Source organism: Amycolatopsis sp. NPDC039088 (assembly GCF_055598845.1).
On record NZ_JBVKAE010000012.1, the window covers coordinates 111,639 to 164,563 of the forward strand.

Here is a 52,925-nt window from a genome sequence, read left to right on the forward strand (position 1 = left end):
CCGGCGAGCAGCGGCACGAGCGGGTTCTCCCAGTCCTCGTCCCGCACGACCAGCAGCGGCGGCAGCGCGTTGAGCAGCCGCCTGCTGATCTCGCCTTCGAGCGGATAGGTGCCGGTCAGCAGCACGACGGGGCCGTCCGGGTCGCTGCCCCAGGTCCGGACTCCGAGGTCGGACAGCTCGGTGAGGTGCCGTCCGTCCGGGGTCAGGCATTCCTGTCCCGGCAGGATCATCGCCTGCGGCGGGGTGGCCGGGTGGTCCGCGACGAGATACGGGTCGGGGCCGCGGGCGACGGCGATGTCGCCGGTGCCGAGCCGGACGGCGTCCCCGTTGTCGGGCACGACCCAGGACTCGCCGCGCACCTGCGCCATCACCGTCAGCGGCGCCTCGTCCTCGACGCGCAGTGACCATGGCGGGGTCATGACCGACTTCAGCAGGAACGCACCGCGTGCGCGGGGTCCGTCGAGCAGACCGGCGAGGGGATCCATACCCCGAAGTGTAGACGATGAAACATGGAATAGAGCCTTTGAACTATGTCGAGTCTCATTCAGAGCCGCTTGACTAAGTGCATGACAGAGACGAAGAACAACAAGACGGTCCTGGTCCTCGGGGCGACGGGCAAGACCGGACGCCGGGTGGCGCGGCGCCTGACCGACCGGGGAATCCAGGTCCGCGCGGCGTCACGGCCGGGCTTCGACTGGGACGACCGGTCGACCTGGACCGCGGCGGTCACCGGGGTCGACGCGGCCTACGTGACCTACTACCCCGACCTCGCCTTCCCCGGCGCGGCCGAAGCGATCCGCGACTTCTCGAAGCTGGCCGTGGAGCACGGTGTGCGGCGGCTGGTCCTGCTGTCCGGCCGCGGCGAGGAAGAAGCCGTGGTCAGCGAACAGGGCGTGCGGGACTCCGGTGCCGAGTGGACGGTCGTGCGGTCCAGCTGGTTCGCGCAGAACTTCAGCGAGCACTTCCTGCTGGAGCCGGTGCTCGCCGGCGAGATCGTGTTGCCCGCCGGAGAGGTGACCGAGCCGTTCATCGACGTCGAGGACATCGTCGACGTCGTGGTGACGGCGCTGACCGCCGACGGGCACCACGGCCGGGTGTACGAGCTGACCGGACCTCGGTTGCTCAGTTTCACGGACGTGGCGGCGGAAATCGGCGAGGCTGTCGGGCGGGATGTCCGGTACGTTCCGGTCTCCGCGGCCGAGTTCGCGGCGGGCGCGGCCGAGCAGGGCGTGCCGGAGGAGGAGATCGAGGGCCTGACCGACCTGTTCACGCGGATCCTCGACGGCCGGAACGCGTCGCTCACCGGCGACGTCGAGAACGTGTTGGGCAGGCCCGCGAGGGACTTCTCCGAGTACGCCGCGAACGCCGCGGCCACTGGGGTCTGGAATCGATGAAACGAGCGGGAATCGGAAGGGAGGCGACAGGAATGTCGACGCTGAGCGAAATCGTCCTGATCGCGGCCGTCATCGCGGCGGGGTTGATCGCGGGCTTGTTCTACGCCTATACGTGCTCGGTCATGCCGGGGCTGGGGAGGGCCGACGCGCGGACGTATGTGACCGGGATGCGGGAGATCAACATCGCGATCCTCAACGGCTGGTTCGCCTTGAGCTTCGGCGGCGCGCCACTGCTCGCCGCGGTGGCGGCGGCCCTGCACTTCCGGTCCGAGCTGCGGTCCGCGCTGCCGTGGCTCATCGCGGGTTTCGTCCTGCTCCTGGTGATGCTGATCGTGACCATGGCGCTCAACGTGCCGCTGAACAACGCGCTCGAAGCGGGCTTCGACGGCGACAACACCGACTTCGAGGCGTTGCGGGCGAAGTTCGAAGGTGTCTGGGAACGGTGGAACCTGGTCCGGACCCTGGCCGCGATCGGCGGCTTCGGCGCTCTCGTGGGCGGGCTGATCGTGCATGCCCGCGGCTGATCCTTCGCCTGGCTCAAGCGCCGGTCGTCACCGCAGGAGCCCTTCGAGCGCCGGAACGATTTTCTCCGGTGGCGGGTAGGCGGCGAGTTCGTGCCGCAGCCGCCCGGCGGTGTCCCGGTAGGACGGTTCGGTCAGCACCGAGGACACGGCGTCGCGGATGTCCGACGGCGTCAGCTCGATGACGTCGAGCACCACACCGAGGCCGAGTTCGGTGACGCGGTCGCCGTTGTGCGGCTGGTCGGCGCCCATCGGCAGCAGGACCATCGGCAGTCCGGACGCGATCGCGCCGAGCAGGCTGCCCGAGCCTCCGTGAGTGATGGCCGCGTCGCAGTACGGGAGGATCTTGTCCTGCGGCAGGTATTTCGCGAGGTGGATGTGCTCCGGCTGCGGTCCGAACTCGGCGGGGTCGATGAGGTTTCCGACGGTCACCACGCAGGTCGCGTCGACCTCGCGCAGTCCGGCGAGCACCCGGGCGAAGAGGTCACCGGATTCGGTGTTGAAGATCGTGCCGAGGGTGAAGTAGACCGACGGGCGGCCCTCGACGTGCCAGTCCGGCGCCGGGCCGCGATCGGGCACCGGGGTGTGGAAGGACCGGGCGGTCGGCGGCAGCGGGAACCGGGGATCGCGGAAGCTTTCGGGAAACGGGCTGAGCACGAGATGGCGGTGGGCCGACTCCAGATTCCGTTGCGGGGGAAGACCGTAGGCGGCGCGGACCTCGTTGAGCGGCTCGTCGGCCAGATCGGGCCGGATGAGCACACCGGCGGCGATGACCAGGACGGTCGCGTGGGGAAGGCCGAGCTTTTCGGCGGCGATCATCGGACCGTGATCGGCCTCGTCGCACACCAGGAGATCGGGTGCCCAGTCCCGGCACAGTGTCAGGACGTCCTCGGCGCGGCGGGGTGCGGTGCGGCGGATGAAGCCGTCGCGGAGGTCGGCGTCCTCGCGGTCCCTGTCGACGGGGAGCAGCGGGCGGCGTTCGCCCTCGCTGCCGAGGTTCGGGCCCGAGGGGAAGGCGGTGAAACCGGCCGCCTCCACGATCGGGACCATCAGTGGCTCGCCGGTGAAGGCGATCGTGTGGCCCGCGGCGGCGAGCGCGCGGGCGATCGGGACGAGTGGCCGGAAATGGCCGTTGCCGCCGGCGAAGGTGAACAGGACACGCACGCGGTCGACCCTATCGGCGGGACCGACGGTTTTCCCGGCGTTGCCCCGCTTCCGGTGCGGGTGGGCAGCGCTACCCTGCTGCGGTGATCGATACGGACGCCGACGAGGTCCGGCTGTGCGCGCTGGAAGGCTGCGAGAATCCTCTGCCCCCGCCCGCGGTGGACGCCGAGGGGAAACGCAAGGGCGGTCGGCCTTCCGCCTACTGCGGTAAGACGCACGCCGACGCCGCGTCGCGGGCCCGGCGCGCCGCCGCGGTGGCGAGTGTGGCCGATCCACTGCTCGAGGTCCGCCGGATCGCCGACGAGTTCACCCCGGCGGCGGCCTCGCTCGTGGAACTGCTGGACGCGATGCGCGCGCGGTTCGACGACGCCGCCGCGGCGGCACTGGGCCGGGTCACCGAAGCCGAGGCCGAGGCCGCCACGGCGCGGCGCGAGGCCGAGGACGCCCAGCAGGCGGCGGCGAAGGCCGACGCGGCGCGCGCGACAGCGCTGGCGTCCTCCCGCGACGACAAGCTGGCCAAGGCCAAGGCGGAACGTACCGCCGAACAGGCATTGAAAGACGCGGAGGAGACCCGCCAGCGGTCGTGGACCGAGGTCGCGGCGCACGAACGGGCCCGTGGCGCCGCGGAAGCCGCGACCGTCGCCGCGGAACGCGCCCGCGACGCGCTGGTCTCCGATCTCCGGACGCTGCGCGAGGACTTCGCCGCCGTGCGCGCGGACAAGACCCGGCTGACAGCGGAGCTGGGCGAGCGGGACACCGCGTTGGCGCGGGCGGTGGCGGAACTCGAAGCCTTGCTGGACCGGCTCGACGAGGCGAAGGCCAGGGCGACCGTGTCCGAAAAGGACTGTGCCGCGGCTCGGGCGGAATCCGCCGCGCTCCGAGGCGATCTGGACCGCGTCCGCGCCGAGCTCGCGCGAGAGCACACCGCCCGCAGCCTCGCCGAAGCGCGGGCGACGGCGCTGGCCGGAGAACTGGAGCGCGCTCAGGCCCGCGCCGCCGCGGACCAGGCACGCTACGACGACGTCGTGCGGCAGCTGGCCGAACTCGCCCGTCCACCGGTCGTCGAAGTCGAAGAAGCGGCCGTCTCTTCGCCCGAATCGCAGGTGGAGGCTTCCGAGCTCCCGTAGAGTGCCGCTGACCTATCCAGGGTTGGGGGTCAGGGGCTGTGAGCGGGTACGAGGTCGAGATCGGTCAGCTGCGGAACGCGGCCAAGGCGGCGGGATCCGCCGCGGACCAGGCCAGAGCCGTGGAACCGGGCACCGGCCTGGGCGCGATCGCGACGGCGTTGCCGGGTGGCGAGGCCGCGAAGAGCGCGCCCACGCTGGCGTCGACGGTCACTGAGCGCGCGAAGGGGTGGGCCGGCGAGATCGACCGCTGGAGCGAATCGATCACGACGGCCGCGAAGGCCTACTCCGAAAGCGAGAAGTCCGCGGAGGAGGCTTTCGGACGATGACGGTCGGCTACCACGACGTCCGCAAATGGGACGCTGAAGCGCTCGACGCGACGGCCACCGATCTGGGTGGGCGGCGGGACAAACTCCTCGGGCTGCAGGACGAACTCGACGACGCCAGGAAACTGCCCGATTGGCACGGCCCGGCGGGCGAGCGTGCCCGCGATTCGCTGGGCGAGACGCGGAACAACGCCGAGACCCTGATCGCGGAACTCTCCGCTGTGGAGAGCGCCCTGCAGAACGCGTCGGACGACGTGACCGCCCTGAAGACCAGGGTCGCCAACAACGACTCCCTGGCAGGCACCTACCAGTTCCGCATCGCCGCCGACGGCGCGATCGTGGACGACAAGCCCGCCGACCCGCCACCGAAGTCCCGGTTCGAGGCCGAAGAGTACGCAGAGGCCCGGCGGCACCGCGAAACCATCAGGAAGCAGCTGGAACAGGAAACCAAGGCGATCCTCACCACCGCGAACAGCATCGACGCCGCCCTCGCCCGGGTGATGCGGCTCGCGAACGACGGCGAGATCAGCGACCACGGAGCGACCACCCTGGCCGGCGCCAGGAAGGGCGGGGAGATCGACGCCAAGGTGGTCGAGATGGAACAGTCGCTCCGCGACGCGGGTCTGCTGAGCGGGCCACCCGCGTCCGGTCACTACCGGCAGTGGCTCGAGAACGCCGTACGCCGGGGCGTGTCGATCGACATCATCAAGAAGATCGCCGACGAACACGACATCACGCCGGAGGACTTCAAGGTCCTCGACGGCATGGAAGAGATCCGCGAGGACGAGGACGGCGACGGGACCTTCAAGTCGTACTTCCTGATGCCGACCGACATCAGCGGGGACGACGCCGCCAAGGCGGTACGGATGACCTACATCATGAACGCGGGCACCGACTACGGGACCGAAGGCGAGAAGACCGACTTCGCGCCGACCCCGTACGGCTCTGAGGAACTGCGGCGGATCACCGACCGGCAACGGGAGAACTCCTGGAGCTATGACGACGACGTGGGCTTCGTGCACGGCAACGGCGGGCGGCTGGTGACCACCCCGAACGGCATGATGATGGGTCTTGGCGGGAACCTCGTGCAGGACCAGTTCAGCCAACGCGGCGGAACCACCTGGGGCGACACGTTCATGCTGAACATCGACGACCCGAAGGATCCGGCGCAGCAGCTTCGAGAGGTCGCGAAATCGGGCCACGCCTGGTACGAGGGCGACAACGGCGCGTCCCAGGGTTCGCTCGACATGGACCGGCTGCTGCATCACGAGGAGCGCCACTCCCAGCAATGGGGGCGCGAAGGCTATGCCGGCTTCCTCGCCTCCTACGCGTGGGAGCAGGTCACCGGCGGCAACGAAACCGAGGAAGACGCGGGACTCTCCGATGGCGGATATTAAATGGCCACGAGTCGCCTGCGCCGCCTTGCTCGTGGCGGCGGTGACCGGGGCGTGCGACACCAAGGCCCAGTTCGCGCCATCGCTGCCGCCGGAGGCCGGGTTCCGCGTCGACGACGGCGTCCTCAAACTGTGGACGGGCACCCCGTGCGAGGGTGTCACCGGCCTGAGGGTCACGTTCGACTCCGGCACCAAGGAGAGCGCGGAACAGCTGTGGACCGCGCCGCGGCCGGGGGTGCGGGTCGAGCGCCTGGACCTGCTGACAACGGCCGGGGAATCCTCCGCGGACGCCGGTGGCCTCCAGGTCCGGACACCGCTGCCCGCGGATTACGACTGGACCAAGGCAGGCTCGATCACCGTCGCCGTCGACGGCCCGGAAGCCTACGGTGCCAAAGCCGACGTCGCCCAGGTGCTGCGCGAGTCGGTTCAGCACCCGGCCGGGAGCTACCTGTTCGGCCGGAGCGGCTGGCTGGACGCCGCAGCCGTCCAGCGCGAGAACCGGAAGTCGTTCCTGACCGTCTGCACTCCCGACCCGAAGTGACGTTTCACCCTGTGGAGTCGCATATGGACACGCCGGAAAGTACATCGCGGACGGTGTTGCGACGCTTCGTGCTCGGCGCGTTCGCCTGCGTCGCCGCGGTGATCGTGCTGCTCGTCGGCCGCGTGGTGCTCAGCGCGATCGGCTCGTCCTCCGATCCGCACGGCTACGGGATGTTCGCGGGAATCCTGTTCACGGCGGTCCTGACCCCGGTCGCGCTGGCGCTGTGGCTGCTCTACCGCTCACTGCGCCGACGTCGCAGGTGACCTGGCTTCAGGACGGCAGTTCCCGCTCCGACCCGCGTGCGGCGCCGTTCACCAGTTGCTCGACCCCGTCCAGGATCCGCGCCAGCCCGAACCGGAAGGTGTACAGCGGGGCGCTCGCCGCGCCGTGTGCCTCCCCGGCCGCCTGGCCGACCCTGGCCGCCAGCGGGAAGAGACCGGCGTCGGCCTCGGGGATCTCCGCGAGCACCGGCGCGCTGGCCGTCCACCACTCCAGGTCCGTCATCCCGGATCGCCGCACCAGACTCGCCGATTCGACCGAGCCTCGCGCGATGCCCTGGACGTATCCGTTGACCATCGCCACCACGGCGTCCATCTCCAGATCGGTGAGCCCGATCGCGTCGAGGGCGCTCAGTTCGCGTTCGTGCTTGGCGAAGGTGTGCGGGCCGAGGGGGAGACGGCTGGTGGTGAGCTGCAGCATCCACGGATGCCGGTGGTACATCTCCCAGGCGTCCTCGGCAAGGATCGTCATCGTGACCCGCCAGTCGTGGCTCGGCGGCGGATCGGTCAGCTCGCCGTGGACCCGGTCCATCATCAGGTCGAGCAACTCGGCGCGGCTGGGGATGTAGGTGTAGAGGGACATGGGGGAGACGCCGAGCCGTTCCGCGCCCCGCCGGACCGACAGCGCCGCGATCCCCTCGGAGTCGGCGAGTTCGATCGCGGCGGTGACGATCTCCTCGACGGTCAGCTTCGGCTTGGGGCCGCGCCGGGGTTTGTCCCGCACGCCCCAGAGCAGTTCGATGGTCCGCCGTGGATCGCCCGTGCCGGTGTGGTCCGCGTACGTCATCCCTGTTCTCTCTACGGTGTACGGAGTTTGTGTTATTCTGAACTGTACACCGTACAGAGATTGGGGCTGAGTGACGTCTCGCGACGGTTTCGACAGTGTCGTGTTCGAACCGAAAAATCCCCCTCGGACCAGCGGATTCGTCTTCTGGAACGCCGACGGGGACACCCTGGGGCCCGAGGAGGTGACGGTCGCCCTCCCCGAGCTCAAGACGGTGCCTTGCGTACGGCTCCCGATGGCCGAGGCGCTCCCTGTCCTGCTGCGGTCTGGTGGGAGTGACGACGCCTCCGCCCGCTTCTGGAGCACGGCGGCGGTGGCGGCGCTGAAGCTCGCCGAGGCGGGCCGCCTGCTCCCCGGCCTCACCGAGTCCGATGTGGACGCCTGGCGCGCGGGTCCGCTGGAACCCGCCGACGCCGCGTGGTTGCGGACGCTGTCCGAGGCGATGCCGCCGCGGGCACGGGCGATCCCGGAGGAGGGAAACCTGCTTCCGGCACGGTATCCACTGCTGCGCGCGTTCCTGGACGCCGTGGCCGACGCCCTGCCCCGCACTCCTGCGGCCGCGCAGGCGACCGGCGTCAAGGCCTTCGCCGCACCGCCGTCGCACCGTGTCCCGCAGCTGCGGGACTGGGCGGCCGAGGTCGCGGCCGGACTCGATTCCGGAGTCCGGGTCTCGGTGCGGATCGAGGCGCCCGGCGACGACTTCGCGGGCGGCCGCTTCACCGGCGTGGTCCAGGTACACAGCCTCGCCGACCCTGGCGTTCTGACCGACGCCGCCGCTCTGTGGGCCGGAGACGACCGCTTCGGTCCGAGGGCCCGTATCGACGTGATGCTGGCGCTGCGCCGCGCGGCCCAGGTGTGGCCGCCACTGGAACCGCTGCTCAGCGCGGCGGTCCCGGACGAGATCGGGCTCGCCGACGCCGACATCACCGAACTCCTCACCACCGGCGCGCCCCTGCTGGCCACCGCGGGTATCGACGTCCACTGGCCCGCCGGTCTCGCCCGCGACCTGAGCGCGAAGGCCGTCGTCGGCGGCGGTGACGCGCCACCGGACGACCTTCCGTCCTTCTTCGCCGGCGGGAAACTGCTGGAATTCGACTGGCAGCTCGCGCTCGGCGGCGCCCCGCTCACCGCCGCCGAGATGGACGCGCTCGCCGAGGCGCACCGTCCCGTCGTGCGGCTGCGGGACCAGTGGGTGCTCGTGGACCCGGCGCTGGCGGCGAAAGCACGGGATCGCGCGCTCAAACCGCTCACCCCGATCGACGCGCTCGGCGCCGCCTTGAGCGGCACGGCCGAGATCGACGGCGAACGCGTCGACGTCCTCACCGACGGCTGGCTCACCGCCCTGCGGGAACGGCTGCTGGCACCGCCAGAACCGCAGGCACCGCCACGGGGACTGGCTGCCACCCTGCGTGACTACCAGATGCGCGGCCTGCAATGGCTCACCGCCATGACCTCGATCGGGCTCGGTGGCTGCCTCGCCGACGACATGGGCCTCGGCAAGACGATCACCCTGATCTCCCTGCATCTGCACCGCGCACAGGGCCCGACCCTGGTCGTCTGCCCCGCCTCCCTGCTGGGCAACTGGGAACGCGAGATCACCCGGTTCGCCCCCGGCGTGCCGGTCCGGCGGTTCCACGGCGCGGAGCGGTCGCTCGAGGGCCTCGACGACGGCTTCGTGCTCACCACCTACGGGACACTGCGCGTCGACCCGGAACCCTTGGGGAACGTCCACTGGGGACTGCTGGTCGCCGACGAGGCCCAGCACGTGAAGAACCACCGCTCCGGTACGGCGAAGGCGTTGCGGACGCTGACGTCGTCGGCGCGGGTGGCGTTGACGGGCACACCGGTGGAGAACAATCTGTCCGAGCTGTGGGCGATCCTCGACTGGACCACTCCCGGTCTCCTCGGCACCATGGCCGACTTCCGCCGGGTGTGGGCGAAACCGGTCGAGTCCGGAAAGGACCCCGAGGCCGCGGAACGGCTGTCCCGGCTGGTCCGCCCCTTCCTGCTGCGGCGCCGCAAATCCGATCCGGGGATCGCGCCGGAACTGCCCGCCAAGACCGAAACCGACCGGCCGGTGACCCTCACCGCCGAGCAGGCGGCGCTGTACGAGGCGACGGTGCGCGAACTGATGGCCGAGATCTCCGTCAGCGAGGGCATCGCGCGCCGCGGCCGGATCGTCAAGCTGCTCACCGGCCTCAAACAGATCTGCAACCACCCCGCCCAGTACCTCAAGGAACCGGCGGACGCGGTGCTGGACGGCCGGTCCGGCAAACTCGAACTCCTCGACGAACTCCTCGGCACGATCCTCGCCGAGGACGGCGCGGTGCTGGTGTTCACCCAGTACGTCGCGATGGCGCGGCTGCTGGAACGCCATCTCGCGCAGCGGGGGATCGGCACGCAGCTGCTGCACGGCGGCACGCCGGTGCCCAAACGCGAGGACCTCGTACGCCGGTTCCAGGCCGGTGAGGTGCCGGTGTTCCTGTTGTCGCTCAAGGCCGCGGGCACCGGGCTCAACCTGACCCGCGCCGATCACGTCGTGCACTACGACCGCTGGTGGAATCCGGCGGTGGAGGACCAGGCGACCGACCGTGCCTACCGGATCGGGCAGACGCGTCCGGTGCAGGTGCACCGGCTCATCGCCGAAGGCACCGTCGAGGACCGCATCGCGGCGATGTTGCGGGAGAAACGCGCGCTGGCCGACGCGGTGCTCGCCGGCGGCGAGGCCGCACTGACCGAATTGACCGACGCGGAACTGGCCGATCTGGTCGAGCTGAGGAGTCGCCGATGAGTACGCCCGACGATCGTGTCCGCGGGTTCCCCGCCTTCGGGCGGCAGGGTGGCCACGGCCAGTTCGCCCGCTCGTGGTGGGGCCGCGCGTGGATCAGCGCGATGGAGGACACCGCGCTGGACCTGCGGCAGCTCAAACAAGGCCGCAAGTACGCCGCGGCTGGCCGGGTCGGCCCGATCACGGTCAGCCCCGGCCGGATCGCCGCCGTGGTCGACGACCAGGAAGGCCAGTACCGCACCGAGGTCCGTCTCGCGGAACTGACCGATGAGGACTGGGACCGGTTCCTCGACCGGGTCGCCTCCCGGGCCGGGCATCTCGCCGCGCTGCTGGACCGGGACATGCCGCACGATCTCGTCGAGGCCGCCGACGACGCCGGGGTGCACCTGCTGCCCGGGATCGGCGACCTCGACCCGGACTGCGACTGCCCCGGCTGGGAGCTGCCGTGCCGTCACGCCGCGGCGCTGTCGTTCCAGGTCTCGTGGCTGCTCGACGCCGATCCCTTCGTGCTGTTGCTGATGCGCGGCAAGGGAGAGCGGGAACTCCTCGACGAGTTGCAGCGGCGCAACGCACCGCGGTTCGTGCGCACCGGGGACGACGGCACCACACCGGAACGGGCCTACGCCGAGGAACCGGGTCCGTTGCCCGACGTCGCCGAGTTCGCGCCGACACCAGGCCCGACCGTGCCCGGCGCCCCCGGCATCCCGGCGGAGTCCTTCGCCCTGCTGGTCGGCAACGCGGGCCAGGTGGCCAGTGCGCTGCTGACGTCGCAGCCGAAGCTCACCCGCAAGCAGGACGCCGTCCGCCTCGCCGCCGGCCATCCGGAGTCCGCTGAGCGGCTGCGTCCGGCCGGGAGCGGTGAGGACTTCGATCGCGCGGTGCTCGCGTGGCGGCACGGCGGCCGGGCCGGTCTCGAAGTCCTGGAGACCGCGTGGACCCCGCCGTCGCAGGCCATGGGCCGGGCCAGGGCGGCCTTCACCGAGGTGGTGGACGAACCCGGCCAAGGCCTGGACGTCGAGCGCAACCGCTGCGCCGTCCGCGGCACCGGCGTGCAGATCCGGCTGGGCAAGGACGGCCTCTGGTACCCGTACCGGGATCAGTGGCCTGCCGGCGCGCCCGAGGCCGATCCCGGCGTGCTGTTCGCCGCGTTGCTCGGCTGATCCCACTGGCGTCCTCGCCGCAGCTCGTGCAGGTGCGGCGAGGACAGGTGGAGGACCTGGTACCGGACCTCGTCCGATTCCGGCGCTTGATCACGCCACAGGCTGTAGCGCACCACCTGCCAGGTGTGGGGATCGACGGCCAGTGCCCCCGAGTGCGCGCCGTCCTGCCGCAGGTGCTCGCGAAGCCCGTCGAGAGCCTCGCCCAGGAACGCCACCGGGTCGGTCTCGGCCGGGATCCGCGTGACGTGCTTTCCCGCCGCTGCCGGAGGAGTGCCGAACGCGGGTCCCTCCTCGAAGCCGAGCACGGTCCAGTGCTGGACCGGCGGACGCCCGAACGATTCGACGATGCCGCTGAACGGGCCGCCGAACAGGAACGCGTTCATCCCGGCCTCGTCGTGCCAGAGATAGAAGGGGGAGTACTGGTTCAGCGTCGATCCGTCGATGCCGCGCTCGCGGATCCCGTACACCTTCAGCCCCAGTCCGGCGAAGTCGTCGAGCAGATGGCCGCGCGTGGCGACGCGTTCGCGGATGACGCCCATGTCGTAGTCGGCGGGCAGGGTGATCTCGTACTGCATCGCATGCATGCCGTACATACTAGTAGGTACAGAACGCGGACAGGGAACTCCGCTTCCATCCCGCCGGTGGAAACTTCACCGCCCCCGGTGAAGGACGTTATTTCTTGCTGAGCCGCACGATTCCTTCACCGTCGCGGACCGCGACCACCACGATCACCTGCCGGTTGATCTGGTGGACCATCCCCGCCGGACCGGACACCGCCGCACCCATCCCGCCGGACGCGGGGGCGAGCCCCACCTTCCCCGCCTGGACCGAGACCGAAAGCGGCCCCGCGCCGCCGTCGTTGGGTACCTGGTCGCCGGTCTTGACGAGGACCTCGCACGTCCCGTCGGCGCAGGCTCTCAGATCCCGCCCGTCCACGGCGACGAACGGCGCACCGGAGGGGGCCGCGGCCTCCATCATCGGCACGTTCTCCGCGGAAGGTCCCGAACTCGTCGCGGCGAAGATCGGCGTCGGCTCGGCCGTCGCGCAACCGGAGGCGAGCAGCACCGCGGGGATCAGGAACAGGCATCTTCGGCGATCGACCATGACCGACGAACGTAGCCGACGCACGAGCGTCTGGATGCACCCGAATTCCGCAATCCCGCGGCTGTTCGCAGTGCTCGGCGGCGGTCCGACCGGGGGAACCGACCGGACCGGCGCACCACGTGGTCATACGGGCACCGAGCGTTCCGAACACGTGGCAGGGACAAGGAACTCGGCGAGTAGTGAAGGCCCCGTATTCGGTGGCCTGCTGTTGGGGTTCTCGCGCCGAGCGGGTGACGTGTCCACGGTCAACGTCCGAGCCGGGCGATTCCCTTTGTGTCTGTGAAGGAATGGGACGTTGAGTCTCCCAATTCCTCCACAGACACGCTCGATGATCCGCCAGCGGGCCATTACGAGCCTCAGTAGCACCACTGATCACAGCGGCGGTTCCTGAGGCTCTCCAACTGTCCATAAAGGATTCATCGAGAGCCGATTCGTCCGATTGATCACCCTTTGCCCGTGTTATCAAGTCCGTGAAGGCCTCCTTGAGGGACTCTGAGTCCCTCAAGGAGGCCTTCACGGACCATCGACACCATCGACCTTCGTGGGCGAACAGTCGCTGCCCGAACGGACGGTACGTACTGGAGCCGGGCTACCCGACCTGGGCGAACATGTCCGACACGCGACCGCCCCGCCGGCCTTAAGCTCCTGGCATTGACCCTGAGAGTAGGGAAGGAGGCCTTCACGGACCTCCAAGCTCGTGTTCCCGGCCGCTCACACCTCGGCACGGGCGACGATCGCCCGGGTGTCCACACCGGAGGGAAGGGTCCCGAACGCGACACCCCAGTCGCCGCCCAGCCGTGACGCGCAGAACGCGTCGGCCACCGCCGGCGCACCGTGGCGGACCAGCAACGAGCCCTGCAACACCAGCGCCATCGACTCGACCAGCCGCCGTGCCCGGTACTCGATGTCCGACAGATCCGACAGTTCTTTGCGCAGCCTGCCCGTCGCGTCGTCCAGCCGCGAGTCGGCACCGGCGGCCTGCTCGACCTCCGTGAAGTACGCCGCCACCGACTCCGGCTGCTTGGCCATCGCCCGCAACGCGTCCAGCGCCGCGACGTTGCCCGAACCCTCCCAGATCGACATCAGCGGAGCCTCACGGTAGAGCCGCGGCATCCCCGACTCCTCGACGTACCCGTTCCCGCCAAGGCATTCCAGCGCCTCCACCGCGTGCGACGGACCGCGTTTGCACACCCAGTACTTCGTCACCGCGAGCCCCAGCCGCCGGAACGCCTGCTCCTGCTCGTCATCCGGCCGGTCGGTGGCCGCCGCCAGCCGCATCCCGACCGTCGTCGCCGCCTCGGACTCCACGACGAGATCCGCCAGCACGTTGCCCATCAGCGGCTGATCCACCAGGTTCGCCCCGAAAGCCCGGCGATGCCGAGCGTGGTGGACGGCCCGCACCGCGCCGTACCGCATCCCTGAAGCGCTCCCGACCGCGCAGTCCAGCCGGGTGTTGTTCACCATCTCGATGATGGTGCGCACCCCGCGGCCCTCCTCGCCGATCAGCCAGCCGATCGCGTCGTCGTACTCGATCTCCGACGACGCGTTGGACCGGTTGCCCAGCTTGTCCTTCAGCCGCTGCAACCGGATGCCGTTGCGCGAGCCGTCGGGCAGGACACGGGGGAGGAGGAAACATGACAGCCCACCCGGCGCCTGAGCCAGCGTCAGGAACATGTCCGACATCGGCGCCGAGGTGAACCACTTGTGCCCGACGATCACGTAGCTGCCGTCACCGACCGGTCGCGCCGTGGTCGTGTTCGCCCGGACATCCGAACCGCCCTGCTTCTCCGTCATCGACATCCCGGCGATCAGCCCGCGCTTCGTGCTCGGCTCACGCAGCCCGAAGTCGTACTCCGTCGAGGCCAGCAACGGCTCGTACCGCTCGGCCAGCTCCGGATTGAACCGCAGCGCCGGAACCGCCGCGTACGTCATCGAAATCGGGCACGTGTGCCCGGCGTCGACCTGGCCCCAGACGTACATCTTCGCCGCCCGCGCCGCGTGCGCGCCCGGCCGGGAATCCCGCCACGGCGCCGCGTGCAGCCCATGGGACACCGCGACGTCCATCAGCTCATGCCAGTACGGATGGAACTCGACCTCGTCGATCCGGTTCCCGACCCGGTCGTGCGTCCGCAGCACCGGCTCGTTCTCGTTGACCAGCCTGCCCCACTCCTGCGCCTGCTCGCTCCCGGCCAGCCTGCCGAGAGCGTGCACCTCCGCGGCCGCCCAGCCCGCGTCCGCCCGCTCCAACCCCTCCAGCAACGCCGGATCCGCGGCGACGTCGTACTCCGCCAGCGGCGGGACCTGGTTGGTGACCTCATGAGTGGCCGGCATCGGAACCTCCCAAAGAACGCAGGACGAAAGTGCGCAGCCCGGACACGTCGTCCGCACCGCCGGTGGTCAACGGGCCGATCAGCACCTCGGCCGCCGCCCCGACGAGCGCCGCCGCGGTGACCTCGGCGTCCTGGGCAGGCAGCACCCCGGAACGGACGCCGTCGGACACGTGCTGGGCCACCACATCGCGGAACGCGCGCCGGAACACCAGCCGCTCGGCCTCGATCGGCGCGTCGACAGGCTCGGCCAGCAGCGCGTAGGCCATCCGCGGCGTCTTCAGCGCGCGGCTCGCGAAGGTGTCGAAGACCGCCACGACCCGCTCCTGCGGCGTACCGGGTCCCTCCGACACCGCCCGCACCGCCTCGACCTCACGCGTCACGACCTTGCGGAACAGCTCCACCACCAGCGCGGCCTTGGTGGGGAAGTGGCGGTACACGCTCCCGACCGCCACCCCCGCCCGCTCCGCGACCGCCGACACCGAACATCCCGCGTACCCGCGCTCGGCCAGCTGCTCCATGGCGGCGGCGAGGAGGGCGGCGCGCTGGGCGTCCAGACGCTCCTGGACCTTCGGTGTACGGCGATACGGCACTCAAGAAGTGAAGCACTGATTCACATCTTCAGTCAAGGGACCCTGGCCAGCTCCCCGACCGCCTTGGCGATGCCCTTCTTGTCATAAGCGCCGGTGGGCATCGTCGCCGCGTGCGCATGCCGGACCACCCCGTCCCGGTCGATCAGCACACTGCCCGACTGCTGCAACATCTTCTTCGACAACCCGAAGGCCTCATGCGGCGTGACACTGCGACCAGTAACCACGCGCAGCGACAACCCACGCTTCGTCCGCCACGCCTTGGCCTCCTCCCGGCCCTCCGGCACAGCGATCACCACCCGCACATCAGCGGCCGCGAACTCAGCCGCACGCGCCACGAGGTCCTTCACATGGCTGTTGCAGACCGGACAAGTCGTCGACCGCATGAAGTAGAGCAGCACGTTCTCCTTGCCACGGAACTCCGAAAGCCGGACAACCTGCCCGGTGGTGTCTTCCAGCACGACCTCGGGTGCCACAGAACCGGTTTCAAGCATGAAAACTCCTCAACAGATCAGGAAGCGGGGCTGTCGAGAAAGGCACGGACCGACGCCCGCGCCCGGTGCAACCGGGACTTCATCGCCGCCGTGCTCAGACCGAGCGCGTCAGCCACCGCCCGGCCCGAATGCCCCTGGATGTCACGCATGATCAAGACGCGACGCTGATCGGCGGGCAACTCCGCGATCGCCTCGGCCACTCGCAGCGCCTCCAGCCGATCCAAGGCGTCGTCCTCCGCCGAGACCATCGCGACGGAACCCGCCAGATCGTCACCACGCAACGCCCGACGGGCCCGCCGGAGACATTCGTTGCGCACGATCCGGAACATCCACGACGCGAGCGCACCGGTTGCCCGCAGAGAGCCGATCTTGCGATACAGGATGATCAGCGCCTCCTGCGCCGAATCCTCCGCGTCCTCCGGCGAAGCACACAACGAGCGCGCGAACCGCTGCACATGCGGATGGGAACCCGAGACCAAGGCGGCGATGGCGGACGCGTCCCCGCCCTGCGCCGCCACGATCAACGACTCCCTCGGCCACTCGGTCTCCACGACAATCTCCTCCCACGCCGAGCTTGTCCCGGCCCTTACAAGAGTCAGGACCCACACCAAAGGATTCAGCCCACCCCCGAGAGCCCCACGTGACCCCGCTCACCCCCTGACGGCCTCACCGACAAACCCGATGCCCCCGCTGCCCGCCGGTGGCATGATCGCCGCCATGACTTGGACCGCCCCCGAGGTGACCCGCCCGTCCGGCGACACCGCCGCCGACGAGCACATCCTCCTGCCCAGCCTGCTGGCCTGGCACCGCAGCACCTTCCTCCACAAAGTCGCCGGCCTGACCGGGGAACAACTCGCCACGGCATCGGTCCCGCCCTCGAACCTCACCCTCCTCGGCCTCATCCGCCACCTGGCCAAGGTCGAACGCATCTGGTTCCGCCTGCGCTTCGCCGCGGAAGACATCGAACCCCTCTACGACCCCGCCCTCGGCAAGGACCACGACTTCGAAGTCCTCGACGCCACCAAAGCCGAAGACGCCTACAACACCCTCCTCGAAGAAATCCGCCTGGCCGACGAAGCCGCCGCCCGAGGCTCGCTCGACGACACCTTCGACGTCAACGGCAACCCCTTCTCGCTGCGCATGATCTACGTCCACATGATCGGCGAATACGCCCGCCACAACGGCCACGCCGACCTGATCCGCGAACGCGTCGACGGCTACACCGGAGCCTGACGATGGAATACGGATTCGTAGGAGCGGGCGAGATCACCGCCGCCATCGTCGAAGGCCTCAGCAAGGACATCACCGAGCCGCCGACGATCTACCTCTCACCCCGCGGCCGCAGCGTCGGACAAGAACTCTCCGCCCGCTTCGCGAACGTCCACGTCTGCGACAGCAACCAAGCCGTCGTCGACAACGCCACCACGATCATCCTCGGCGTCCGCCCGCCGATCGCCCGGGAAGTCCTCACCGAACTCACCTTCCGGCCCGAACACATCCTCATCAGCGCGCTCGCCGGCGTCCCCCTCAGCCAACTGCGCGAATGGGCCGCACCCGCCACCGAGGTCGTCCGCAGCATCCCGCTGCCCCCGGCCTCCCGCCGCCAAAGCCTCACCGCCATGTACCCCGACAACGCCGAAGCACGCGCACTCTTCGACAGCATCGGCGGCAGCGTCGTCCCCGGCGAAGAGCAAGACCTCGACATCTTCAGCGCCGCGACCGCCACCTTCGCCGCCCACCTCGACTACCTCGGCACCATCGCCGCCTGGATGACCGACCAAGGCCTCGACGACACCATCGCCACGACCTTCACCAGCCACATCTTCGGACAGCTCGGCCAAGCCCTGCTCCACCACCAGGGCTCACTCGAAACCCTCACCGGCAAACACATGACCCCCGGCGGGCTCAACGAGCAACTCCTCACCGACCTGCGCACCGACCGCGTCCCCGACACCGTCCGGCGCGCACTCGACGGGATCCTCACCAGACTGCGCGAGAAATGACGATCATCGCCAGGCTCCGCGCGGCCGGCTGCGTCTTCGCCGAAGACGAAGCACACCTCCTAACCACCGAAGCCCGCACACCCGCCGAACTCGACACCATGGTCCAACGCCGCATCGACGGCGAACCACTCGAAGTCATCCTCGGCTGGGCGGAATTCCACGGACTCCGCATCGTCGTCGAACCCGGCGTCTTCGTGCCACGGCGACGATCCGAACTCCTCGTCCGCCACGCCCTCACCCTCGCCGAACCAGGAGCGGTCGTCCTCGACCTCTGCTGCGGCACCGGCGCACTCGGCGCGGCCATCGCCGCCGAACTCGGCGAGATCCGGCTCTACGCAGCAGACATCGAACCCGCCGCCGTCCGCTGCGCCCGAGCCAACGTCGCCGACGCCGGGGGAGAGGTCTTCGAAGGCGACCTCTACACACCCCTACCCGAGTCACTGCGAGGCCAGGTCGACCTCCTCGTCGTCAACGCCCCCTACGTCCCGACCGACGCCATCGCCATGATGCCGCCCGAAGCCCGCGACCACGAACCCCGCGTCGCACTCGACGGCGGACAAGACGGCGTCGACGTCCACCGCCGCGTCGCCGCCGAAGCGCCACAATGGCTCGCACCAGGCGGGCACCTGCTCATCGAAACCGGGGAAAGCCAAGCCGCGAGCACCGCGGAAGCCATGGCGCACAACGGTTTGACCCCCGAAGTGATCACCGACGAAGAGCTGTACGCGACGATTGTCGTCGGTGCCGGGGGATAAGGTGCCCGCCGTGACCGACTACCTCGACACCACCCGCACCGCCTACGACACGGTCGCGGCCGACTACGCCGAAATCCTCCGCGACCACCTCGCCGGATCCACCTGGGACCGAGCCACCCTCGGCGCCTACGCCGAACTCGTACAGGCCGCGGGCAAGGGCCGCGTCGCCGAGATCGGCTGCGGACCGGGCCGCATCACCGAGTACCTGCACAGCCTCGGACTGGACATCTACGGCGTCGATCTCTCGCCGGAGATGATCGCCGTCGCCCGGAAGTGGTACCCGCACCTGGAGTTCCAGCTCGGGGAGATGCCCGGTTTGTCCATTGAGGACGGCGCACTCGCCGGCGTCGTCGCGTGGTACTCGATCATCCACACCCCAAGAGAGCGGCTGCCCGAGATCTTCACCGACTTCCACCGGATCCTCGCCCCCGGCGGCCACCTGCTGCTCGCCTTCCAGGTCGGCGACGAAGTACGCCACATCGAGCACGCCTACGGGCACGACATCTCCTGCGACGCCTACCGGCTCCAGCCGGAGAAGATCGCCGAACAACTGGGGGAGGCCGGGTTCACCGTGCTGTCCAAACTCGTCCGCGAGCCATCCGAGGAGTTCGAGCGCACCCCGCAGGCCTACCTGATCGCCCGCAAGCCCTAGCTCAGGGACGCCGAGCCTCGACGAGCCAGGCCGCCGAGTCGTAGAACACGCCTCGGTCGGTCTGGTGCTCGGCGAGATCCGCCCGCAGGGTCTCGACGGCCTTCGCCCGCGCGGCCTCGTCCAGATCACGCAACCGCCCGCCATGCTGCTCGACGATGAACTCAGCCGCGTCATCGACGTCCTGACCGAAGTACATCGGCCGATGCACGGCCGTCGACCGGACACCGGTGTACCCCGCGGAGGTCAGCAGTTCTTCGGTCGTGGCCGGATCGCTAAGCGCGAGATCCACCGACGGCACCTCACGACCGGCAGCGAAGATCGTCCGGAACGTCGTGATCCACTCATTGAGCCGAAACGGCTGCCACGTCAGCAATACGAGACGCCCACCAGGCCGCGTCGCCCTGGCGAGATTGGTGAACGCGGCCAGGGGAGTACCGAAGAACATCGATCCGTGCCTGCTGATCACCACATCGAAACCCGCCTCGGGAAACGGATGAACCTGAGCGTCCACCTGCTCGAACGAGACGTTCGGAACACGCTCCTGCTCAGCGAGCCGACGAGCGACACCGAGCATCTCGGCGGAGAGATCCACCCCGAGCGCCGAACCTTCCGAGGCTCGGCGAGCCGCGTCCCGCGTCGTCTCACCGGCGCCGCAACCGACATCGAGGACCCTGTCCGAAGGTTCAATGGCGGCCGCCGAGAAGAACATCTCGCGGTACGCGGCGACACCGTCGTCGAATCGCTGCGCGCGCTTCGCCCAAAGCGCGCCCTCAGTACCGTTCCACGCCGTCAGCATCCGTTCGTTGGATGGATCGACACGCACAGCGGTGCTCTCGGACATTTCGGCCACCCCCCAGGTTTGATCTCTGGGAACGACCCTAGCGTGACTCGTCAGCGGAACGCCGCGACATTCCTGACCGCCCATTCAGCGAAGGACCGCGGCGCACGACCGAGTACCCGCTCCACGTCCGGGCTCACCCGCAACTCGGCCGGACTCGGGGAACCGATGATGTCCAAGGTGTCGTGCGCGAGCTCCGCCGGCATACTCAGCACCATCCCCGCCTCGGCCTCGGCCCGGGTGAGCTCATGAAAACGCACCGGAGAGCCCAGCGCGTCAGCGAGAGCGGCCGCCTGCTCGCGCGGCGTGACCGCCGCCGGACCGGTGAGCTCGTACACCTCACCGAGATGCCGATCGTCCACCAGACACGCGGCCGCGACCTCCGCGATGTCCGCCGGATCGATGATCGGCACCCCGGTGTCCCCGAACGGTGCGGCCACCACCCGCCGCGATCGCACGGACTCCGCCCACCACAAGGCATTGGAGGCGAAGCCACCCGGCCGCAGGATCGCCCAGTCCAAACCCGACTCCCGCACCACGTCCTCCAGTGCGCGCATCGCGATCCGCGTCGTACCGAACGGTCTGGTCGCCACACCCTGCGAAGAGAGCAAAACAACCCTGCGAACCCCGCTGGCCGCAGCCTGGCCGATGATGTCGGCAGGGTTGGCCCCGGTGGCATGCAGGTCACCGGAAAGCAGCAGGAACAAGGCCTTCGCCCCGCTTAACGCTTGCTCGAGCCCGGCAGGCTCGGTAAGGTCCGCCACCACATGCCGACCCCCACGCGGCGCCTCCACGATGTGCCGCGACACCGTCGTCACCTGCTGTCCCGCCTCGACGAGCGCCTCGGTCAACGGCCGGCCGATGTTTCCGGTAGCCCCGGTCACCACGATCATGAACAGCTCCTTCATCCGACGTTCTCTGTGGTCAGAACGCTAGAATCCGGGCTTACCTTTAGTAAGTACATACCTTGAGGTAAGCTCCATACGTGGAAGAAGGCGCGCAGATCACCCAGGTCCGAACCGAGACGCGGTATGAGGTGTTTCACACCGACTGCCCGGCGCGTGACATGGTCGATCACGTGACCAGCCGATGGGGGATCTGGGTGCTGATCTCCCTGCAGAGCAACGATCTCCGGTTTTACGAGCTACGCGAGAGCATCCGGGGGATCAGCGAGAAGATGCTCGCCCAATCCCTGCGCGTGCTCGTTCAAGACGGCCTGGTCTGGCGGAAGGTCGAGCCCACGACACCACCCCAGGTCACCTACGGACTGACTGACTTCGGCCGGGATCTCGGCGAGCCGTTAGGGGAGTTGTTCGACCGGATCACCCGACGACTGGGGCCACGCGAGGCGAAGTAGCGCCGGCCTCGTCACCCCATACCTGCATCTCCAGAGGCATGGTCACGGTGCCACCGACGGACAACTTCTCGAAATGGCCACGGAGTTCGCCGTCGCCACCCAGGTAGACCGCGACGTTGTTGCCAGGGGAGTAAGGAACATCCTCGACCTGACCGTCGACGTCGCAAGCCATCAGCGTGTATCCGTGCGGGGTGTCGAGCGGGGCGTGCATGACCGTGTCGGCGTTGGGTGAGCCCGGCGAACCGAAATCCGCGATCGTGCCGATCTCCAGCTTGCCGCCGAGTGCCTCCCGGTAGAACTCCATCGCCTTCTGAATTCAAACGTCCTTCGTCAGGTATTCGCAGCGAGATCCGTCAGCACGAAGGGGAGCTGACCGGCGCCCAGACGGCCGGGCGTCCCACGCGTTACTTGACATAATGTACATTATCGGCACTTGAACTGACCTCGATAACAAAGGTCGAGAGGGGCCTCTGACGCACACCGAAGGACCTCTCGAGTGCATGTCATGCAGGAAGCGTTCCTTGCCGCTGTTGGATCTGGCCGCGGTAACCCGAGGGGCTCATCCTTCGCCCTGGAGGCATCTTGAGGTCACCGGACGCATGGGTGGCCCCCAAGGGCGTGAAACGGATGACCAATCACTCGACCTCAATACGTCACTGTGACGAATCAACAGGACGTCCCTGGAGGCAAGGATGGGTGGACGCGACGGTTTGGCCGCTTCGCAGCCCTGGCCGGCGTCCCGGCCGACTGTCCCGAGGATTGGTCGGCGGCCGGGCCAGCAGAGTGTCATGAGGGGTCCCCATGGGACGAAAAAGTGTCATGAGGACCCCTCATGACACTCCAGACGGTGGCGAGCGAGCTGGGATCCCCCGCAAAGGGTTTCCGGAGGCATCACTCCGTTTCATGCATAATAGTGATTATGCATGAAACGGAATATAACCCAGTGTAAGACTGTCGGTGCCATGCGGTACAAGATTCCCATGAGGGTTTCCGAGGCACAGCAAGCCTTTTTCGCCGCACGTCGTCCCCGTAAGGATTCTCCTCACACCACCGACGCCTACCGCCGCGACCTCGCCGGCATCACGGCTCTCCTGCTCGACGAGCTGGACCACTCCCCTGACGAACTCACCGTCGAGATGCTCACCGCTCAGGCGCTCCGAAACGCCTTCGGCGCCTTCGCGGACACCCACGCGAAAAGCTCGGTCCTGCGCGCTTGGTCCACCTGGAACCAGTTTCTCACCTTCTGTGTGTCCGACGGGCTCTTGGCGGGCAACCCGATGGGCGCGGTCGCCCGGCCGAAGGCGCCGCCGTTGACGCCGAAACCGTTGCGGGGTGAGGAAACTCCGGAGCAGTTGCTCGCGGCCGCGGCGGATGGATCGCGTCGGACGCGGGATCCGTGGCCGGAGCGGGACGTGCTGGTGATCGCGCTCGGTCTGGTCGCCGGGTTGCGGGCGGCGGAGATGCGAGCGCTGACGGCGCGGTCGCTGGTCGGGCGTCAGGGTGAGATGCGCCTGCACGTCCACGGCAAGGGAAGCCGGGATCGATCGATCCCGGTGCAGCCGATCATGGAGAAGATCATCGAGGAGTACCTGGCCTCGTGCCGCCGGCGCTTCCCGCAGCAGCGGTTCGGGCCCTCCACTCCCCTCCTCCGGGATCGCGCGGGTGAGCCGATCGGCCGCGGCGCGCTGGAGTACCTGGTGAAGTCCTGCTACCGGTGGGCGGGGCTGCACGACCGCGTGCCGGTCGGGGCGAATCTGCACGCGCTGCGGCACACTTTCGCGACGAGGCTGGCCGAGGATGGGGCCACGGCGTCGGAGATCATGGCGCTGCTGGGGCATGCGAGTCTGGCGACCAGTCAGAACTACATCGAGGCGACGGGTCGGGAGCAGCGGGCGGCGGCCGCGAGCAATCGGACTTATCGGGCGTTGGACGGGATTCTGTAGGTCAGCGGAGCTGTTCGAGGTCTTTCGCGGCTTGGGCGATTTCGTCGGCCAGGCCGCGGAGTTCGGCCGGTGAGGCGCCGTCGTCGGCCGCGGTGACGATGTCTTCGGCGGCGCAGCGGAGTTGGAAGAGCCGGTCCTGCAGGGCGGCGATCTCGGTGTCGGAGAGGACGACGGCGTCTTCGGGGAGGCCGCTGCGTTGGAGAGCGGTCCGGCGTTCGTAGGCGCGCTGGCGGCAGGATTGCCCACAGTAGCGGCGGCGCCTGCCGACGTTGCCGCCCTGTTCGAGCCGTCGGCCGCACCATCCGCAGTGTTTGGGTGCCCCCGCTCGGCGTAGCTCGGACACCTCTTCGGCGGACGTCTTCGGCTGTTCGGCCACTTCCCTCACGGTTCAGACCCTAGCTGGCCATCGGATGATCATGCCGGGGCCACGACCGAAGTGCACACTAGTGGGGTGCCGACACTGTTTCCGTACCTCGCCGACCCGCTCCCGCGTGCGTTCGCCCATCGGGGCTGGCACCTCGGTGACCTGGAGGGTCTGGAGAACTCGTTGCCCGCTTTCCGGCAGGCGGTGACGGAGGGTTATCGCTACCTCGAGACGGACGTGCACGCGACGTCGGACGGTGTGGTGGTCGTGCATCACGACGAGTCTCTGGATCGGACGACCGACGGCGCGGGGTTGATCTCCCGGCAGACGTGGGCGCAGTTGCGGAACGTCAAGGTCGGTGGCCGTGCGCCGTTGTCTCGGCTGGAGGACGTCCTGGAGGAGTTGCCGGAGGCGCGGTTCAACATCGATGTGAAGTCGAATCAGGCCGTGGTGCCCTTCGTGCGGACGATCGAGCGGACGGGGGCGCATGATCGGGTGGCGGCGGCGTCGTTCTCCGACGCGCGGCTGGCGCGGATCCGGAAGCTGGCCGGTCCGAAGCTGGTGACGGCGATGGGGCCGCGGTCGGTGGCGGTGATGTGGGCGAACGGGTTCTTGCCGTTGGTGTCGTTGCGGGCGTTGTCGCGGGGGGCGATGGCGCAGGTTCCGGTGCGGCAGGGGCGGTTGAAGGTGGTGGACCGGGCGTTCCTGCGGCAGGCGACTCGGGTGGGTTTCGAGGTGCACACGTGGACGGTGGACGATCCGGTCGAGATGCGGATGCTGCTGGATCTGGGGGTGCACGGGATCGTGACGGATCGGCCGGATCTGCTGCGGGAGGTGCTCCGTGAGCGGGGCGCTTGGCCCTCCTGACTCCCGTGTTTAGTCCTCTGGATGCGTTTTCGAGCCGCATCCAGAGGACTAAACACGAGGGGTTACCGAGGTGGTTTGCCATTCCAGGCGGCGTCCCAGGTCTTGGGGCCGAGGCGGCCTGAGTCGTTGATGCCGTTGGCCCGTTGGAGGGCGAGGACGGCTTCGCGGGTTTTGTCGTAGTAGCAGCCTGTGCCGGTGAAGCCGTAGCCGAAGGCGTTCATCCTGAGCTGGAACTGCTTGAGCGGGGCGGCGCAGTCGCCGTAGGCGTAGACGACGCCGGGCCAGGCCGGCTGGGGGCCGCCGGGCGGTCCGGGCGGGGTCGGCTTCGGTTTGGGCGCAGGCGGCGGGGCGGGCAGTCCTCCCCCGCCGATGTAGGCGGAGTCCTCGTAGGACGGGACGCGTTTGCTGCGGGCGTCGCCGTCGTTGCGGAAGCCGAGTTTGCCGGCGCATTCCCAGGGTTGCCAGCCGCGCATGCGGTAGAGGTAGAGGGCCCGGTAGTCCTGTTCGCGGGGGCTGGCCTGGTCGGGCCTGCCCTGGCCGCCGACGCTGCGCCAGGTGGGCAGGTCGAACTGGTAGGCGCCGTAATAGCCGTTGCCGGTGTTGATGTTGTAGCGCCCGCTCGATTCGCACATGCGGAGCTTGGCCCAGTGTGAGCCGTGGGGGTCCGCGGCGGCGGATCCGGTGGTGGCGATCTGCAGGCCCGTGACAGCCAGGGCGAGCAAAAGCGTTCTCGCCACTACGCGGTGTGCTGTGCGACGGCGATGGGTCCTCATGAGCGGAACAGTAAATACCGGACACTTGCTCCACAAGAGTCACACCTTGCCCACCAGCCTCACATGAAACACACATGACGCTTGGCAGCGACACGCCGACGATGGTCGTGAGGGCTGTCCGGGCGAGGGTGTCGGACGTCGAAACGAACACGGTCCGGACTCGGGCCGGACAGCGGGGCGTGATCACCAGTAGTCTCCCGCTGACCTCGACGTTGACGACCTCAGGAGTAGTGCATGACGGTGGCCGGAACCCGTGATCGCAAGCGGGTGTGGCGGGCTTGGTACCTCTACGACTGGGCCAATTCGCCGTTCTATTCGTCGGTCATCACGGTCTTCGGAGCGCTCTATTTGAGCGAGGTGGCGGCCGCGGACGCGAAGACCGATTTCACCCTTAACGGGGACAGGCCGTGCACCGATTCGAGTGGAGTCGCGAGCACCCTTCAGAACTGCGATGTGTCGTTCTTCGGGTTGAGCTTCCCGGCGGGGTCGCTGTGGGGGTATCTGCTTTCCGTCGCGACGGTGACGCAGGTGCTGGTGTTGCCGATCGCCGGCGCGATCGCGGACCGGAGCAGGTACAAGCGGCGGATCCTCGGTGGATTCGCGTTCCTGGGTGCGGTGGCGTCGGCGCTGATGTTCTTCGTCGCGGGGACGAACTGGGAGGTCGGGGTCTGGACGTTCATCCTGGCCAACATCGGTTACGGCGGTGCGCTGGTCGTCTACTACTCGTTCCTGGTGGACATCGCGGAGCCGGACGAGCGGGACGCGGTGTCGTCGAGGGGGTGGGCATTCGGTTATCTGGGCGGCGGGCTCGCGCTGGCGCTGCAGCTGGGGTTCTTCATGGGGCATGACTTCTTCGGGGTGAGCGAGTCGCTCGCGGTCCGGATCTGCTTCCTGACGTCGGGGATCTGGTGGGCGGTGTTCACGTTCCCGGCGGTGCGGGCACTCCCCCAGACTCATGTGCCGAAGTCCGTGGAGCGTGGTCTGCCGGTGCTGACGGCGGGGTTCAAGGAGTTGAAGCGGACGATCGCCGAGGCGCGGGCGTATCCGCTGACGCTGGCGTTCCTGGGGAGCTACCTGGTCTTCACCGACGGGATCACGACGGTGGTGGCGGTGTCGGCGCAGTACGGGAAGGACGAGCTGAAGTACAGCACTCAGGTGCTGATCGTGACGATTCTGGTGATCCAGTTCCTGGCGTACGCGGGTGCGATGATCCACGGCGCGATCGCGGCCAGGATCGGGGCGAAGAAGACGATTTTGGGCAGTCTGGTGGCGTGGGTGGTGGTGCTGGGGTTCGCGTTCTTCATCGAGGCCGGGGAGCCGTTGCAGTTCTACGCGGTGGCCGTCGGGATCGGGTTGGTGCTCGGTGGAACGAACGCGTTGTCGCGTTCGTTGTTCGGGCAGATGATTCCGGAGGGGAAGGACGCGCAGTACTTCTCGTTGTACGTGGTCGGTGAGCGGGGGACGTCGTGGCTGGGGCCCCTGTTGTTCGCCGCGGTCGGTCAGATCACCGGGTCGTTCCGGTACGCGATCGTCGCACTGGTGATCTTCTTCGTGCTCGGTTTCGTGTTCGTGTGGCTGGTCCCGGTGCGTCGGGCGATCGAGGCGGCCGGCAACCGACCACCGGCGGTGCTGTGAGCCTGTGGCGTGCCGATAGGGTCGAGCGTCGTGACCGTACTGAAGGAGAGTGGCCCGGATCCCACGGACGCGTTGTCGTCGGTGCCGGTGGCGGGTTCACGGCGGGGTGTGCCGGTCGTCGGGAAGCTGAAGTTCTGTTACGGGCCGATGGACTGCGGGAAGTCGACGCTGGCGTTGCAGATCGACCACAACCACGCGCGGCAGGGTCGTCGCGGGTTGGTGCTGGTGCGGCATGACCGGTCCGGTGAGCCGCAGATCACCAGCCGGATCGGGTTGACGCGGAAGGCGACCGAGGTGGGGAACGACACCGATCTTCGGTTGCTGGTGCGTGAGCAGTGGGCGGCGGGGCGGCATGTGGACTACTTGATCGTCGACGAGGCGCAGTTCTTGTCGCCTGATCAGGTGGATCAGCTGGCTGAACTGGCCGATGACGTCCAGATCGACGTGTACTGCTTCGGGATCGCGACGGATTTCCGGAGCGTGTTGTTCCCGGGTGCGGCGCGGTTGTTCGAGTTGGCGGACGAGCTGCAGCCGGTTCAGGTCGAGGTGTTGTGCTGGTGCGGGCAGACGGGACGGTTCAACGCACGGGTCTCCGACGGTGAGGTATTGCGGGCCGGGGACACCGTTGTGGTGGCGGATACCGAACAGTCCGTAGTTGAATCTTCACCGACATCACGGTCTGAGGGTGGATCGAATACAGTCCGTTATCAGGTATTGTGCCGTCGGCACTTCCGCCTGGGCGACCTGGGCCCCAGCTCTGCCCAACACGGTCAGTTACGGTTGACGTGACAGGCGTACTACTAGCCCATCTGGGGGATATCCGCACCAAGATGGCCGTATTGACGTCATGCCAGAGCGCGAAATCACTCCTACTAGGAGAAGCTGTTGCCACCGGGTGACACAGCTCATCGTGAGCAAGGACATGGTGTCCAGGGAATCCTCTGGCCCTCCCCGTCGTTGCATAGGGTGAGCATCACCCTGGCTCCACCCGGAGCTGACTGAAAGGACCCCCATCATGGCCGACCGTGTTCTCCGTGGAAGCCGGCTGGGAGCGGTCAGCTACGAGACCGACCGCAACCACGACCTCGCGCCTCGCCGCACTGTGCGCTACGCCTGCCCCAAGAACCACGAGTTCGAGGTGCCCTTCTCCGACGACGCCGAGATCCCCTCGGTGTGGGAGTGCAGGCTGCACGGCAGTGAGTCCGAGATCGTGGACGGCGGACAGCCGGAGCAGAAGAAGGTCAAGCCCCCGAGGACGCACTGGGACATGCTCCTGGAGCGTCGCTCGATTCCGGAGCTCGAAGATCTGCTCAACGAACGTCTCGCCGAGCTGAAGGGACGCAGGACCACCCGGTCCGCCTGACGCACGGCACAAGTAGCTAGCCCCACCACGCAGACGGCGAAGCCCCCGCGACCTCCCACCGCGGGGGCTTCGCCGTGTCCGGGGTCAGCCGGGGATCAGGTCGGCGACGAGGGGCGCCAGGGCGTCGGTCAGCCGCAGCAGGTGGGCGGGCGGGGATTCGAGCAGCGGCAGCCGGACCGTCGCGTGCGGGATGATGCCGAGTTCGGCCAGTGCGGCCTTGGCCATGATCGCCCCCTGTGAGGTGCGCATGATCGCCTCCGTGAGGGGCTGCAGTGCGATGCCGAGTCTCCGTGCGGTGGCGAGGTCTCCCCCGCGTACGGCGCGGATGAGTTCGGCGTTGCGGTCGGCGAGGGCGTTGCCCACGACGCTGACCACGCCGGTGGCGCCACAGGCCAGATACGGCAGGTTGAGCTCGTCGATGCCGCAGTAGTAGGCCAGCGGGGTGCGGGCCATGACGGCCATCGCTTCGAAGAGGTCTCCCTTGGCGTCCTTCACCGCGCGGATCCTGGGGTGGCCGGCGAGTTCGATCAGAGTGGCCGCTTCCAGGGCGGTCCCGGTGCGGGCGGGGACGTCGTAGAGCATCACGGGCAGTTCGGTGGCGTCGGCCACCGCCAGGCAGTGCGCGACGATTCCGGCCTGCGTCGGCTTGGAGTAGTACGGGCAGACGAGCAGAAGCGCGTCCGCTCCGGCCGCCTCGGCTTCTCTCGCGCTATGGATACAGGCGGTGGTGTCGTAGGTGCCGACTCCGGCGATCACGCGTGCGCGGTCCCCGGTCCGGGTCGCCACGGCGTGGACGAGTCTGGCGGCTTCGGTGGCGGTGAGGGTGGGCGCTTCGCCGGTGGTGCCGCCGACGACGATGCCGTCGCATCCGGTGCTCAGGAGGTGGTCGACCAGGCGGGTGAGGCCTGGTTCGCTGACTGCGCCGCCGGGTTCCATCGGGGTGACCATGGCGACGAGGTTGGAGCCGAAGAGCGATTCGGTCATGTGATCGATCCTGTCGGCGCCCATACCTGCGGTCCAGCGATGCTTTTTTGCCGGTATTGCGTAGCCTGACTTCATGATCGAGGTCGGAGCCTTACGGGCGCTGCGGTCGGTGGCCGCGCTGGGAACGCTGGCGCGGGCGGCGGACGAACTGGGGTTCACGGCGTCGGCGGTGTCGCAGCAGATCAAGCGGCTGGAACGCCAGGTCGGGACGCCCGTGCTCGCCCAGGCGGGCCGCGGAGTCGTGCTCACTCCCGCCGGGCAGGCTGTCGTCGAGTCCTCCCTGGAGGTCTTCCAAGCGCTCGAGCGCTGTGCCGAAGCCGCCCAGTCGGTCGCGGAAGGCACGCCACGCGGAGTCCTGCGTGTGGCGGCGTTCTCGACCGCGATCCGAGGGCTGCTCGCGCCCATTCATCCGCGACTGCTGGTGCGCTACCCGGATCTCCGGTTGCACATCACCGAGCAGGACCCCGACCAGGCTCTGCACAGTGTCGATGCCGGAACCGCCGACCTCGCGCTCCTCCATGACGCCGACGGGCTGCCGGTCCCCCTGTCGCCCGCTCTGTCCCGGCGGCTGGTGCACACCGATCTCGGTGACGTCGTCATGGCCGTGACCCATCCGCTGGCGAGTGCTGAGACCCCGCTCGACGGTGCTGACCTGTCCGGGTACGCCTGGGTGACGAGCCCGCCCGGCACGGTGTGCCACCAGTGGTTCCGGCGCCTGTTCGCCGGTCTGGCCGAGGAACCCGACGTGCGGCATCTGGTGGACGACTTCTCCACGCAGTTGTCTCTGGTCGCCTCCGGTGAGGTCCTCGCGCTGATCCCGCGGCTGGCGCGGCCGCCGCTGAGCGAAGGGCTCGTCGCCCGGCCGTTGCGGCGCCCGCCGACGCGTGAGGTGCATGCGGCGTGGCGCCGCAGCGCCGAAGCCAGCCCGGCGATCCGGGCGGTGCTGGCGGACCTCTAGGCGGCTTGATATCCCGGGATGTCCTCGACCCGGTGATACACCGCCAGGCCGCGGGACAGCGCGATGGCGACGTCCTGGTCGGCGCCGGTGGATTACCGGGCAGGCGCAGGACGGCGTCGCAGTGGTGGAGCAGCCGGTCCGCGGTCGGATACATGACCTCCTTGGCGACCGGGTCGGCCACGGTCTTCCCGCCCGCGCCGCGCAGCACCGGGAGCGCGACCCATTCGCCGATCATCGGCACGTGCCCGCTGCGGAAGATCGGCCAGGCGGCTTCCTCGAGCCGGGCGAGGTTGCGGGCGAGCAGTTCGGGGTCGTCGCCGGTGCCGGAGCGGAACGGGCCGGCGATGAGGATCATCAAAGGTTTGGTCATGAACCTGAGCCTAATGTGCAACAATCGGCAAGAACAAGGAGGAACGTGCACATGCTGGCTGCGCAACGACGAGACCTGCTGCTCGAACGCCTAAAGACCGAAGGCCGGATCGTGGCCAAGGATCTCGCCGCCGAACTCGGCATATCAGAGGACAGTATCCGCCGTGACCTGCGGGATCTCGCGGACGCCGGACTTTGTCAACGGGTCTATGGCGGAGCCCTGCCGGTTTCCCCCGCCACCGCGGACTATGCGACGCGGATGGCGGTCAGTGTCGCGGGCAAGGAACGCATCGCGAAACGTGCAGCAGCGTTGATCCGGCTGGGGTCGACCGTCATCCTCGACGGCGGCACGACGGCCCTCGCGCTGGCGAAAGCACTCCCAGTCGACCTCGAAGCGACGATCGTCACGCACAGCCCCACCGTCGCGGCCGCGCTCGTCACGCATCCGAAGGCCGAGGTGTTCCTGATCGGCGGACGGCTCTTCAAACACTCCGCCGTCACCTGCGGCGCCGCCGCGGCGGAGGCGGCGATGAGGGTCAACGCCGATCTGTTCTTCCTCGGCGTCACCGGTGTGCACCCCGAGACCGGCCTCACCACCGGCGACTCCGATGAAGCCGCGATGAAACGTACGCTGGCCACACGCGCCGCCGACACCTACGTACTGGCCAGCTCCGAGAAGATCGGGGCGGCGTCGCCGTTCACCGTGCTCCCCCTGTCCGACGTCGCGGGTGTGATCACCGACGCGGCGCCGGACGAACCGACGGTGAAGGAGCTGGGGAAGCTCGGGGTGAGCGTGCTCGGCGTCAGCCCTTCTTGGCCAGCCCGCGAAGCTGCTGCCAGCGACGCTTGATACCCCACATACCGACCAGGACGATGGCCTCGCGCACGACCGAACCGCTCATCTTCGACTGGCCGATCTCCCGTTCGGTGAAGGTGATCGGCACCTCGACCACCTCGAACCCGGCGAGCTTCGTCCGGAACGCCAGATCGATCTGGAAGCAGTAGCCGCGCGAGGCGATCTCGTCGAGCGGGAGCTTCTCCAGCACCGACCGGCGGTACGCGCGGAATCCCGCGGTGATGTCGTTGATCTTCGTGCCGAGCGCGATCCGCGCGTAGAAGTTCGCCACCCAGGACAGCGCCTTGCGCTGGAACGGCCAGTTCACCGTGCTGCCGCCGGGAACATAGCGGGAGCCGATGGACAGGTCCGCGTCCTCGAGGGCCGCCAGTACCCGGGGCAGATCCTCCGGCGCGTGCGAGCCGTCGGCGTCCATCTCGACGATGGTGGCGTACTCGCGGGAAAGACCCCAGCGGAAACCCGCGACGTACGCGGCGCCCAGGCCCGCCTTCTCGGTCCGGTGCATGACCTGGATCCGCTCGTCGGCCTTCGCGAGCTCGTCGGCGACGTCGCCGGTCCCGTCCGGGCTGCCGTCGTCGACGACGAGGGCGTTCACGTCCGGGAGTGCCTTGAGCAGGCGTTCCAGGATCGGGCCGATGTTCTCCCGCTCGTTGTACGTCGGGATCACCACCAGCACCGGGTCGATTCCCTGGGCCCCCCGCGGCGCCTGCGCCATCCGCTTTTCCTCCGTGTTCCGGCGGGTCAGCCCGCCGCTTCCCTCGTTGCCTTGGCGGCGCTCGCGCGCCGGGTGCGGAAACGGAGCACGTACCCGCCGGTAATCCCGGCGATCGCCAGGGCCAGCAGTCCGTACTCCGTCGTCACACCGAGTAGATCCGACAGCGTAGTCTGCTGCCTCAGCGGTACGCGCCCCACCAGGGAATCTGCGGTGAACAGGCTGGTGGAGGCCATGATCGAACCGTCGGGCGCGACGATCGCGCTGACCCCGCTGGTCGCCGAGACGACCACCGCACGACCGTGCTCGACCGCCCGCAGCCGCGACATCGCCAGCTGCTGATAGCTCATCTCCCCTGGTCCGTACCAGGCGTTGTTGGTCGGCACGACGAGCAGTTCGGCGCCGTCGGCGACCGATTCCCTTGCCGGATAGTCGAACGCGGTCTCGTAGCAGATGAAGACCCCGACCTTGGTCCCCGCGACCGACAGGGCGGCGTTGGCACCGTCACCCGGTGTCATGTTCGCGACGCTGTCGACGAACGGCGTCACCAGCTTCGCGAGCTCACGGGCGGGGACGTACTCGCCGAACGGGACCAGTTGCTGCTTGGCGTAGCGCTGACCGGGCCCGGTGACCGGATCCCAGACAAGCGCGGAGTTCTGCGCCGTGCCGTCGGGCATCCGGACGAGCGCGCCGATGATCGCCTGTGTCCCGTAGTCCCGGACCATCTGGTCGACGCCGGCGTCGCCGGTGCGCATCGCCATCGCGGTCTCGGGCCAGATCAGCAGATCGACCTTGGTGTTGCTCGCCTTGAGCTTTTCGAGGAGCCGGGCGCTCTCGGCGAGGTGGTTGTCGCGGAGCTCGTTGCGGCGGCCTTCCAGTGCCAGCCCGATGTCGGGGGCGTTGCCCTGCACCGTGGCGACGGACAGTTCGCCGTCCTGGGCCTCGGTGCCGATCGTCGGCCACACCGCGAGGCCTGCCACCACCGGCACCAGCGTCAGAACCGACGCGGCCACCAGTGAACGGCGCGGATCGGCGCCCTTCAGGCGCAGGCACAGCGCGGCGAGGCCGAAGCCGGTCAGCACGACGGCGAGACCGACCAGCGGAGCGCCGCCCACCGAGGCCAGCGAGAGGAAGGCGCCTTCGGGCTGGCTGAACGCGACGCGGCCCCACGGGAACCCGCCGAAGGGGAACCACGCGCGCGGTGTCTCCAGCGCGATGATCACCGCCGCCGCCCACAGCGGCCCGAGCGGCAGCCTCCACACCACGGTGGCGAAAGCCCCGCCGAAACCGAGATACACCGACAGCGCCATCGCCAGCCCGAGCCACGGCCACGGACCGAAATCCGGGCCGAGGAAGTCCTGCAGCCAGGTCAGCAGCGGCAGGAAGAACGCCACCCCGAACACGAACCCGTAGCCGAACGCGCCGCGGAACCGGCGTCCGTGCACCACCAGCGCGAAGCCGGTGAACGCCAGCGGGGCGAGCCACCACAGCGGGCGCGGCGCGAAACTCAGGTACAGCGTGAAACCCGACGCCGCGGCGATGAGGAAACGCACGAGCCAGGCGCGGGAGAACCGCTTCCTGGGCACCGCCTCGGGATCCGGATCGGTCACGGTCGTGGACACTCCTGAACCCTAGGCCGTGCGGGTGAACGCGTCGTGGATGACCTGTCCGTCGCGGACCGTACGCAGACAACGCGGCAGCGGGGCGCCTTCTTCGAGGTTCGGCAGCGGGGGCACGCCCGCCCGCGGGTCGGTCGACCAGCGCTGCACCCGCGAGTCCGGCGTCGCGACGACCAGGTCCGTGGCGTCCCAGACCGCGTAGTGCGCGGGAGCGCCCGGGACCAGGCTGCCGGTGACGCCGTCGTTGACCCCGGCGGCGCGGTGCCCGGCGCGGGTGTGCGCGGTGAAGGACGCGCGAGCGGACAGTCCCGAGCCGGGGGTGCGGTGGTAGGTCCCGGCTCGGACGGTGGCCCACGGGTCGACCGGCGTGACAGGGGCGTCGGAGCCGAACGCGAGCAGGAGCCCTTCGGCGGCCATGGCGGAGAACGGGTTGAGTTTCGCGGCCCGTCCGGCGCCGAGACGGTCGGTGTACATGCCGTGCGCGCCGCCCCATTCCGCGTCGAATTGCGGCTGGACGGAGGCGACCACACCCCAGCCCGCGAGCGCCCGCGCCTGTTCGGCGTCGATCATCTCGACGTGTTCGAGCCGGTGGTGCGTGGCCGCGAGCGCGCGTTGGCCGACGGTCTTCTCCGCGAGGCGGAACCCTTCGACAACTTCGGTGACAGCGGCGTCGCCGATGACGTGGAACCCGGCCTGCAAGCCCGCTTCGGTGCAGGCGGCGACGTGCTCGGCGATGGCGGGGGCGTCGAGGTAGAGCGTCCCGGAGGTGCCGTGCGCGTCGGCGTAGGGCTCGTGCAGGGCGGCGGTTCGGGAGCCGAGGGCGCCGTCGACGAACAGGTCACCCGCCACTCCCCTGGCACCCAGCGCGCGGGCCCGGTCGATTCCGCCGCGCTCGCCCCAGTAGCCGACGACCTCCGGCAGTCCCGGTTCCGCGGCGAGGGCGAGCAGGTCGGTGAGGTCTTCGGCACCGGAGATGTCCGGGCCCGCGCATTCGTGGACGCTGACGACTCCCCGCGCGGCGGCTTCGGCGAGGAACGCCCGCTGGGCCTCGCGTCGCTGGCCGGGGGTGATCGCCTCGCGCATCGCGGCGCGGACAAGGTGATGGGCGTCGCGGGTCAGCGGTCCGTCTGCCGACCAGCCCGCCACGTCGTGCACGCCGGGCGCGAGGGCGACGAGCGCGCTGGACACGAGGGCGGAGTGGACGTCGACGCGGCTGAGGTAGACCGGGATTCCGTTCGCGGCCTCGTCGATCTCCGCGCGGCTGGGCAGCCTGCCGTCGGCCCAGCGTGACTCATCCCAGCCGTGCGCGACGAGCACCTGTCCCGGTCGCACGGCGGCACGGACCGCGGCCAGCAGTTCGGCGGCACCGCGGATGTTCGCGAGGTTCAACCCGGTCAGGTGCAGCCCGGTCGCGGTGGCGTGGACGTGCGCGTCGACGAACGCGGGGGCGACGAAGGCGCCGTCGAGGTCGACCGTCTCGGCGTCGGGATGCAGCGCCTTGGCCGGGCCGTCCTGTCCCACCCAGACCACGGTGCCGTCCGTGATCGCCATGGCGGTGGCGTCGGGCGCGGACGGGCTGTAGATGCGCCCGCCGAGCAGGAGTGTGGTTCGCGCGTTGGTCACGCTTCCGAGTTTGCAGCGTGGGGGTGATCACGATGTGGTTAGGGTCGGTGAAATGAGCTGGGGAGCCGGATTCACCAAGTCAGCAGCCGATCGTGCCGTCGTCGGGACCACTTTGTCCGCGGCGCTGGGGCTCGGGGCGGTGGTCGTTTTCACCGCGGTCCGTGACACCGCGATCCTGCGGCCGTTGATCGCGTTGGCCGCGCCGTCGAGGTGGCCGTCGGACCTGGTCGTGCCCTCGCTGTTTCCGGTGGCCGCGGTGCTCGCGGCCGTGTTCCTCACCCGGTGGTGGCCGTGGCTGCTGGTGGCGGGAGTCGTCCTGTCCTCGCCGACCGCCGTGGTGCATCTGTTCCCGGAGCTGGGCGATCATCCGTCGCTGGTGACCGTCGCGTTGGCCGGTCCGCCGGTGGTACTGCTGGCCGTGCTCGCGGCCGCGCAGGATCTCCTGCGGCGGGGTGCCAGGACCGCCGGGCTCGTACTCGTCGGGCTCGCCGTGGGGTCCCAGTTGTTCGCCGCGAGCCTGGCGGGCGCGTCATGGCTCATGCTCGCGGCCGGTGGCCTGGTCTGGCATCTGGTGCTCACGGCGCTGAGTGTCGCCGGAGCGGTGCTGGCGGTGCTCACCCGTGGTGCGCGCGCCCAGGATCCGGAGTGGCCGGAGCCGCGTCCGCTGTCGGCGCGCTTCGGTGTGGGCGCGGTACTGGCGGTGTTGCTGCCGATGGCCGCGCACCTGATCGACGTCGAGACGGTGAGCAGGGTGCTCGACGTCTCCGCCGCGTCGATCGCCAGGCATCCGGACGTCACCGTGGCGATCGGCGGCGTCGTCGTGCTCGTCGGCGGGGTGATCGCGTGCGCGGTGGCCGGTTCGCGGGCGTTCTTCGCCGCGGCGACGTCGGCGAGTGTGCAGGTGGGCGCGATGGCGCCGCTGCTGCTTGCCGTGTACTCGGTGGCGTTCCAGCCGGTGCTGAGCTGGCTGGCTGCCGTGGTGGGCGTCGCCGCCGGATGCCTGGCGGGAGCGTCACGGTGGCGGGTCGGATTCGCCGTCGGCGGGGCGGTGCTGTCCGCGCTCGTGCTGGCCGTCCTGGATCTGGGGACCGGTGGAGTGCCGGAGAAACTGATCGACCACGAGGCGGTGATCCCCGGCGCGCTGCTGCTGGCGCTGCTGTGCGCCACCGTCGTCGCCGTGATCGTCACCACCGGCCCCCGGCTCGCCGAGCACAACGCGGTCATGCCCGTCCTCGGGCCGCTGGCTTCGGTCCTGGTCTTCGGTGGTGCCGCGGCGATGCTCGCGCTCCAGGCGCGGGACCAGGACGAGACACCGACCGTGCTCCAGCCGGTCCACCACCTCGGCTTCTCCGCCGGCCTGCTGTTCCTCGCCGCCGTGCTGGTCGCGGGCGTAGCCGCCTACGAGCACCTGCGAACCCGATCACCGGCGGAGCCGGCCGCCGTCTGACACACCACGGTCGGCAGGAATATTTACGTCTTCGGAACGATGTGACAGGATATTTTCACGCGTTTCCGACGACGAGGAGTACAAGTGACTGCGATCCAGCAACCGACCTCGCCGGTGGCCGCCTACGATCAGCCCTACGACTACACCCGAGTCGAGCTGATCGAACCCGACTGGCGCCGCTTCCCCGGCTGGCACGACGTGACCGAGGCAGAGTGGCGAGACGCGCAGTGGCAGCGAGTGCACTGCATCCGTAACGCCAAGCAGCTGCGTGCCCTGATGGGCGACCTGCTCGAGGAGCGCTTCTACGAGGACATGCTCGCCGACCAGCGCGAGATGGCCACGATGTCGATGCTGCTGCCGCCCCAGATGATCAACACGATGGCACCCAACGCGGGTACCGACCCGGCGAAGGTCACCGAGGCCTGGTACGCCGACCCGATCCGCCGCTACATGCTCCCGGTGCGCAGCGACCGCGACACCGAATGGCCGAGCCATCCGCACTCCGAGCGCGACTCACTGCACGAGGCCGAGATGTGGGTGGTGGAGGGGCTGACCCACCGCTACCCCACCAAGGTCCTCGCCGAGATGATCTCCACCTGCCCCCAGTACTGCGGGCACTGCACCCGGATGGACCTCGTCGGCAACTCGACCGAACAGATCGAGAAACACAAACTCTCGCTCAAGCCGGTCGACCGCCAGGACGCGATGATCGACTACCTCAAGAAGACCCCCGGCGTACGTGACGTCGTGGTCTCGGGCGGCGACGTCGCCAACGTGCCGTGGCCGCAGCTGGAGTCGTTCCTCATGCGGCTGATGGACATCGACACCGTCCGCGACATCCGGCTCGCGACCAAGGCGCTCGCCGCCCTGCCGCAGCACTGGATCCAGCCGAAGGTCGTCGAAGGCCTCGAACGCGTCGCCGGCACCGCGCAGCGCCGCGGCGTCAACCTCGCCATCCACACCCACGTCAACCACGCCCAGTCGGTCACCCCGCTGGTCGCGGAAGCCGCCAGGACCGCGCTCGACGTCGGCGTCCGCGACGTGCGCAACCAGGGCGTGCTGATGAAGGGCGTCAACGCGACCCCGTCCGAACTGCTGGATCTCTGCTTCGCCCTGCAGGGCGAAGCGAATATCCTGCCGTACTATTTCTATATGTGCGACATGATCCCCAATGCCGAACATTGGCGGGTGTCCGTGCACGAAGCACAGGAATTGCAGCACGCGATCATGGGGTATTTGCCGGGCTATGCCACGCCGCGAATCGTGTGCGACGTGCCTTATGTGGGCAAGCGCTGGGTGCACCAGCTCGCCGAATACGACCGCGAGTTGGGTATTTCCTACTGGACCAAGAACTACCGCACCGGGATCGAACACGAAGACCCGGAAGCCTTGCAACGGCGTTACCCCTACTACGACCCGATCTCGACCCTGCCCGAGGCCGGTCAGCGCTGGTGGCGCGACCAGCCCCGGACGGCCTGACCAGCCGGCCCGCCAGGTAGGTCCCCGAGGGGGGCGTTTGAGGCTCATGTGCGAGCTTCAAACGCCCCCCTCTGCCGTGCGAAGTGGTGGACACGGAATTATGCGCTGTCCACGCCGCGGCTCCTTTAGTCCCGTGGCTCGACACGGAGAGCGTCGACGTCGGAAACCAGCCTGAGCTGATCACCTTCCGGCTGGGCACCGCCGATCGTCAGAACCGTCCCGTCCTCTTCCGTGGCGCACTCATTCGAGCCTCTCGCCAAGGGCAAGAGGACATCGAGGAGCCGCCATTTCCCCGCCTCGATGTCGAACAGCTCAGTGCTCCGCCTCGGTCTCGCCCTGTCTTCTCCGGCCGCGAGTTCGCCACCTCCCACCACGGCCAGGAACCGCCTTTTCCCGATCTTCGTCCCGATCGCCCCCTGCAGCAGACGCGATTGCTTCAGTGGACTCAGGATCTCCCATTCATCGGCCTCGTCGTCGTAGCGCTCGACTGTCGCCAAGGATTCACCGACCGGCGACTGTCCACCGATCGCGTACAGATACCGTCCCGATGCCACCAGGCGATGCCGCCATTTCGGAACTCGCATCGGAGCGACCTCGGTCCATTTTTCTCGCGCCTCGTCGAGGATCAGAACGGACTTCGTCGGCCCCTCCTGATCGTCGCCGGTCTCGGCGAAACCACCCGCGACGTACACCACTCCGTTGAGCGTGGCCGCCGCGGGCGCTCCTCTCGGCACGGGCAGGGAAGTCCCCGTCTCCCATGCTTTCCCCACCGTGTCATACCTCTCCACGACCTTCTGGGCCTCGTTGACGCCACCGATTCCGCCGATTCCGCCGATGGCGTAGATGTGGTCCCCGACCGCGGTGGCGGCGAGATTTCCCCTCGGTGTCCGCATCGGTGACAGGTTCTGCCATCCCCCGGAACCCGACGTCCGCCGGACTTCGACGGAATCGAGGAAAAGGTCCTGGGTGAACCCGCCGATTGTGTGAATCCACTTGCCGACCGTCACCACGGCATGTCCGGCACGAGCGACATGCAAGGGCGGACGGGAAACCCACTTACGGCGGGAATCGTTTTCTTCCGCGCTTTTCTCGGCCATGGCACCTCCTTGAATGGACTTGCCATTAACAGTCGAGCCTCGCTTCACGGCGTCACGCCATCCGCGAGAAGTCATGCGAATGGCCCAGCATGAAGCCGGTTCCCGCCCCGCGGCGGACGAGGACCGAAAGTTCCTCGAAACTCTTTGCCCGGTGACGCCGCGCCGTGTTCTGCTGCTCGCGGTAGGTGAACATCATCGATTTCGTCCAGGTCACCGAAGACTTGGTTCCCGGTGCCGGCCTTGTCGGCGGGGACATGTCCCGAGGTGGGCATCCCCTGGGCGGCGCCCGGGAGGAGAACACGGATGGCAAGAAGTTCGTCGGAACTGCACGGTAGGCGGTGGTGGCGGTCATCGGTCGCGCGGATTCTGGCGGGAGTGGCCAGCGTGGCCGTCACGGCCACCGTGCTGGTGACGGCTCCGGGCGCTGACGCCGCGGCCAGCACGCTGGGGGCGGCGGCCGCGCAGTCCGGCCGGTACTTCGGCACCGCGATCGCCGGCGGGAGGCTCGGCGACTCCGCCTACACCACGATCGCGGCACGCGAGTTCAACATGGTGACGGCCGAGAACGAGATGAAGCCCGACGCGACCGAGCCCAACCAGAACCAGTTCAACTTCTCGGCGGGCGACCAGATCTACAACTGGGCGGTCAGCCGGGGTCTGCGGGTCCGCGGTCACACTCTCGCCTGGCACGCCCAGCAGCCAGGGTGGATGCAGAACATGAACGGCAGCGCCCTCCGCAGCGCGATGATCAACCACATCCAGAAGGTCATGGCGCATTACCAGGGCAAACTCGCGCACTGGGACGTGGTCAACGAAGCCTTCAACGAAGACGGCAGCCGCCGTTCGTCGAATCTTCAGGGCACGGGCAACGACTGGATCGAGGTCGCGTTCCGGACAGCGCGCGCGGCGGACCCGTCGGTCAAGCTCTGCTACAACGACTACAACATCGACAACTGGAACTACGGCAAAACACAGGGCGTGTACAACATGGTGCGGGACTTCAAAGCCCGCGGCGTGCCGATCGACTGTGTGGGCCTGCAGGCCCACTTCACCGGCGGCAGTTCGGTCCCGAGCAACTTCCAGACCACGATCTCCAGCTTCGCGGCGCTCGGCGTCGACGTGGCGCTCACCGAGGTCGATGTCACCAACGCTTCCACCTCGCAGTACACGGCGCTGACTCAGGCTTGCCTGAACGTCGCGCGCTGCGTCGGCATCACCGTGTGGGGCGTGCGTGACAGCGACTCCTGGCGTTCCAGTGAAAGTCCCCTCCTGTTCGACGGCAACGGCAACAAGAAGGCCGCCTACAACTCGGTATTGAACGCCCTCAACGCCGGAAGCCCGACCACGACACCCACCACCCCGACCACACCCACGTCTCCGGGCGGGGGCGATTGCACCGCCACGCTTTCGGCAGGGCAGGCCTGGAGCGACCGGTACAACCTGAACGTTTCGGTCAGCGGCTCCTCCACCTGGACGGTCACCATGACCGTTCCGAGCCCCGCGAGGATCAGTGCCACCTGGAACATCAACGGCACTTGGCCCAGCAGTCAGGTCCTCGTCGCCAAACCCAACGGCAACGGCTCCAACTGGGGTGTCACCATCCAGCACAACGGAAACTGGAACTGGCCCAGCGTCAGCTGCAGCGCATCCTGATCCCGCCGAGTGAAGGCAAGTTGGTCAACTCGTCGACGGGATTGTCCCGCTCGATGGGGGCTGGTCCGGAAGCCCACGTCGCCGTGGGCTTCCGGCGGGGATCGCGGTGGGCAGGCGCACCCTGGGTCCGTAGGCTGTTCGCGTGTTCGACTCCGAGCTGGAAGTCTGCGGCGCCTGGCTCGTTCAGGACTGCCTGATCGCGAAGGGGAGCAAGCGTGACAGACGCACGACGGCGGTCCTATGTCGACGAGGTGGCCCGCCTCGTCGACTGGCAGCCTGGGGACTTCCAGCCTGAGCTGGACTGGGAGACTCTTGAGCGCGAGTTGGGGATCCCGTTGCCCAGCGACTATAAGGAGCTGATGGCTCGATTCCCGTCCGGCGCCTACCGGGACAGCATCGAGGTCGGCAACCCGGCGCAGAGTGCCGATGAACTCGCGACCGTCAAACGGGACAACGATCAGCTCCTGAGAATCTTCGCGGACGAGTACACCGGATATCTCAAGGACGTGTCCTATCGGCTGTTCCCCGAGGCCGGCGGGCTGTATCCATGGGGAACGCACGATGCGGGTGGCACATTCTGGTGGATCACCGACTCGGCCGACCCGGACACGTGGCGAATCGCCTACAACGACCGGGAGGACTGGCACGAACACGCGGGACCGATGTCGAAGGTCATCCACGACATTTTGACGAGCACTGGCACGGACAACATCCTGCAGTGGGATATGGCTGAGACCCCGGCAGGATTCACCGGGTTCGTGGGAGACCGGATGATCTCCTACCCGGCAACGTAAGTTTCCGGTCGGCCAGGCTGTTCGTCTTCTTCCTCCTCTGGTGCGCGCTTGCGGACCGGCTTCGCCGGTACCTCCTCCATCGGTTCCGGCTCCACCTCGTCGGACGGTCCGACGTTGATGGAGGCGATCTCCCACAACCCCAGCGACTTGTCGGCGTAGGCGCCGTTCTCCTCCATGCACCCCTCGACCAGCACCGCCAGCGGCTCCGGGAACCCGAACGGTTCCCGGCACAGGTTCAGCGGCCGCCAGTCGCCCGTCGTGATGTCGGTGTTGGTGCCCAGTTCGGTGAACGTCGTGGTGAGCAGGTACCGGGAGCCGCTCCGCCGAAGGTTGCGCAGCGCCCGCCCGATGTCGGCAAAGCTCAGGTGGACCAGGCAATCCCGGCACAGCACCAAATCCACCGTTGGCAGGGGATCTCCGGTCAGATCGAGCACTCGGAACTCCCGCACCGGATCGTCCCGGAAACGTGCGGCGTTCAGCTCGATCAGATCGGTGACGATGTCGGCCCCGACGTACCGATCGAGATCGAGATCGACCTCGCTGAGCCAGCCGAAGTCGCCGCACGGCAGGTCGAGCAGGGTGCGCACCTCGAAGCGGTCGAGAACACCCGGAAGCTGATCGCGCAGCTGCTGTGTCTGTACCGACTCGGAACCCGGCCCGGAAACCGACGAGGAACTCCACAACCGGGATCGGAAGATGTAGGTGAACCGATCCCGGTTCTCCATGCGCTCGAGCTCGTCGGCCACTCGTCGGAAGTTGCGCTGCGCTGTGGTGATCGGCCGTTCGTCCACGCCTCCATCGTAGAGCGACTCCGCCCTGGCAGCTACCGAGTCCACTGTGGACGGAGTAGCCTGGCCGCGGCCCGGCTGACTGAGGCTCGCATGCCCACTTCCGCTGAAGGGTCGTGAGTGATTTGGATGGGCTCTACGGATTGGGTCTCCGGTGCTCGTCAGCGACCCGTTCCCGCCTCCAGATCGAGCGGCTGGCGATCGGAGGACTGGAAGATCAGCACGTTGTTGATGTTCACCGTCCACTCGTCGACGAACCTGTCCGGGTGGTAGTAGGACAGCCGCACCTCCCGCATGTTCGCGGCGAGCATGCCGCTGGCGACACCGGTGAACGCCGGCCGGCCGGGCATCACCTCGACCAGCACCTCGTCCGCCAGCACCAGCCCGGGCCGCAACGACACGATCAGCGTGGGCGACACGGGAAAATCCGACCGGACGAGCACTTCCACTTCGAATCCGGACGGCCTGCCCGAAGCCGGCTTGATCTCGCCGAAGGCGACCGTCAACGGGCCGAACCGCAGCGGTCCGGGCGCGGTCGGCCGGACGACCACCTGCGCTGTCCTGTCCAGCCGCTCGTCGTCTTCGTATCCCGCGGGCAGGAGCAGGTCCACGTCGGTTTCCGGCCCGAGGTCCTGGCCGAGCCCGCGCGCGAGGGTCTCGGATTCGGCAAGCAGGTTGAGGGAAAGGTCCACCACGCCGTCGACCGCGTCGACGAGGTCGCTGCCCAGCTCGTCGATCCGTTCCTCGCGCCTGCTCCGCAGGCCCAGCCGGCTTGACCGGGTGAGCTGGTTCCGGGCCTGCTCATAGGCTTTGGGGCCGAAGAGCGGAAGCGACTGGGTCAGCGCCCGGAACGCCGCGTCGTTCAACGCGCTCAGCGCCGCGGGTACGGCGTCGGGACGGCCGGCGGAGAGGGAGCAGAGCGCCACGTACCGCTCTGCCACCGCGATCTGCAGCGGAGACTTGGCCGAAGCGGCCGCGGCGGCCTCGCGGAACCAGTCACGCGCGCGGGCCAGCTCGGTGGCCCGCGAGTTCTGCTCGGGCGCGGTGCTCGCGTCGCGCAGCGCCCGCTGCCCGGCGGCCAACGCGGTCGTGTATCGCTGGTCCAGCAACTCTTCGAGCTGACTGCCGATCCCGGCCAGCTGCTCGCTCAAGCGATCTTCGCTGGCCACCAACTCGCCCAGCAGCTCCGAAGCCAGCCCGCCGAGCTCGTCGTTCCCCGTGAGCGCCCGGACCAGCTGGGAAGCGCCGTATTTCGCGGCGATCGCGGCGATCGCGGTCAGTGGCTCCATCTGCCTCACCTTAAACCCATGACAGTCCGGCCCAGTCAGTCCAACTGGTAGCGGTAGATGAGGTGTGAACGACGGCGGCCGCGGCCCGGCACCGGGTCGCGGCCGCCGTGCGTCCGAGAGCGCCTGGTCGTCAGGCGAGCGCCGTGATCAGCCCGACCGTCAGCGCCGTCCGTTCCGGGATGTGCGACACGAGGACATGCTCGTCGCGTGCGTGGGCGCCGCCTCCGACGGCGCCCAGTCCGTCGAGCACCGGGCGGCCCAGTGCGGACACGAAGTTGCCGTCGCTCGCGCCGCCCACGGCGGTCTCCTCCAGCTCCCAGCCCGCTTCGACGGCCACCTTCCGTGCCGTCGCGAACAGCGCCCGGGATGGGGTGTTCTGCGTCATCGGCGGACGGTTCCACTCCCCGGTGACCGAAACGGTCACGCGAGGATCGGCGGTTTCAAGTCCGGTGAAAACCGCGTCGATCCGGTCCATTTCGGACGGTTCGGCGACGCGGACGTCGACGCCGCAGACCGCCTGGCCCGCGGTGACGTTACGGCCGGTACCACCGGAGATCGTCCCGACGTTGACCGTGGTCCCGTGTTCGCGCGAGCCCGCCGCGGCGAGCCGCCCGACGATCTCCGCGAGGCCATGGATCGCGCTCGCGCCCGCGTAGGGGTCCAAGCCCGCGTGTGCCTCGACGCCGGTGGCGGTCACGTCGAACAGGCCGACGCCTTTACGCGCGGTCTTCAGCTTCCCGTCCAGCGACGCCTCGAAGACGAGGGTGGCGAGCGCGCCGTCACTCGCGGCTTCGATGTAGGGCCGGGAGTGCGGGCTGCCGATCTCCTCGTCGCCGTTGAAGAGGAACTTGACCGACGGATGCGGAAGGCCGAGTTCGCGCAGCCCCCGCAGAGCCCAGACCGACTGCACCAGGCCGAGCTTCATGTCGAACGCGCCCGGCCCGGTGATCCGGTCGCCGTCGGCGGTGTACGGCCATCCGGCGAGCGTGCCGGTCGGCCAGACCGTGTCGTAGTGGCTCAGCAGCAGCACCGTGCCAGGCGCCGTTCCCGCATAGTCCAGTTCGAGCACGTCACCGCGCACCGCGTCGACGCGCCGTGCCTCGGTACTCGGTGCGCCGAGACGTTCGAAGACCCAGCTCCGGAGCGTGTCGAGGCCTTTGTCCAGCATCGGCTTGTCGTAGCTGTGCGTCTCCAGTTCGACGATCCTTCGCAGGTCGTCGAGCATGGACGGCAAGGCCTTCCGGGACCAATCCGCGTGTGACAAGGGAATCCTTTCTACCGAACGGGGGCGCCGGGGCCGAGCGGGATACCGAACACCCAGAACACGAAGAACAGCAACGTCCACACCACGAGCAGGGCGAACGACAGCGGGACCGTCATCGAGAAGAGCGTGCCGATGCCGGCGGAGCGGCGGTATCGCTGCAGGAAACCGAGCGCCATCACGAAGTACGGGCTCATCGGGGTGATGGCGTTCGTGCACGAGTCCGCGATGCGATACAGCGCCTGCGTGGTCTCCGGCGGTATGTCCAGCAGCATCAGCATCGGCACGAACACCGGGCCGATCAACGCCCATTGGGCCGAACCGCTGGTGACGATCAAGTTCACCAGCGTCACCACGACGAGGATGCCCAGCATGATCACCGGCCCGGACACTCCGGCGGTTTTGAGCAGGCCGGCGCCGTTGATCGCGGTGATTTCCCCGATGCCGGTCCATTTGAAGTAGGCGAGGAACTGGGAGATGGCGAAGAACAACACCAGGATCGGCGCCATCTCCCGGAAACCGTGCGCCATGAACCCCGGGATGTCGCGGCCGCTGGTCACCGTCCCGGCGACCTTGCCGTAGGCCCAGCCCGCGGCCAGGAAGCCCAGCGCGAGGAAGATCGAGATGGAGCTCAGCAGCGGTGACTCGACAATGCTTCCGTCCTTGCCCCGCAACGGGGAGGACGCGGGCAGCACCGCCAGCACCAGCGCGGCCACGAAGACGACCAACGCGATGAGCGCGGCACGCAGACCTCGTCGCTCCTGACGGCTGAGCTGGAGGGAGCCGAGATCGTCCTCGTCCGCGTCGTCGTCGACGGGCATCGCCTCGGCGCGTCGCGCGAGAACCTTCTCTGTCACGAGCGTGATCACCACGGCCAGCACGAGCGAGGACGCGAGCGAGAAGAAGTAGTTGGCCAGCGGGGTGACCGAATAGGACGGATCGATCGTCTGCGCCGCCGCCGTGGTCAGCCCGGAGAGGATCGCGTCGGTCGGGGTGATCAGCGGACTCGCGTCGTAACCGGCGGAGATGGACACGAACGCGACGACGATGCCCAGGATCGGGCTCCGGCCCACCGCGCGGAAAGCCAAGGCTCCCAGCGGAATCAGCACCACATATGCGGCGTCGGACGCGACGTGGGACACCATGCCGGTGAACGCCAGCGCGAAGGTCACCCACCTCGGGGAAACCTTCGAAACCCCGGACCGGAGCACGGCCGCGAGCAGACCGGACCGCTCGGCCACCGCCACGCCGAGCATCACCACGAGGATCGTGCCCAGCGGCGGGAACGACGTGTAGCTCTTGACCGCGTCCGTCACCATCATCCGCACACCTTCGGCGGACAACAGGTTCTTCGCCTCGACAGCCTTGCCTGTCGCCGGGTTCTGCGCGGACACGCCTGCCGCGCTGAGCCCCCAACTGGCCAGCGCCAAGACTCCGCTCAAGATCACGAAGAGCCAGAACGGATGCGGCAGCTTGTTGCCGAGCCGCTCGACGCCGTCAAGCGCGCGCAGCAGGAGGTTCATCGGACGTGAGGTGGTTCTTGCCTGACTGGAACTCACCGGCGCGGCTCCTTTCCCGATCGGAGGCCCATTACAAACTCCAGCGAACGAATAGTGCAAGCCGGATTGCAGATATGCACAGATCAGTCACAGGCGCTCGCAAGGTGACTGATACAGTCACCGCATGCTGACCGAGCCGGAACTCGACCTGATCGCGGCGCTCCAGATCGCGCCACGAGCTTCGGTCGCCGTGCTCGCCGAGGCACTCGGCGTCTCCGCCAGCACGGTGGGGCGACGGCTGGGCCGCCTCGAGGAACAGCGGATTCTCCGGGTGATCGGCCAGGTCGACTGGACGGCGAGGGCGCGCGGGAACCCACGGCACGTCTGGGTCACGACCGAACCGGGGGCGTCCGGTTCAGCGGCGAAGGCACTCGCGCGCTTCCCCGAGGTCCAGCTCGCGGCGGAGACGGCGGGCCGGTCGGACGTCTATCTGGCCGTGCACGTTCCAGACCGCGCACAGGCACGCGAGTTGCTCGCCGACCGCATCCCCGGCGTGGCGGGCGTGGCGGGCACCCATTCGGAACTGGTGCTGCGGGCCCTGACCAGGGCCGACTCCTGGCGTTTGCACCGGCTGAGCGAAGACCAGCAGGAAATCCTGTCCCGGGAACAGGTGGCGCCGGACGGCTTCGACGCCGGCGAAGTGGGCGCGGACGAGCGGCGGCTCATCGGGCTGCTGGCCGCGAACGGCCGCATCACCGCGGCGGAAGCGGCCCGCGTCCTCGATCTCAGCCAGTCCACCGCATACCGGCTGATCCAGTCGACACTGCGGCGCGGCATCGTCCGGCCGCGGGTGGAGGTCGAGCCCGCGCAGCTCGGCTACGAACTGGAAGCGGTCATCGCGCTGACCATCACCCCGGGTGCCATTCAGGCCGTGGCCGAGGAACTCGCGCGGCATCCGTCGGCGCGGTACGTGTCGATCGTCGCCGGCACCGCTTCGGTCATCCACCAAGGCGTGTTCCGGAACGAGGACGAGATGGCGGACTTCCTCACCCGCGACCTCGCTCCCCTGCCCGGGATCACCGCACTGCAGGTCTCCGTGGTGTTGCGCATGCTGCGCCGGTACTGGCTGTACCGCGAGGACGGCAGGTTCGCCCCGGACAGTGCCTGAGTCCGCGAGCAACGGATCAAGGACCTTTCATGACATGAAAGCAGAATGAAAGCGCTCTCAGGATTCTAGGGGTGCCTCGCCCGAAGTGGACGGGGAAGCAGATGACGCGAGTCCGTATCCGCCCCGACAGGTGCCTGGTCCGGGCGCTGTCGGCAGATCACGAGGGGATTGTCATGAGAGTTCGTTCGAGGGCCGTCGCATGTCTTGTGTCGGCGTTCATGATGCTCGCGCTGGCGTTCGTCGGCGCGGGATCCGCGGCGGCGGACCAGGCGAAATCCATCTCCGGGGCGTCGCCGGACGGCGGCGCGAGCTTCAGCGGGACGCTGACGTGGACCGGCCGGGGCAGCTTCAAGGCCGACATCACGTTGAAGGACGCGAAGTGCGACGGGAACCCCGTCTACTTCTACTTCATCATCAACAAGGGGTGGACGAGCGAGTGGCAGGGCAAGCGGCGCGACAACAACGAGGGCTGCGGCAAGACCATTACCTGGAAGGGCATCGCGGGATCTGACACCAACGGCATCTACGGTCCCACGCTGCGGGTGTGCACGGACATCCGGCCAGGGTCGGACTCTTGCGAGGAGTACGGCTACAACAACCCGTACTTCCCGTAACCGGCCTCACCCGCCGATCGGCTCGGGAGCCCGAGCCGATCGGCTCGGGAGCCCTTCGGGGGAGACGGTCAGGGGGTCAACGACCGCGGAACCGCGCGGCCAGCGCGGCGATCGGCGACCGTCGTGCCCGAACCGGGAGCCTGCCGGAAGTGATGTCCTCCAACAGGGTCGCGACGGTTTCCCCCGCACAGGTGCGGTTCGCGCCGATCCCGCCAGAGGGACCGCGTTTGATCCAGCCGACCACGTAGGCACCGCTGCGTCCGTCGACGCGGCCCGCGGTGTTCGGAATCGTGCCGAGAGCTTCGTCGAACGACAGACCCGGGACCGGCGTGCCGCGGTACCCGACCGCGCGCACGACCTGTCCCGCGGCGATTTCGACCGGCCCGTCCGGACCGGTGACGCGGAGGCCGCGCACCTGTGTGTCACCGACGATCCCGGTGGGAGCGGAGTGGAAGCGCAGGACGATCCGGCGTGCGTCCGCGACCGGCGGTGCGGTCCAGTCGACGGTCTCGCGGCCGAGATCGCGCAGCAGCTTGGCTTTTCCAGTGCCCGCGTCGATCGCGGCCGCGGTGCGGGGGTCCGCGTTGTCGACGACGAGCGGTACACCTGCCCGTTGTGCCAGCGCGAGCAGTTCCGGCGAGGTGTAGGCGGCGTCCTCCGGCCCGCGCCGGGCGAGCAGGACGACCTCACGGACCTTGCTCGTCCGCAACCGTTCCAGCGCGTGCTCGGCGATCGTGGTGCCGGCCAGACCGTCAGGGTCGGCGGTGAGGATCCGTGCCACGTCCAGCGCGACGTTGCCGGTGCCGACCAGCACGACTCGTTCCGCGGACAGCTCCACCGCGTTCGCGGGCACGTCCGGGTGGCCGTTGTACCAGCCGACGACGGTGGTCGCGGCGATGCTCCCCGGCAGGTCTTCGCCGTCCAGGCCGAGGCCGCGTGCGGAGGAGGCGCCGACGGCGTAGATCACCGCGTCGTGGCGCTCGGCCAGCTCGTCGACGGTGACGTCGCGGCCGACCTCGGTGCCCAGGCGCATCCGCAGCCGAGGGTGGTCGTGGAAGCGCGAGAAAGCCTCGCCGATCCGTTTCGTGGCAGGGTGATCCGGGGCGACACCGAAGCGGACGAGCCCGCCGGCGACCGGCAATCGGTCGATCAGGGTGACCCACGCGTTCGTGTGCAGCAGCAGATCCTCGACGGCGTACATACCGGCCGGACCGGTACCGACGACGGCGATATCCGGCGGCGCGAAGTCGCTCGGGATGGCCCTGTCGAAGGTCGGAGGGCCCCAGCGGTGGAAGTTCGGCGCGGGATCGGCCGACGACACGACCTCGCGGTCGGCGTAGTACTGCGCGTTGAGCCCCTCGTAGACCCGTAGTGGCCCGGTGAGCAGGTCGACCGGGAAGATCGCGTCGACCGGACAGGCGTCCGCGCAGGCCCCGCAGTCGATGCACGAAGCCGGATCGACGTAGAGCATCTCCGTGGTGCCGAAGTCGGGCTCGTCCGGCGTGGGGTGGATGCAGTTGACCGGGCAGACCGACACGCAGGTGGCGTCGTTGCAACAGGTCTGAGTGATCGCGAAAGCCATGTCAGATCAGGTTCGCTCGTTTGTAGAACACCAGGGCGGGCTTGGTGAGCAGGCCGCACGAGCCGAGGAACTCCATCAGCCCGGCGCAACTCGACCGCATCATCGCCTTGTGGTGTTCGTTGGCCTTCGCCTCGCGCTGCGCGCGCCGGGTGTCGAGCCCCGCGTTCTTGTAGACGTCGCGGTTGACCATGCTGCTGACGATGAAGTACGACGCGATCGCGACGACCAGCGCGTTGATCCGGCGGCGCAGGAAGCCCGCGCCCTCGAGCTGTTGACGCGTCTCTTCGCGGGCGAACTTCATGTGCCGGGACTCTTCGACGACGTGGATGTTGTTGATGGTCCGCACGAACGGGACCACCCGCTCGTCGCGCATCCAGTCGCGCTGCATCACGTCGAGGACTTCTTCGGCGACGAGGATCGCCGCGTACGCCGCTTCGCCGGTGGCCGTCGCCTTGAAGACGCGGCCGAGTTCGACGGCGAGCTTGCGCGGACGATACGGGGGCGCGCCGAGCTTCTCCGCACCGCGAGCGAACATGATCGAATGACGGCATTCGTCCGCGATCTCGGTCAGTGCCCACTGGAACGCCGCGTCGGTCGGATCCTTGGCGTAGAAATCGCGCAGCACCATCTGCTGCAGGATCATCTCGAACCAGATACCGGTGCTCGCGACCGAGGCGGCCTCTTGGCGCGTGAGCTCCTTCTGCTGCTCCGGGGTCATCTCAGCCCAGTAGCTCGTCCCGTAGAGGGTGCTCCACTCCGGGCTGGCGCCGTGGAAGTCCTTGTCCAGCGGCGTCTCCCAGTCCACTTCGGTGGCCGGGTCGTAGGACAGCATCGCGGAGGAATCGAGGAGTCGCCACGCGGTCTCGTGGCGGCCGGTACCGGCCGTCCCCGTGGTGCGCGGCACATCGGTGCTGGTCATACGGACCTCCCTGACTACGTCGGCTGGGTGTAGATTTAGGCGTTACCGTGGTTCACTGTTACCCAAGGTAACACCTAAATGGTGCGGTCGCGAGTGGGGGCGACGGACCGGCTCCACGGCCAACGAGGAGACCGCTCATGACCACGCCGCGCCGCATCGGCTCGTTCGATCACGACGGGCTCACCTTCGACGTCCGCGACACCGGCCCGCTCGACGGCGCCGTCGTCGTACTGCTGCACGGATTCCCGCAGACCGGCGCGTCATGGGCCGAGACCGCCGAGCTGCTCAACGAACGGGGATACCGCACGGTCGCGCCCGACCAGCGCGGCTACTCACCCCGCGCGCGGCCACGCGGTCGCTTCGCCTATCGGTCGAGCCGTCTCGTGGCCGACACTGTCGCGCTGATCCACGCCATCGGCGCCGGGCCGGTGCATCTGGTCGGACACGACTGGGGCGCCAACGTCGCCTGGGCGACCGCGGCCCAGCGGCCGGACCTGGTCAGCTCGCTGACCACGGTGTCGGTCCCCCACGCCGCGGCCTTCCTGCGCGCGATGCTGACCAGTGACCAACTCATCCGGTCCTACTACATGTTCTTCTTCCAGATCCCCTGGCTGCCCGAACTCGCCATCCTGCTGCGGCCGGGGCTACTGGACCGCACACTCGCGAAAACCGGGATGACAGCGGCCCAGATCGACCAGGTCCACCGGGAGATTCTCCTCGGCGGAGCCCTGACCGGCGGCCTGAACTGGTATCGCGCCATGCTCCTGCAGCGCCCGACGTCTCTGCCCACCCGGGTCTCCGTGCCGACCACGCACGTCTGGAGCGACGGCGACACGGCCTTGTCTCGTCGCGGCGCCGAACTCGCCGGCCAGTATGTCGACGGCGATTACCGGCTGGAAATCCTGACCGGTGTCAGCCACTGGGTACCCGAAGAGGCGGCCGCGACACTCGCTGACCTCATCGACCGCACCGCCACCGGCGAGCACCTCCAGACCGAGTGACCTGCGCCGCAGTTCGCGCGCCGGAGAACCCTGGCTGGCACCCTCGCCGACTTACCGGACGAGCGGGCGTGGCACTCCTGGTCACGCACGTCTGATGCGGCGGGTCCGTGGAGGCCTCCTTCTCTGCTCTCAAGGTAGGAAAGCGGCAAAGTCGGGACCCTGGCCTGTGGGAGGGTGACGGTTCAGCCGTTGACGGGATCGACGATGGAGGAATCGGGACACTCAACGTCCCGATTGCTCCATCGTCGCGACCTCACCACACCCTCACCTCGATCAGCTCACGCTTGATTGTCCTTAAGTGGCCCCACGCGGAGCCGGGCATGGAGACATCAATCAGACACCTGGCGACCGGTTTGGATCCTTTGTGGACCCTGAAGCCCGGTTGGGGTCCGGAATCAGGTCCGCACTCACTCGACTCTGCCGGACCCCTGACTCTCAAGGTGGGGCCCCGGCAAAGTCGTACAACTGCTGGTCCGTATCGCTCTTGGCGATCCGAAGGTCGTGCGTGCTGCCTGATTCCGGGCTGGTCGGCGCACCCTGAGTGTCCACAAGAGACACCACTGCCGGACTCAATGCCCGATTTGAGCACTTCACTTAGGGGTCGTGGGGGGTTTTTTTTTTTTTTTCCCCCCCAAAAAACCCCCCCCCCCCCCCCAACCCCTCCCCATCCGCAC

At 68.5% G+C, this 52,925-nt stretch carries 54 protein-coding genes (1 of these 54 only partly in view); 28 read left to right on the forward strand and 26 right to left on the reverse strand.

Annotated features, from left to right (window positions below; genetic code table 11):
* On the reverse strand, positions 1-485 hold the 5' portion of the coding sequence (locus ACZ7KI_RS17685; RefSeq protein WP_470274180.1) for an AraC family transcriptional regulator. 454 nt of this gene lie to the left of the window's left edge; the window shows 485 of its 939 coding nt (coding positions 1-485); it begins with the start codon at positions 483-485; its stop codon lies off the left edge, out of view.
* Between the two features lie 81 nt (positions 486-566).
* Between ACZ7KI_RS17685 and ACZ7KI_RS17690 the strand changes: the two genes are divergently transcribed.
* Together ACZ7KI_RS17690 and ACZ7KI_RS17695 are read left to right on the forward strand one after the other, a co-directional pair.
* Positions 567-1,394 carry a Rossmann-fold NAD(P)-binding domain-containing protein gene (locus tag ACZ7KI_RS17690; RefSeq protein ID WP_470274181.1) on the forward strand — a complete coding sequence of 276 codons (828 nt, stop codon included), beginning with the start codon at positions 567-569 and terminating at the stop codon, positions 1,392-1,394.
* 32 nt (positions 1,395-1,426) lie between these two features.
* Positions 1,427-1,918: an anthrone oxygenase family protein gene (locus tag ACZ7KI_RS17695; protein WP_470274182.1), complete on the forward strand. Its 492-nt coding sequence runs from the start codon at positions 1,427-1,429 to the stop codon at positions 1,916-1,918.
* Between the two features lie 27 nt (positions 1,919-1,945).
* On the opposite strand, the gene ACZ7KI_RS17700 is transcribed toward ACZ7KI_RS17695, so the two are convergent.
* A complete protein-coding gene (locus tag ACZ7KI_RS17700; RefSeq protein WP_470274183.1) occupies positions 1,946-3,079 on the reverse strand; it encodes a glycosyltransferase in 1,134 nt (377 codons plus the stop codon).
* An 83-nt stretch (positions 3,080-3,162) separates the two neighbouring features.
* Between ACZ7KI_RS17700 and ACZ7KI_RS17705 the strand changes: the two genes are divergently transcribed.
* The 5 genes from ACZ7KI_RS17705 to ACZ7KI_RS17725 are packed head-to-tail and all read left to right on the forward strand — an operon-like array spanning position 3,163 to position 6,727.
* Positions 3,163-4,206 carry a hypothetical protein gene (locus tag ACZ7KI_RS17705; protein WP_470274184.1) on the forward strand — a complete coding sequence of 348 codons (1,044 nt, stop codon included), beginning with the start codon at positions 3,163-3,165 and terminating at the stop codon, positions 4,204-4,206.
* A gap of 38 nt (positions 4,207-4,244) precedes the next feature.
* Positions 4,245-4,532, forward strand: a complete 288-nt coding sequence (locus tag ACZ7KI_RS17710; protein WP_470274185.1) for a hypothetical protein — start codon at positions 4,245-4,247, stop codon at positions 4,530-4,532.
* Positions 4,529-5,926 (forward strand): WXG100 family type VII secretion target, encoded by a 1,398-nt coding sequence (locus ACZ7KI_RS17715; RefSeq protein ID WP_470274186.1) that lies wholly within the window; start codon positions 4,529-4,531, stop codon positions 5,924-5,926. Before ACZ7KI_RS17710 ends, ACZ7KI_RS17715 begins: the two co-directional genes overlap by 4 nt.
* On the forward strand, positions 5,913-6,464 hold the full coding sequence (locus tag ACZ7KI_RS17720) for a hypothetical protein (RefSeq protein WP_470274187.1): 552 nt from the start codon (positions 5,913-5,915) through the stop codon (positions 6,462-6,464). Before ACZ7KI_RS17715 ends, ACZ7KI_RS17720 begins: the two co-directional genes overlap by 14 nt.
* Positions 6,465-6,487: 23 nt before the next feature.
* Positions 6,488-6,727, forward strand: a complete 240-nt coding sequence (locus ACZ7KI_RS17725; protein WP_470274188.1) for a hypothetical protein — start codon at positions 6,488-6,490, stop codon at positions 6,725-6,727.
* Positions 6,728-6,734: 7 nt separating this feature from the next.
* On the opposite strand, the gene ACZ7KI_RS17730 is transcribed toward ACZ7KI_RS17725, so the two are convergent.
* A complete protein-coding gene (locus ACZ7KI_RS17730) occupies positions 6,735-7,529 on the reverse strand; it encodes a TetR/AcrR family transcriptional regulator (protein ID WP_470274189.1) in 795 nt (264 codons plus the stop codon).
* Positions 7,530-7,599: 70 nt separating this feature from the next.
* Here ACZ7KI_RS17730 and ACZ7KI_RS17735 point away from each other — a divergent pair, with 70 nt between their 5' ends.
* Both ACZ7KI_RS17735 and ACZ7KI_RS17740 read left to right on the forward strand, forming a co-directional pair.
* Positions 7,600-10,317, forward strand: a complete 2,718-nt coding sequence (locus ACZ7KI_RS17735; protein ID WP_470274190.1) for an SNF2-related protein — start codon at positions 7,600-7,602, stop codon at positions 10,315-10,317.
* A complete protein-coding gene (locus ACZ7KI_RS17740; RefSeq protein WP_470274191.1) occupies positions 10,314-11,474 on the forward strand; it encodes an SWIM zinc finger family protein in 1,161 nt (386 codons plus the stop codon). The genes ACZ7KI_RS17735 and ACZ7KI_RS17740 overlap by 4 nt, the downstream gene beginning before the upstream one ends.
* Here the strand turns inward: ACZ7KI_RS17740 and ACZ7KI_RS17745 are convergent.
* From ACZ7KI_RS17745 to ACZ7KI_RS17770, 6 genes are all read right to left on the reverse strand, one after another.
* Entirely contained in the window at positions 11,411-12,058 is a 648-nt protein-coding gene (locus ACZ7KI_RS17745) for a DUF4865 family protein (protein ID WP_470274192.1), read from the reverse strand. The two genes, ACZ7KI_RS17740 and ACZ7KI_RS17745, sit on opposite strands and share 64 nt — an antisense overlap.
* 88 nt (positions 12,059-12,146) lie before the next feature.
* Positions 12,147-12,578, reverse strand: coding sequence for a hypothetical protein (locus ACZ7KI_RS17750; protein ID WP_470274193.1), 432 nt, complete (start codon positions 12,576-12,578; stop codon positions 12,147-12,149).
* Positions 12,579-13,289: 711 nt separating this feature from the next.
* Entirely contained in the window at positions 13,290-14,909 is a 1,620-nt protein-coding gene (locus tag ACZ7KI_RS17755) for an acyl-CoA dehydrogenase family protein (protein ID WP_470274194.1), read from the reverse strand.
* The gene (locus ACZ7KI_RS17760; RefSeq protein WP_470274195.1) at positions 14,893-15,498 is read right to left on the reverse strand and encodes a TetR/AcrR family transcriptional regulator; all 606 of its coding nucleotides are present in this window, start codon (positions 15,496-15,498) and stop codon (positions 14,893-14,895) included. The genes ACZ7KI_RS17755 and ACZ7KI_RS17760 overlap by 17 nt, the downstream gene beginning before the upstream one ends.
* 32 nt (positions 15,499-15,530) lie before the next feature.
* Positions 15,531-15,989, reverse strand: a complete 459-nt coding sequence (locus ACZ7KI_RS17765) for a peroxiredoxin family protein (protein ID WP_470274196.1) — start codon at positions 15,987-15,989, stop codon at positions 15,531-15,533.
* A gap of 17 nt (positions 15,990-16,006) precedes the next feature.
* Positions 16,007-16,540 carry an RNA polymerase sigma factor gene (locus ACZ7KI_RS17770; RefSeq protein WP_470274197.1) on the reverse strand — a complete coding sequence of 178 codons (534 nt, stop codon included), beginning with the start codon at positions 16,538-16,540 and terminating at the stop codon, positions 16,007-16,009.
* A 166-nt stretch (positions 16,541-16,706) separates the two neighbouring features.
* On the opposite strand from ACZ7KI_RS17770, the gene ACZ7KI_RS17775 reads away from it, so the two are divergent.
* The 4 genes from ACZ7KI_RS17775 to ACZ7KI_RS17790 are packed head-to-tail and all read left to right on the forward strand — an operon-like array spanning position 16,707 to position 19,399.
* Positions 16,707-17,222, forward strand: coding sequence for a DinB family protein (locus ACZ7KI_RS17775; RefSeq protein ID WP_470274198.1), 516 nt, complete (start codon positions 16,707-16,709; stop codon positions 17,220-17,222).
* A gap of 2 nt (positions 17,223-17,224) precedes the next feature.
* Positions 17,225-17,992 carry an NAD(P)-binding domain-containing protein gene (locus tag ACZ7KI_RS17780; protein WP_470274199.1) on the forward strand — a complete coding sequence of 256 codons (768 nt, stop codon included), beginning with the start codon at positions 17,225-17,227 and terminating at the stop codon, positions 17,990-17,992.
* A complete protein-coding gene (locus ACZ7KI_RS17785; protein WP_470274200.1) occupies positions 17,989-18,747 on the forward strand; it encodes a putative protein N(5)-glutamine methyltransferase in 759 nt (252 codons plus the stop codon). Before ACZ7KI_RS17780 ends, ACZ7KI_RS17785 begins: the two co-directional genes overlap by 4 nt.
* 10 nt (positions 18,748-18,757) lie before the next feature.
* Entirely contained in the window at positions 18,758-19,399 is a 642-nt protein-coding gene (locus tag ACZ7KI_RS17790; protein WP_470274201.1) for a class I SAM-dependent DNA methyltransferase, read from the forward strand.
* A gap of 1 nt (position 19,400) precedes the next feature.
* Here ACZ7KI_RS17790 and ACZ7KI_RS17795 read toward each other — a convergent pair whose 3' ends face one another.
* Both ACZ7KI_RS17795 and ACZ7KI_RS17800 read right to left on the reverse strand, forming a co-directional pair.
* Positions 19,401-20,240 (reverse strand): class I SAM-dependent methyltransferase, encoded by an 840-nt coding sequence (locus tag ACZ7KI_RS17795; RefSeq protein ID WP_470274202.1) that lies wholly within the window; start codon positions 20,238-20,240, stop codon positions 19,401-19,403.
* Between the two features lie 50 nt (positions 20,241-20,290).
* Positions 20,291-21,130 (reverse strand): SDR family oxidoreductase, encoded by an 840-nt coding sequence (locus ACZ7KI_RS17800; protein WP_470274203.1) that lies wholly within the window; start codon positions 21,128-21,130, stop codon positions 20,291-20,293.
* A gap of 92 nt (positions 21,131-21,222) precedes the next feature.
* Here ACZ7KI_RS17800 and ACZ7KI_RS17805 point away from each other — a divergent pair, with 92 nt between their 5' ends.
* The gene (locus ACZ7KI_RS17805) at positions 21,223-21,594 is read left to right on the forward strand and encodes a winged helix-turn-helix transcriptional regulator (RefSeq protein ID WP_470274204.1); all 372 of its coding nucleotides are present in this window, start codon (positions 21,223-21,225) and stop codon (positions 21,592-21,594) included.
* Here the strand turns inward: ACZ7KI_RS17805 and ACZ7KI_RS17810 are convergent.
* The gene (locus ACZ7KI_RS17810; protein ID WP_470274205.1) at positions 21,560-21,898 is read right to left on the reverse strand and encodes a VOC family protein; all 339 of its coding nucleotides are present in this window, start codon (positions 21,896-21,898) and stop codon (positions 21,560-21,562) included. The genes ACZ7KI_RS17805 and ACZ7KI_RS17810 overlap by 35 nt on opposite strands.
* A 658-nt stretch (positions 21,899-22,556) precedes the next feature.
* Here ACZ7KI_RS17810 and ACZ7KI_RS17815 point away from each other — a divergent pair.
* Positions 22,557-23,537: a tyrosine-type recombinase/integrase gene (locus ACZ7KI_RS17815; RefSeq protein ID WP_470274206.1), complete on the forward strand. Its 981-nt coding sequence runs from the start codon at positions 22,557-22,559 to the stop codon at positions 23,535-23,537.
* A gap of 1 nt (position 23,538) precedes the next feature.
* On the opposite strand, the gene ACZ7KI_RS17820 is transcribed toward ACZ7KI_RS17815, so the two are convergent.
* On the reverse strand, positions 23,539-23,922 hold the full coding sequence (locus ACZ7KI_RS17820) for a hypothetical protein (RefSeq protein ID WP_470274207.1): 384 nt from the start codon (positions 23,920-23,922) through the stop codon (positions 23,539-23,541).
* Positions 23,923-23,988: 66 nt separating this feature from the next.
* Between ACZ7KI_RS17820 and ACZ7KI_RS17825 the strand changes: the two genes are divergently transcribed.
* Positions 23,989-24,768, forward strand: a complete 780-nt coding sequence (locus tag ACZ7KI_RS17825) for a glycerophosphodiester phosphodiesterase (protein WP_470274208.1) — start codon at positions 23,989-23,991, stop codon at positions 24,766-24,768.
* 62 nt (positions 24,769-24,830) lie between these two features.
* Here the strand turns inward: ACZ7KI_RS17825 and ACZ7KI_RS17830 are convergent, their stop codons facing one another.
* On the reverse strand, positions 24,831-25,541 hold the full coding sequence (locus tag ACZ7KI_RS17830) for a transglycosylase family protein (RefSeq protein ID WP_470274209.1): 711 nt from the start codon (positions 25,539-25,541) through the stop codon (positions 24,831-24,833).
* Positions 25,542-25,775: 234 nt separating this feature from the next.
* Here ACZ7KI_RS17830 and ACZ7KI_RS17835 point away from each other — a divergent pair, with 234 nt between their 5' ends.
* The 3 genes from ACZ7KI_RS17835 to ACZ7KI_RS17845 all read left to right on the forward strand — a co-directional run bounded on the left by ACZ7KI_RS17835 (position 25,776) and on the right by ACZ7KI_RS17845 (position 28,539).
* Positions 25,776-27,176: an MFS transporter gene (locus tag ACZ7KI_RS17835; RefSeq protein WP_470274210.1), complete on the forward strand. Its 1,401-nt coding sequence runs from the start codon at positions 25,776-25,778 to the stop codon at positions 27,174-27,176.
* A gap of 30 nt (positions 27,177-27,206) precedes the next feature.
* Entirely contained in the window at positions 27,207-27,965 is a 759-nt protein-coding gene (locus ACZ7KI_RS17840; protein ID WP_470274211.1) for a thymidine kinase, read from the forward strand.
* Between the two features lie 226 nt (positions 27,966-28,191).
* Positions 28,192-28,539: an RNA polymerase-binding protein RbpA gene (locus ACZ7KI_RS17845; RefSeq protein ID WP_005151365.1), complete on the forward strand. Its 348-nt coding sequence runs from the start codon at positions 28,192-28,194 to the stop codon at positions 28,537-28,539.
* Positions 28,540-28,623: 84 nt separating this feature from the next.
* Here the strand turns inward: ACZ7KI_RS17845 and dapA are convergent, their stop codons facing one another.
* Positions 28,624-29,523, reverse strand: a complete 900-nt coding sequence (dapA, locus tag ACZ7KI_RS17850; RefSeq protein ID WP_470274212.1) for a 4-hydroxy-tetrahydrodipicolinate synthase — start codon at positions 29,521-29,523, stop codon at positions 28,624-28,626.
* Between the two features lie 73 nt (positions 29,524-29,596).
* Between dapA and ACZ7KI_RS17855 the strand changes: the two genes are divergently transcribed.
* The gene (locus tag ACZ7KI_RS17855; RefSeq protein ID WP_470274213.1) at positions 29,597-30,481 is read left to right on the forward strand and encodes a LysR family transcriptional regulator; all 885 of its coding nucleotides are present in this window, start codon (positions 29,597-29,599) and stop codon (positions 30,479-30,481) included.
* Positions 30,482-30,902: 421 nt separating this feature from the next.
* Positions 30,903-31,700: a DeoR/GlpR family DNA-binding transcription regulator gene (locus ACZ7KI_RS17860; RefSeq protein WP_470274290.1), complete on the forward strand. Its 798-nt coding sequence runs from the start codon at positions 30,903-30,905 to the stop codon at positions 31,698-31,700.
* On the opposite strand, the gene ACZ7KI_RS17865 is transcribed toward ACZ7KI_RS17860, so the two are convergent.
* From ACZ7KI_RS17865 to ACZ7KI_RS17875, 3 genes are read right to left on the reverse strand one after another with little or no spacing between them, the layout of a single operon-like run.
* Positions 31,654-32,421 carry a polyprenol monophosphomannose synthase gene (locus tag ACZ7KI_RS17865; RefSeq protein ID WP_465502124.1) on the reverse strand — a complete coding sequence of 256 codons (768 nt, stop codon included), beginning with the start codon at positions 32,419-32,421 and terminating at the stop codon, positions 31,654-31,656. The two genes, ACZ7KI_RS17860 and ACZ7KI_RS17865, sit on opposite strands and share 47 nt — an antisense overlap.
* A 26-nt stretch (positions 32,422-32,447) precedes the next feature.
* Positions 32,448-34,040 carry an apolipoprotein N-acyltransferase gene (gene lnt, locus ACZ7KI_RS17870; protein WP_470274214.1) on the reverse strand — a complete coding sequence of 531 codons (1,593 nt, stop codon included), beginning with the start codon at positions 34,038-34,040 and terminating at the stop codon, positions 32,448-32,450.
* A gap of 9 nt (positions 34,041-34,049) precedes the next feature.
* A complete protein-coding gene (locus ACZ7KI_RS17875; RefSeq protein WP_470274215.1) occupies positions 34,050-35,660 on the reverse strand; it encodes an amidohydrolase in 1,611 nt (536 codons plus the stop codon).
* A gap of 52 nt (positions 35,661-35,712) precedes the next feature.
* Here ACZ7KI_RS17875 and ACZ7KI_RS17880 point away from each other — a divergent pair, with 52 nt between their 5' ends.
* Together ACZ7KI_RS17880 and ACZ7KI_RS17885 are read left to right on the forward strand one after the other, a co-directional pair.
* Positions 35,713-37,107: a hypothetical protein gene (locus ACZ7KI_RS17880; protein ID WP_470274216.1), complete on the forward strand. Its 1,395-nt coding sequence runs from the start codon at positions 35,713-35,715 to the stop codon at positions 37,105-37,107.
* 84 nt (positions 37,108-37,191) lie between these two features.
* The gene (locus tag ACZ7KI_RS17885) at positions 37,192-38,586 is read left to right on the forward strand and encodes a KamA family radical SAM protein (protein WP_470274217.1); all 1,395 of its coding nucleotides are present in this window, start codon (positions 37,192-37,194) and stop codon (positions 38,584-38,586) included.
* 125 nt (positions 38,587-38,711) lie between these two features.
* Here ACZ7KI_RS17885 and ACZ7KI_RS17890 read toward each other — a convergent pair whose 3' ends face one another.
* Both ACZ7KI_RS17890 and ACZ7KI_RS17895 read right to left on the reverse strand, forming a co-directional pair.
* A complete protein-coding gene (locus tag ACZ7KI_RS17890) occupies positions 38,712-39,683 on the reverse strand; it encodes a Kelch repeat-containing protein (RefSeq protein WP_470274218.1) in 972 nt (323 codons plus the stop codon).
* Between the two features lie 52 nt (positions 39,684-39,735).
* Positions 39,736-39,897, reverse strand: coding sequence for a hypothetical protein (locus ACZ7KI_RS17895; RefSeq protein WP_470274219.1), 162 nt, complete (start codon positions 39,895-39,897; stop codon positions 39,736-39,738).
* 89 nt (positions 39,898-39,986) lie between these two features.
* Here ACZ7KI_RS17895 and ACZ7KI_RS17900 point away from each other — a divergent pair, with 89 nt between their 5' ends.
* Together ACZ7KI_RS17900 and ACZ7KI_RS17905 are read left to right on the forward strand one after the other, a co-directional pair.
* A complete protein-coding gene (locus ACZ7KI_RS17900) occupies positions 39,987-41,336 on the forward strand; it encodes a glycoside hydrolase family 10 protein (protein ID WP_470274220.1) in 1,350 nt (449 codons plus the stop codon).
* A 215-nt stretch (positions 41,337-41,551) separates the two neighbouring features.
* Positions 41,552-42,130, forward strand: a complete 579-nt coding sequence (locus ACZ7KI_RS17905; RefSeq protein ID WP_470274221.1) for an SMI1/KNR4 family protein — start codon at positions 41,552-41,554, stop codon at positions 42,128-42,130.
* Here the strand turns inward: ACZ7KI_RS17905 and ACZ7KI_RS17910 are convergent.
* The 4 genes from ACZ7KI_RS17910 to ACZ7KI_RS17925 form a co-directional block, all read right to left on the reverse strand.
* Positions 42,115-42,921: a class I SAM-dependent methyltransferase gene (locus ACZ7KI_RS17910; RefSeq protein ID WP_470274222.1), complete on the reverse strand. Its 807-nt coding sequence runs from the start codon at positions 42,919-42,921 to the stop codon at positions 42,115-42,117. The genes ACZ7KI_RS17905 and ACZ7KI_RS17910 overlap by 16 nt on opposite strands.
* Before the next feature lie 158 nt (positions 42,922-43,079).
* Entirely contained in the window at positions 43,080-44,207 is a 1,128-nt protein-coding gene (locus tag ACZ7KI_RS17915) for a hypothetical protein (protein WP_470274223.1), read from the reverse strand.
* Positions 44,208-44,337: 130 nt separating this feature from the next.
* Entirely contained in the window at positions 44,338-45,432 is a 1,095-nt protein-coding gene (locus ACZ7KI_RS17920; protein WP_470274291.1) for a M20 family metallopeptidase, read from the reverse strand.
* A gap of 50 nt (positions 45,433-45,482) precedes the next feature.
* On the reverse strand, positions 45,483-46,991 hold the full coding sequence (locus ACZ7KI_RS17925; protein WP_470274224.1) for an AbgT family transporter: 1,509 nt from the start codon (positions 46,989-46,991) through the stop codon (positions 45,483-45,485).
* A gap of 160 nt (positions 46,992-47,151) precedes the next feature.
* On the opposite strand from ACZ7KI_RS17925, the gene ACZ7KI_RS17930 reads away from it, so the two are divergent.
* Together ACZ7KI_RS17930 and ACZ7KI_RS17935 are read left to right on the forward strand one after the other, a co-directional pair.
* Positions 47,152-48,135, forward strand: a complete 984-nt coding sequence (locus tag ACZ7KI_RS17930; RefSeq protein ID WP_470274225.1) for an Lrp/AsnC family transcriptional regulator — start codon at positions 47,152-47,154, stop codon at positions 48,133-48,135.
* Between the two features lie 173 nt (positions 48,136-48,308).
* Positions 48,309-48,749 carry a hypothetical protein gene (locus ACZ7KI_RS17935; RefSeq protein WP_470274226.1) on the forward strand — a complete coding sequence of 147 codons (441 nt, stop codon included), beginning with the start codon at positions 48,309-48,311 and terminating at the stop codon, positions 48,747-48,749.
* Positions 48,750-48,825: 76 nt separating this feature from the next.
* Here the strand turns inward: ACZ7KI_RS17935 and ACZ7KI_RS17940 are convergent, their stop codons facing one another.
* Together ACZ7KI_RS17940 and ACZ7KI_RS17945 are read right to left on the reverse strand one after the other, a co-directional pair.
* The gene (locus tag ACZ7KI_RS17940) at positions 48,826-50,331 is read right to left on the reverse strand and encodes an FAD-dependent oxidoreductase (RefSeq protein ID WP_470274227.1); all 1,506 of its coding nucleotides are present in this window, start codon (positions 50,329-50,331) and stop codon (positions 48,826-48,828) included.
* A gap of 1 nt (position 50,332) precedes the next feature.
* Entirely contained in the window at positions 50,333-51,250 is a 918-nt protein-coding gene (locus ACZ7KI_RS17945) for an AurF N-oxygenase family protein (RefSeq protein ID WP_470274228.1), read from the reverse strand.
* A gap of 137 nt (positions 51,251-51,387) precedes the next feature.
* Here ACZ7KI_RS17945 and ACZ7KI_RS17950 point away from each other — a divergent pair, with 137 nt between their 5' ends.
* Entirely contained in the window at positions 51,388-52,251 is an 864-nt protein-coding gene (locus tag ACZ7KI_RS17950; protein ID WP_470274229.1) for an alpha/beta fold hydrolase, read from the forward strand.
* The last annotated feature ends 674 nt before the right edge of the window (positions 52,252-52,925 follow it).

Bases quoted from the DNA above. Each gene is read 5' to 3' on its own strand.
- ACZ7KI_RS17855 (WP_470274213.1), top strand. From the start codon at position 29,597: ATGATCGAGGTCGGAGCCTTACGGGCGCTGCGGTCGGTGGCCGCGCTG.
- ACZ7KI_RS17925 (WP_470274224.1), bottom strand. From the start codon at position 46,991: ATGAACCTCCTGCTGCGCGCGCTTGACGGCGTCGAGCGGCTCGGCAAC.
- ACZ7KI_RS17720 (WP_470274187.1), top strand. From the start codon at position 5,913: ATGGCGGATATTAAATGGCCACGAGTCGCCTGCGCCGCCTTGCTCGTG.
- ACZ7KI_RS17865 (WP_465502124.1), bottom strand. From the start codon at position 32,421: ATGGCGCAGGCGCCGCGGGGGGCCCAGGGAATCGACCCGGTGCTGGTG.
- ACZ7KI_RS17755 (WP_470274194.1), bottom strand. From the start codon at position 14,909: ATGCCGGCCACTCATGAGGTCACCAACCAGGTCCCGCCGCTGGCGGAG.
- ACZ7KI_RS17945 (WP_470274228.1), bottom strand. From the start codon at position 51,250: ATGACCAGCACCGATGTGCCGCGCACCACGGGGACGGCCGGTACCGGC.
- ACZ7KI_RS17740 (WP_470274191.1), top strand. From the start codon at position 10,314: ATGAGTACGCCCGACGATCGTGTCCGCGGGTTCCCCGCCTTCGGGCGG.
- ACZ7KI_RS17950 (WP_470274229.1), top strand. From the start codon at position 51,388: ATGACCACGCCGCGCCGCATCGGCTCGTTCGATCACGACGGGCTCACC.
- ACZ7KI_RS17835 (WP_470274210.1), top strand. From the start codon at position 25,776: ATGACGGTGGCCGGAACCCGTGATCGCAAGCGGGTGTGGCGGGCTTGG.
- ACZ7KI_RS17890 (WP_470274218.1), bottom strand. From the start codon at position 39,683: ATGGCCGAGAAAAGCGCGGAAGAAAACGATTCCCGCCGTAAGTGGGTT.
- ACZ7KI_RS17920 (WP_470274291.1), bottom strand. From the start codon at position 45,432: ATGCTCGACGACCTGCGAAGGATCGTCGAACTGGAGACGCACAGCTAC.
- ACZ7KI_RS17750 (WP_470274193.1), bottom strand. From the start codon at position 12,578: ATGGTCGATCGCCGAAGATGCCTGTTCCTGATCCCCGCGGTGCTGCTC.
- ACZ7KI_RS17845 (WP_005151365.1), top strand. From the start codon at position 28,192: ATGGCCGACCGTGTTCTCCGTGGAAGCCGGCTGGGAGCGGTCAGCTAC.
- ACZ7KI_RS17940 (WP_470274227.1), bottom strand. From the start codon at position 50,331: ATGGCTTTCGCGATCACTCAGACCTGTTGCAACGACGCCACCTGCGTG.
- ACZ7KI_RS17915 (WP_470274223.1), bottom strand. From the start codon at position 44,207: ATGGAGCCACTGACCGCGATCGCCGCGATCGCCGCGAAATACGGCGCT.
- ACZ7KI_RS17730 (WP_470274189.1), bottom strand. From the start codon at position 7,529: ATGACGTACGCGGACCACACCGGCACGGGCGATCCACGGCGGACCATC.
- ACZ7KI_RS17695 (WP_470274182.1), top strand. From the start codon at position 1,427: ATGTCGACGCTGAGCGAAATCGTCCTGATCGCGGCCGTCATCGCGGCG.
- ACZ7KI_RS17810 (WP_470274205.1), bottom strand. From the start codon at position 21,898: ATGGAGTTCTACCGGGAGGCACTCGGCGGCAAGCTGGAGATCGGCACG.
- ACZ7KI_RS17785 (WP_470274200.1), top strand. From the start codon at position 17,989: ATGACGATCATCGCCAGGCTCCGCGCGGCCGGCTGCGTCTTCGCCGAA.
- ACZ7KI_RS17780 (WP_470274199.1), top strand. From the start codon at position 17,225: ATGGAATACGGATTCGTAGGAGCGGGCGAGATCACCGCCGCCATCGTC.
- ACZ7KI_RS17815 (WP_470274206.1), top strand. From the start codon at position 22,557: ATGCGGTACAAGATTCCCATGAGGGTTTCCGAGGCACAGCAAGCCTTT.
- ACZ7KI_RS17775 (WP_470274198.1), top strand. From the start codon at position 16,707: ATGACTTGGACCGCCCCCGAGGTGACCCGCCCGTCCGGCGACACCGCC.
- ACZ7KI_RS17900 (WP_470274220.1), top strand. From the start codon at position 39,987: ATGGCAAGAAGTTCGTCGGAACTGCACGGTAGGCGGTGGTGGCGGTCA.
- ACZ7KI_RS17715 (WP_470274186.1), top strand. From the start codon at position 4,529: ATGACGGTCGGCTACCACGACGTCCGCAAATGGGACGCTGAAGCGCTC.
- ACZ7KI_RS17800 (WP_470274203.1), bottom strand. From the start codon at position 21,130: ATGATCGTGGTGACCGGGGCTACCGGAAACATCGGCCGGCCGTTGACC.
- ACZ7KI_RS17930 (WP_470274225.1), top strand. From the start codon at position 47,152: ATGCTGACCGAGCCGGAACTCGACCTGATCGCGGCGCTCCAGATCGCG.
- ACZ7KI_RS17795 (WP_470274202.1), bottom strand. From the start codon at position 20,240: ATGTCCGAGAGCACCGCTGTGCGTGTCGATCCATCCAACGAACGGATG.
- ACZ7KI_RS17690 (WP_470274181.1), top strand. From the start codon at position 567: ATGACAGAGACGAAGAACAACAAGACGGTCCTGGTCCTCGGGGCGACG.
- ACZ7KI_RS17745 (WP_470274192.1), bottom strand. From the start codon at position 12,058: ATGCATGCGATGCAGTACGAGATCACCCTGCCCGCCGACTACGACATG.
- ACZ7KI_RS17860 (WP_470274290.1), top strand. From the start codon at position 30,903: ATGCTGGCTGCGCAACGACGAGACCTGCTGCTCGAACGCCTAAAGACC.
- dapA (WP_470274212.1), bottom strand. From the start codon at position 29,523: ATGACCGAATCGCTCTTCGGCTCCAACCTCGTCGCCATGGTCACCCCG.
- ACZ7KI_RS17935 (WP_470274226.1), top strand. From the start codon at position 48,309: ATGAGAGTTCGTTCGAGGGCCGTCGCATGTCTTGTGTCGGCGTTCATG.
- ACZ7KI_RS17725 (WP_470274188.1), top strand. From the start codon at position 6,488: ATGGACACGCCGGAAAGTACATCGCGGACGGTGTTGCGACGCTTCGTG.
- ACZ7KI_RS17880 (WP_470274216.1), top strand. From the start codon at position 35,713: ATGAGCTGGGGAGCCGGATTCACCAAGTCAGCAGCCGATCGTGCCGTC.
- ACZ7KI_RS17765 (WP_470274196.1), bottom strand. From the start codon at position 15,989: ATGCTTGAAACCGGTTCTGTGGCACCCGAGGTCGTGCTGGAAGACACC.
- ACZ7KI_RS17830 (WP_470274209.1), bottom strand. From the start codon at position 25,541: ATGAGGACCCATCGCCGTCGCACAGCACACCGCGTAGTGGCGAGAACG.